General features: G+C 60.4%; 58 protein-coding genes (1 of these 58 running past the window's edge). 36 read left to right on the top strand and 22 right to left on the bottom strand.

Annotated elements, in window-relative coordinates; all coding sequences use genetic code 11:
- The 16 genes from rpsN to bfr form a co-directional block, all read left to right on the top strand.
- Positions 1-163, top strand: the 3' portion of a protein-coding gene (gene rpsN / locus GIV26_RS19445; RefSeq protein ID WP_003176414.1) for a 30S ribosomal protein S14. The gene continues 143 nt to the left of window position 1, outside the view; only the last 163 of its 306 coding nucleotides appear in the window; the start codon falls outside the window, past its left edge; the stop codon is at positions 161-163.
- A gap of 208 nt (positions 164-371) precedes the next feature.
- Positions 372-764, top strand: coding sequence for a 30S ribosomal protein S8 (rpsH, locus tag GIV26_RS19440; protein WP_003176413.1), 393 nt, complete (start codon positions 372-374; stop codon positions 762-764).
- 12 nt (positions 765-776) lie between these two features.
- A complete protein-coding gene (rplF, locus tag GIV26_RS19435; protein ID WP_003194640.1) occupies positions 777-1,310 on the top strand; it encodes a 50S ribosomal protein L6 in 534 nt (177 codons plus the stop codon).
- A gap of 10 nt (positions 1,311-1,320) precedes the next feature.
- On the top strand, positions 1,321-1,671 hold the full coding sequence (gene rplR, locus GIV26_RS19430; RefSeq protein ID WP_003186037.1) for a 50S ribosomal protein L18: 351 nt from the start codon (positions 1,321-1,323) through the stop codon (positions 1,669-1,671).
- Between the two features lie 3 nt (positions 1,672-1,674).
- Positions 1,675-2,175 carry a 30S ribosomal protein S5 gene (gene rpsE, locus GIV26_RS19425; RefSeq protein WP_003176409.1) on the top strand — a complete coding sequence of 167 codons (501 nt, stop codon included), beginning with the start codon at positions 1,675-1,677 and terminating at the stop codon, positions 2,173-2,175.
- 2 nt (positions 2,176-2,177) lie between these two features.
- The gene (gene rpmD, locus GIV26_RS19420) at positions 2,178-2,354 is read left to right on the top strand and encodes a 50S ribosomal protein L30 (RefSeq protein WP_003186033.1); all 177 of its coding nucleotides are present in this window, start codon (positions 2,178-2,180) and stop codon (positions 2,352-2,354) included.
- 3 nt (positions 2,355-2,357) lie between these two features.
- Positions 2,358-2,795: a 50S ribosomal protein L15 gene (gene rplO, locus GIV26_RS19415; RefSeq protein WP_003176407.1), complete on the top strand. Its 438-nt coding sequence runs from the start codon at positions 2,358-2,360 to the stop codon at positions 2,793-2,795.
- On the top strand, positions 2,796-4,124 hold the full coding sequence (gene secY / locus GIV26_RS19410; RefSeq protein ID WP_003194637.1) for a preprotein translocase subunit SecY: 1,329 nt from the start codon (positions 2,796-2,798) through the stop codon (positions 4,122-4,124). It begins immediately after the preceding gene.
- A gap of 28 nt (positions 4,125-4,152) precedes the next feature.
- Positions 4,153-4,269, top strand: a complete 117-nt coding sequence (gene rpmJ / locus GIV26_RS19405; protein WP_002555468.1) for a 50S ribosomal protein L36 — start codon at positions 4,153-4,155, stop codon at positions 4,267-4,269.
- Positions 4,270-4,398: 129 nt separating this feature from the next.
- Entirely contained in the window at positions 4,399-4,755 is a 357-nt protein-coding gene (gene rpsM / locus GIV26_RS19400; protein WP_003194635.1) for a 30S ribosomal protein S13, read from the top strand.
- 30 nt (positions 4,756-4,785) lie between these two features.
- Positions 4,786-5,175, top strand: a complete 390-nt coding sequence (rpsK, locus tag GIV26_RS19395) for a 30S ribosomal protein S11 (RefSeq protein WP_002555466.1) — start codon at positions 4,786-4,788, stop codon at positions 5,173-5,175.
- Between the two features lie 18 nt (positions 5,176-5,193).
- Entirely contained in the window at positions 5,194-5,814 is a 621-nt protein-coding gene (gene rpsD, locus GIV26_RS19390; RefSeq protein WP_003176404.1) for a 30S ribosomal protein S4, read from the top strand.
- 22 nt (positions 5,815-5,836) lie between these two features.
- On the top strand, positions 5,837-6,838 hold the full coding sequence (locus tag GIV26_RS19385; RefSeq protein ID WP_003176403.1) for a DNA-directed RNA polymerase subunit alpha: 1,002 nt from the start codon (positions 5,837-5,839) through the stop codon (positions 6,836-6,838).
- Between the two features lie 41 nt (positions 6,839-6,879).
- Positions 6,880-7,266, top strand: a complete 387-nt coding sequence (gene rplQ / locus GIV26_RS19380) for a 50S ribosomal protein L17 (RefSeq protein WP_003176402.1) — start codon at positions 6,880-6,882, stop codon at positions 7,264-7,266.
- A 237-nt stretch (positions 7,267-7,503) separates the two neighbouring features.
- Positions 7,504-8,952 (top strand): catalase, encoded by a 1,449-nt coding sequence (locus GIV26_RS19375; RefSeq protein ID WP_236281913.1) that lies wholly within the window; start codon positions 7,504-7,506, stop codon positions 8,950-8,952.
- A 155-nt stretch (positions 8,953-9,107) separates the two neighbouring features.
- A complete protein-coding gene (gene bfr, locus GIV26_RS19370) occupies positions 9,108-9,572 on the top strand; it encodes a bacterioferritin (RefSeq protein WP_003176400.1) in 465 nt (154 codons plus the stop codon).
- Positions 9,573-9,641: 69 nt separating this feature from the next.
- Here bfr and uvrA read toward each other — a convergent pair whose 3' ends face one another.
- Positions 9,642-12,476, bottom strand: a complete 2,835-nt coding sequence (gene uvrA, locus GIV26_RS19365; RefSeq protein WP_236281911.1) for an excinuclease ABC subunit UvrA — start codon at positions 12,474-12,476, stop codon at positions 9,642-9,644.
- A gap of 178 nt (positions 12,477-12,654) precedes the next feature.
- Between uvrA and GIV26_RS19360 the strand changes: the two genes are divergently transcribed.
- The 3 genes from GIV26_RS19360 (at position 12,655) to tam (ending at position 15,521) form a co-directional block, all read left to right on the top strand.
- Entirely contained in the window at positions 12,655-14,049 is a 1,395-nt protein-coding gene (locus GIV26_RS19360; protein WP_014720149.1) for an MFS transporter, read from the top strand.
- 9 nt (positions 14,050-14,058) lie between these two features.
- Entirely contained in the window at positions 14,059-14,574 is a 516-nt protein-coding gene (locus GIV26_RS19355) for a single-stranded DNA-binding protein (protein WP_003232445.1), read from the top strand.
- Between the two features lie 185 nt (positions 14,575-14,759).
- Positions 14,760-15,521 carry a trans-aconitate 2-methyltransferase gene (tam, locus tag GIV26_RS19350; protein WP_072448204.1) on the top strand — a complete coding sequence of 254 codons (762 nt, stop codon included), beginning with the start codon at positions 14,760-14,762 and terminating at the stop codon, positions 15,519-15,521.
- Positions 15,522-15,542: 21 nt separating this feature from the next.
- On the opposite strand, the gene GIV26_RS19345 is transcribed toward tam, so the two are convergent.
- Positions 15,543-16,106, bottom strand: coding sequence for a cysteine hydrolase family protein (locus tag GIV26_RS19345; RefSeq protein ID WP_236281909.1), 564 nt, complete (start codon positions 16,104-16,106; stop codon positions 15,543-15,545).
- 96 nt (positions 16,107-16,202) lie between these two features.
- Between GIV26_RS19345 and GIV26_RS19340 the strand changes: the two genes are divergently transcribed.
- From GIV26_RS19340 to GIV26_RS19330, 3 genes are all read left to right on the top strand, one after another.
- Positions 16,203-17,174, top strand: a complete 972-nt coding sequence (locus tag GIV26_RS19340; protein WP_034125921.1) for a GlxA family transcriptional regulator — start codon at positions 16,203-16,205, stop codon at positions 17,172-17,174.
- A 169-nt stretch (positions 17,175-17,343) separates the two neighbouring features.
- Positions 17,344-18,453 carry a DUF3182 family protein gene (locus tag GIV26_RS19335; protein WP_236281907.1) on the top strand — a complete coding sequence of 370 codons (1,110 nt, stop codon included), beginning with the start codon at positions 17,344-17,346 and terminating at the stop codon, positions 18,451-18,453.
- Positions 18,443-19,198, top strand: a complete 756-nt coding sequence (locus GIV26_RS19330; protein ID WP_019818878.1) for an alpha/beta hydrolase family protein — start codon at positions 18,443-18,445, stop codon at positions 19,196-19,198. The genes GIV26_RS19335 and GIV26_RS19330 overlap by 11 nt, the downstream gene beginning before the upstream one ends.
- A 113-nt stretch (positions 19,199-19,311) precedes the next feature.
- Here GIV26_RS19330 and GIV26_RS19325 read toward each other — a convergent pair whose 3' ends face one another.
- The 4 genes from GIV26_RS19325 to GIV26_RS19310 are packed head-to-tail and all read right to left on the bottom strand — an operon-like array spanning position 19,312 to position 23,225.
- Entirely contained in the window at positions 19,312-20,277 is a 966-nt protein-coding gene (locus GIV26_RS19325) for a lysylphosphatidylglycerol synthase domain-containing protein (protein WP_089042534.1), read from the bottom strand.
- Positions 20,267-21,529, bottom strand: a complete 1,263-nt coding sequence (clsB, locus tag GIV26_RS19320) for a cardiolipin synthase ClsB (RefSeq protein WP_034125924.1) — start codon at positions 21,527-21,529, stop codon at positions 20,267-20,269. Before clsB ends, GIV26_RS19325 begins: the two co-directional genes overlap by 11 nt.
- Positions 21,526-22,302, bottom strand: a complete 777-nt coding sequence (locus GIV26_RS19315) for an endonuclease/exonuclease/phosphatase family protein (RefSeq protein ID WP_032895083.1) — start codon at positions 22,300-22,302, stop codon at positions 21,526-21,528. The genes clsB and GIV26_RS19315 overlap by 4 nt, the downstream gene beginning before the upstream one ends.
- On the bottom strand, positions 22,299-23,225 hold the full coding sequence (locus GIV26_RS19310) for a DUF72 domain-containing protein (RefSeq protein WP_089042532.1): 927 nt from the start codon (positions 23,223-23,225) through the stop codon (positions 22,299-22,301). Before GIV26_RS19310 ends, GIV26_RS19315 begins: the two co-directional genes overlap by 4 nt.
- A gap of 188 nt (positions 23,226-23,413) precedes the next feature.
- Here GIV26_RS19310 and GIV26_RS19305 point away from each other — a divergent pair, with 188 nt between their 5' ends.
- The gene (locus GIV26_RS19305; protein ID WP_236281905.1) at positions 23,414-25,504 is read left to right on the top strand and encodes a mechanosensitive ion channel family protein; all 2,091 of its coding nucleotides are present in this window, start codon (positions 23,414-23,416) and stop codon (positions 25,502-25,504) included.
- Positions 25,505-25,611: 107 nt separating this feature from the next.
- On the opposite strand, the gene GIV26_RS19300 is transcribed toward GIV26_RS19305, so the two are convergent.
- Positions 25,612-29,859, bottom strand: a complete 4,248-nt coding sequence (locus GIV26_RS19300) for a DEAD/DEAH box helicase (RefSeq protein ID WP_236281903.1) — start codon at positions 29,857-29,859, stop codon at positions 25,612-25,614.
- A 166-nt stretch (positions 29,860-30,025) separates the two neighbouring features.
- Between GIV26_RS19300 and GIV26_RS19295 the strand changes: the two genes are divergently transcribed.
- On the top strand, positions 30,026-30,910 hold the full coding sequence (locus tag GIV26_RS19295; RefSeq protein ID WP_054896955.1) for a sugar nucleotide-binding protein: 885 nt from the start codon (positions 30,026-30,028) through the stop codon (positions 30,908-30,910).
- A 166-nt stretch (positions 30,911-31,076) separates the two neighbouring features.
- Here the strand turns inward: GIV26_RS19295 and GIV26_RS19290 are convergent, their stop codons facing one another.
- From GIV26_RS19290 to GIV26_RS19270, 5 genes are all read right to left on the bottom strand, one after another.
- Complete coding sequence (locus GIV26_RS19290) at positions 31,077-31,775, bottom strand: OmpW/AlkL family protein (protein ID WP_014720136.1); 699 nt, start codon at positions 31,773-31,775, stop codon at positions 31,077-31,079.
- A gap of 139 nt (positions 31,776-31,914) precedes the next feature.
- Positions 31,915-32,436: a DUF3299 domain-containing protein gene (locus GIV26_RS19285; protein WP_200583388.1), complete on the bottom strand. Its 522-nt coding sequence runs from the start codon at positions 32,434-32,436 to the stop codon at positions 31,915-31,917.
- Positions 32,437-32,447: 11 nt separating this feature from the next.
- Entirely contained in the window at positions 32,448-33,713 is a 1,266-nt protein-coding gene (locus GIV26_RS19280) for an ABC transporter permease (RefSeq protein WP_054896941.1), read from the bottom strand.
- Between the two features lies 1 nt (position 33,714).
- The gene (locus GIV26_RS19275) at positions 33,715-34,425 is read right to left on the bottom strand and encodes an ABC transporter ATP-binding protein (protein WP_236281901.1); all 711 of its coding nucleotides are present in this window, start codon (positions 34,423-34,425) and stop codon (positions 33,715-33,717) included.
- 148 nt (positions 34,426-34,573) lie between these two features.
- Positions 34,574-35,173, bottom strand: a complete 600-nt coding sequence (locus GIV26_RS19270) for a DUF2796 domain-containing protein (RefSeq protein WP_054896939.1) — start codon at positions 35,171-35,173, stop codon at positions 34,574-34,576.
- Positions 35,174-35,302: 129 nt separating this feature from the next.
- On the opposite strand from GIV26_RS19270, the gene GIV26_RS19265 reads away from it, so the two are divergent.
- The gene (locus tag GIV26_RS19265) at positions 35,303-35,647 is read left to right on the top strand and encodes a hypothetical protein (RefSeq protein ID WP_054896938.1); all 345 of its coding nucleotides are present in this window, start codon (positions 35,303-35,305) and stop codon (positions 35,645-35,647) included.
- Positions 35,648-35,750: 103 nt separating this feature from the next.
- On the opposite strand, the gene trxA is transcribed toward GIV26_RS19265, so the two are convergent.
- The 3 genes from trxA to GIV26_RS19250 form a co-directional block, all read right to left on the bottom strand.
- Positions 35,751-36,623 carry a thioredoxin gene (gene trxA, locus GIV26_RS19260; RefSeq protein WP_236281899.1) on the bottom strand — a complete coding sequence of 291 codons (873 nt, stop codon included), beginning with the start codon at positions 36,621-36,623 and terminating at the stop codon, positions 35,751-35,753.
- A 317-nt stretch (positions 36,624-36,940) separates the two neighbouring features.
- The gene (locus GIV26_RS19255; RefSeq protein WP_236281897.1) at positions 36,941-37,597 is read right to left on the bottom strand and encodes a class I SAM-dependent methyltransferase; all 657 of its coding nucleotides are present in this window, start codon (positions 37,595-37,597) and stop codon (positions 36,941-36,943) included.
- Complete coding sequence (locus tag GIV26_RS19250) at positions 37,594-38,049, bottom strand: YbaY family lipoprotein (protein ID WP_003194586.1); 456 nt, start codon at positions 38,047-38,049, stop codon at positions 37,594-37,596. The genes GIV26_RS19255 and GIV26_RS19250 overlap by 4 nt, the downstream gene beginning before the upstream one ends.
- 139 nt (positions 38,050-38,188) lie before the next feature.
- Here GIV26_RS19250 and nrdR point away from each other — a divergent pair, with 139 nt between their 5' ends.
- The 11 genes from nrdR (at position 38,189) to GIV26_RS19195 (ending at position 46,364) form a co-directional block, all read left to right on the top strand.
- Complete coding sequence (gene nrdR / locus GIV26_RS19245; protein WP_019818855.1) at positions 38,189-38,653, top strand: transcriptional regulator NrdR; 465 nt, start codon at positions 38,189-38,191, stop codon at positions 38,651-38,653.
- On the top strand, positions 38,650-39,777 hold the full coding sequence (gene ribD / locus GIV26_RS19240) for a bifunctional diaminohydroxyphosphoribosylaminopyrimidine deaminase/5-amino-6-(5-phosphoribosylamino)uracil reductase RibD (protein WP_019818853.1): 1,128 nt from the start codon (positions 38,650-38,652) through the stop codon (positions 39,775-39,777). The genes nrdR and ribD overlap by 4 nt, the downstream gene beginning before the upstream one ends.
- A gap of 49 nt (positions 39,778-39,826) precedes the next feature.
- Entirely contained in the window at positions 39,827-40,489 is a 663-nt protein-coding gene (locus GIV26_RS19235; RefSeq protein WP_014720128.1) for a riboflavin synthase, read from the top strand.
- Positions 40,490-40,504: 15 nt separating this feature from the next.
- A complete protein-coding gene (gene ribBA / locus GIV26_RS19230) occupies positions 40,505-41,596 on the top strand; it encodes a bifunctional 3,4-dihydroxy-2-butanone-4-phosphate synthase/GTP cyclohydrolase II (protein WP_003194579.1) in 1,092 nt (363 codons plus the stop codon).
- An 88-nt stretch (positions 41,597-41,684) separates the two neighbouring features.
- Complete coding sequence (gene ribH / locus GIV26_RS19225; protein WP_003194576.1) at positions 41,685-42,161, top strand: 6,7-dimethyl-8-ribityllumazine synthase; 477 nt, start codon at positions 41,685-41,687, stop codon at positions 42,159-42,161.
- On the top strand, positions 42,158-42,658 hold the full coding sequence (nusB, locus tag GIV26_RS19220; protein ID WP_014720126.1) for a transcription antitermination factor NusB: 501 nt from the start codon (positions 42,158-42,160) through the stop codon (positions 42,656-42,658). The genes ribH and nusB overlap by 4 nt, the downstream gene beginning before the upstream one ends.
- Positions 42,659-42,676: 18 nt before the next feature.
- Positions 42,677-43,642, top strand: a complete 966-nt coding sequence (gene thiL / locus GIV26_RS19215; RefSeq protein WP_236281895.1) for a thiamine-phosphate kinase — start codon at positions 42,677-42,679, stop codon at positions 43,640-43,642.
- A 54-nt stretch (positions 43,643-43,696) separates the two neighbouring features.
- The gene (locus tag GIV26_RS19210) at positions 43,697-44,419 is read left to right on the top strand and encodes a substrate-binding periplasmic protein (protein ID WP_236281894.1); all 723 of its coding nucleotides are present in this window, start codon (positions 43,697-43,699) and stop codon (positions 44,417-44,419) included.
- Positions 44,420-44,548: 129 nt separating this feature from the next.
- Positions 44,549-45,166, top strand: coding sequence for a GTP cyclohydrolase II (gene ribA / locus GIV26_RS19205; RefSeq protein WP_005791841.1), 618 nt, complete (start codon positions 44,549-44,551; stop codon positions 45,164-45,166).
- On the top strand, positions 45,163-45,582 hold the full coding sequence (locus GIV26_RS19200; RefSeq protein ID WP_236281892.1) for an MFS transporter: 420 nt from the start codon (positions 45,163-45,165) through the stop codon (positions 45,580-45,582). Before ribA ends, GIV26_RS19200 begins: the two co-directional genes overlap by 4 nt.
- On the top strand, positions 45,579-46,364 hold the full coding sequence (locus GIV26_RS19195; RefSeq protein ID WP_236281890.1) for a cobalamin-binding protein: 786 nt from the start codon (positions 45,579-45,581) through the stop codon (positions 46,362-46,364). The genes GIV26_RS19200 and GIV26_RS19195 overlap by 4 nt, the downstream gene beginning before the upstream one ends.
- Before the next feature lie 90 nt (positions 46,365-46,454).
- Here the strand turns inward: GIV26_RS19195 and GIV26_RS19190 are convergent, their stop codons facing one another.
- The 7 genes from GIV26_RS19190 to GIV26_RS19160 form a co-directional block, all read right to left on the bottom strand.
- Entirely contained in the window at positions 46,455-48,329 is a 1,875-nt protein-coding gene (locus tag GIV26_RS19190; protein ID WP_236281888.1) for a TonB-dependent receptor domain-containing protein, read from the bottom strand.
- A 137-nt stretch (positions 48,330-48,466) separates the two neighbouring features.
- The gene (dxs, locus tag GIV26_RS19185) at positions 48,467-50,365 is read right to left on the bottom strand and encodes a 1-deoxy-D-xylulose-5-phosphate synthase (RefSeq protein WP_057975577.1); all 1,899 of its coding nucleotides are present in this window, start codon (positions 50,363-50,365) and stop codon (positions 48,467-48,469) included.
- 110 nt (positions 50,366-50,475) lie between these two features.
- The gene (gene ispA, locus GIV26_RS19180) at positions 50,476-51,363 is read right to left on the bottom strand and encodes a (2E,6E)-farnesyl diphosphate synthase (RefSeq protein WP_236281886.1); all 888 of its coding nucleotides are present in this window, start codon (positions 51,361-51,363) and stop codon (positions 50,476-50,478) included.
- Positions 51,360-51,602: an exodeoxyribonuclease VII small subunit gene (locus GIV26_RS19175; RefSeq protein WP_003194556.1), complete on the bottom strand. Its 243-nt coding sequence runs from the start codon at positions 51,600-51,602 to the stop codon at positions 51,360-51,362. The genes ispA and GIV26_RS19175 overlap by 4 nt, the downstream gene beginning before the upstream one ends.
- 73 nt (positions 51,603-51,675) lie before the next feature.
- Entirely contained in the window at positions 51,676-52,815 is a 1,140-nt protein-coding gene (locus GIV26_RS19170) for a Fic family protein (RefSeq protein ID WP_200647568.1), read from the bottom strand.
- A 137-nt stretch (positions 52,816-52,952) separates the two neighbouring features.
- Complete coding sequence (locus GIV26_RS19165; protein WP_236281884.1) at positions 52,953-53,366, bottom strand: hypothetical protein; 414 nt, start codon at positions 53,364-53,366, stop codon at positions 52,953-52,955.
- Positions 53,323-54,383 (bottom strand): RHS repeat domain-containing protein (locus GIV26_RS19160; protein ID WP_236281882.1); only part of this gene is annotated, 1,061 nt, incomplete at its 5' end. The genes GIV26_RS19165 and GIV26_RS19160, both read right to left, overlap by 44 nt.

The following is a 54,383-nucleotide window of genomic DNA, read 5'->3' as shown; positions in this document are numbered from 1 at the left end:
GCAGAAGCAGCCACGTGACGCAAGCGCTTCGCGCATGCGTAACCGCTGCCGCCTGACCGGTCGTCCACACGGCGTTTACCGCAAGTTCGGCCTCGGCCGTAACAAACTGCGTGAAGCGGCAATGCGTGGTGACGTACCAGGTCTGGTTAAAGCCAGCTGGTAAGTACTTTCAGCGTCCAGGTGGTCGGAATCGCAAGATACTGACCGCCGGTGACCTTGAATCTGGATCAAGCCCCTTTTGGGGCTTGTTTCATTTCTGGAGTGTGTCTAAAATACGCGGCTCGCCTGAGCCCGTGTTTTTTGTGCTCGGAGATTCTCGGCGACATATGTAGCCGCAAGGCTAATTTTTTTGTATTAGGAGCGTCTAGCCCATGAGTATGCAGGACCCGTTAGCGGACATGCTAACTCGTATCCGTAATGCCCAGATGGCTGAAAAGTCCGTCGTAAGCATGCCATCTTCCAAGTTGAAGGTAGCTGTTGCCAAAGTCCTGAAAGACGAAGGCTACATTGCGGGTTATCAGATCAGCAGCGAAATCAAACCACTGCTGTCCATCGAGCTGAAGTACTTCGAAGGCCGTTCGGTCATCGAGGAAGTGAAGCGCGTTAGCCGTCCAGGCCTGCGTCAGTACAAGTCCGCTGAAGATCTGCCGAAAGTTCGTGGCGGTCTGGGCGTGTCTATCGTCTCCACCAACAAAGGTGTGATGACGGATCGTGCTGCGCGCGCTGCCGGTGTCGGCGGCGAAGTTCTTTGCACTGTGTTCTAAGGGGGGATAAGCATGTCTCGCGTCGCTAAGAACCCCGTTAAGCTGCCAGCCGGTGTCGAAGTCAAATTCGCAGGCCAACAGCTTTCGGTGAAGGGTGCCAAGGGTACTCTTGAACTGAACATCCATTCGTCCGTTGAGATCGTTGAAGAAGCTGGTGAGCTGCGTTTCGCTGCTCGCAATGGCGATCAACAAACTCGCGCAATGGCCGGTACCACGCGTGCGTTGGTAAACAACATGGTCCAAGGCGTAAGCCAAGGCTTCGAGCGCAAGCTCCAGCTGGTCGGTGTTGGTTACAAAGCGCAAGCAAAAGGCACGGTTTTGAACCTTGCCCTTGGCTTCTCGCACCCAGTGGATTACGAACTGCCAGCGGGCATCACTGCTGAGACTCCTAGCCAGACCGATATCCTGATCAAGGGCATCGACAAGCAGCTGGTAGGTCAAGTGGCCGCTGAGATCCGCGACTTCCGTCCACCAGAGCCGTACAAAGGCAAAGGTGTGCGCTACGCGGACGAAGTCGTCCGTCGTAAAGAAGCCAAGAAGAAGTAGGGCATAGCAAATGACCGACAAAAAAGTTACTCGACTGCGTCGCGCTCGCAAAGCACGCCTGAAAATGCACGAACTCGAAGTCGTGCGTCTCTGCGTGTTCCGCTCGTCGCAGCACATCTACGCCCAGGTCATCTCGGCCGACGGCAACAAAGTCCTGGCAAGCGCTTCGACTTTGGATAAAGAACTGCGTGATGGTGCCACTGGCAACATCGACGCGGCCACAAAGGTTGGCCAGCTGGTCGCTACGCGTGCTAAGGCCGCTGGCGTCTCGCAAGTGGCTTTCGACCGCTCTGGCTTCAAGTACCACGGCCGCGTGAAAGCGCTGGCTGATGCTGCTCGTGAAGCTGGGCTGGAGTTCTAAGTTATGTCAAATAACGACCAAAAGCGCGACGAAGGCTACATTGAGAAGCTGGTTCAAGTTAACCGCGTAGCCAAAACCGTTAAAGGCGGCCGTATCTTCACTTTCACCGCGTTGACCGTGGTGGGTGATGGTAAAGGGCGTGTTGGCTTCGGCCGTGGCAAGTCACGTGAAGTGCCTGCCGCGATCCAGAAGGCAATGGAAGCTGCTCGCCGCAACATGATCCAGGTTGATCTGAACGGCACCACTCTGCAGTACGCAATGAAGTCCGCTCACGGCGCTTCGAAGGTGTACATGCAGCCTGCTTCTGAAGGTACCGGTATCATCGCTGGCGGCGCTATGCGTGCTGTCCTCGAAGTTGCTGGCGTTCAGAACGTTCTGGCCAAGTGCTACGGCTCGACTAACCCGGTAAACGTGGTTCACGCCACTTTCAAGGGTCTGAAAGCTATGCAATCTCCTGAGTCCATCGCTGCCAAGCGTGGTCTGACTGTCAAGGAGATCTTCTGATCATGGCTACCGTTAAAGTAACGCTGATCAAAAGCATGACCGGCCGCATCCCTAACCACAAACTGTGTGTTAAAGGTTTGGGTCTGCGTCGCATCGGTCACACTGTAGAAGTCCTGGATACTCCCGAGAATCGCGGGATGATCAACAAGGCTTACTACATGCTGCGTGTAGAGGGTTAATCGATGAAACTCAATGATCTGAGTCCAGCGCCGGGTTCCCGTCGCGAAAAGCATCGTCCGGGCCGTGGTATCGGTAGCGGTTTGGGTAAGACTGGTGGCCGTGGCCACAAAGGTCAAACCTCCCGTTCCGGTGGCACCATCGCTCCAGGCTTTGAAGGCGGTCAACAGCCGCTGCATCGTCGCCTGCCTAAGTTCGGTTTCGTATCCCTGAAAGCCATGGACCGCGCAGAAGTGCGTCTGTCCGAGCTGGCTAAAGTGGAAGGCGACATCGTTACTGTGCAGACCCTGAAAGATGCCAACGTGATCAACGTCAACGTACAGCGTGTGAAAATCATGCTGTCCGGTGAAGTGACTCGCGCTGTCACTATCGGCAAGGGAATCGGCGCCACCAAAGGTGCGCGTTCGGCTATCGAAGCAGCTGGCGGCAAGTTCGAGGAATAAATGGCTAAGCAAGGTGCTCTCTCAGCGCTCGGCAAAGGCGGTATGTCTGAACTTTGGGCTCGTCTGCGTTTTCTGTTCCTGGCGATTATCGTCTACCGAATAGGCGCACACATCCCGGTTCCAGGTATCAACCCGGACCGACTCGCAGACCTGTTTCGACAGAATGAGGGGACCATTCTTAGCTTGTTCAACATGTTTTCCGGCGGCGCGCTGGAGCGGATGAGCATCTTTGCACTGGGGATCATGCCGTATATCTCGGCATCGATCATCATGCAGCTGATGACAGCCGTCAGCCCGCAGCTGGAGCAGTTGAAGAAGGAAGGTGAAGCTGGCCGTCGCAAGATTAGCCAGTACACCCGCTACGGCACTGTCGTCCTCGCCCTGGTTCAAGCTATCGGCATGTCCGTTGGCCTGGCAGGGCAGGGCGTTGCGTTCACTGGTGACTTTGGCTTCCATTTCGTCGCGGTATCCACGTTTGTGGCTGGTGCGATGTTCATGATGTGGCTGGGTGAGCAGATTACTGAGCGTGGTGTTGGCAACGGTATCTCGATGTTGATTTTCGCAGGTATCGTCGCCGGTCTTCCGAGAGCAATCGGGCAGTCTTTCGAGTCTGCGCGTCAGGGTGATATCAATATCTTCGCCTTGGTTGCCATCGGTTTGCTGGCAGTAGCGATTATCGGTTTTGTGGTGTTCATTGAGCGTGGCCAGCGTCGTATTGCTGTTCACTACGCCAAGCGTCAGCAGGGCCGTAAGGTCTTTGCTGCGCAGACCAGCCACTTGCCGCTGAAAGTGAATATGGCCGGTGTTATTCCGGCAATTTTCGCGAGCAGCATCTTGCTGTTTCCGGCTTCGTTGGGTACCTGGTTTGGTCAGTCTGAAAATATGGGCTGGCTGCAGGACCTCTCTCAGTCGATCGCTCCTGGTCAGCCGTTGAATATTCTGCTGTTTAGTGCAGGGATTATTTTCTTCTGCTTCTTCTATACGGCGTTGATGTTCAATCCGAAAGACGTAGCGGAAAACCTGAAGAAGTCCGGTGCCTTTATTCCGGGCATCCGTCCAGGTGAGCAGTCGGCACGCTACATTGATGGCGTTCTGACCCGTTTGACCCTGTTCGGTGCTCTATATATGACGGCCGTGTGCTTGTTGCCCCAGTTCCTGGTGGTTGCAGCAAACGTTCCGTTCTACCTTGGCGGGACCTCGTTGCTGATCGTGGTCGTGGTTGTGATGGACTTCATGTCCCAAGTACAATCGCACCTCGTTTCGCACCAGTACGAATCCCTGATGAAGAAAGCCAACCTGAAGGGCTACGGCAGCGGCATGTTGCGCTGAGTACCCCATAAGGTTCGAGGAGTTGGTGATGAAAGTTCGTGCATCGGTGAAAAAGCTGTGCCGTAACTGCAAGATTATTCGCCGCGAAGGTGTTGTTCGAGTAATTTGCAGCGCGGAACCGCGTCACAAACAGCGCCAAGGCTGAGTGTGATCCGCTTGAAGCCCGGCAGCTAGTGCGCTGCCGGGTTGATTATTTGTTATTACAGCGATATTATCTCGCGCCCTATTTCTTGGCTTCCGGGGCGTAGGTAGCTGTCAATTGGAGTCCCACTGAATGGCCCGTATTGCAGGCGTTAACATTCCAGATAACAAGCACACTGTTATCTCGCTGACCTACATCTATGGTGTTGGTCGCACTACTGCGCAGAAAATTTGCGCAGTTGCTGGGGTAAACCCAGCCGCTAAGATCAAGGATCTGAGCGACGAGCAGATTGAACAGCTGCGTGGCGAAGTGGCGAAGTTCACCACTGAAGGTGACCTGCGTCGCGAAATCAACATGAAAATCAAGCGTTTGATGGACCTCGGTTGCTATCGCGGTCTGCGTCATCGTCGTGGTCTTCCAGTACGCGGTCAGCGTACCAAGACTAACGCGCGTACCCGTAAAGGTCCGCGTAAGCCGATCCGCAAGTAATCGCCCCAGCGAATCGACAGGAAAATTATCATGGCAAAACCTGCTGCTCGTCCTCGTAAAAAAGTTAAAAAGACAGTGGTTGATGGCATCGCCCACATCCATGCATCTTTTAACAACACCATCGTGACCATCACCGACCGTCAAGGTAACGCGCTTTCTTGGGCTACCTCCGGTGGTTCGGGTTTCCGCGGTTCCCGCAAGTCCACCCCGTTTGCTGCTCAAGTAGCTGCTGAACGTGCTGGTCAAGCTGCGCTGGAATATGGCCTGAAAAACCTCGACGTTAACGTCAAAGGTCCAGGTCCAGGTCGTGAGTCTGCTGTCCGTGCTTTGAACGGCTGTGGCTATAAGATCGCCAGCATCACCGACGTGACGCCAATCCCGCACAACGGGTGCCGTCCGCCGAAGAAGCGCCGCGTGTAATCCAGGAGATTGTAAAGAATGGCTCGTTACATTGGTCCAAAATGCAAACTCGCTCGTCGCGAAGGCACCGATCTCTTCCTGAAGAGCGGCGTGCGCGCGATCGAATCGAAGTGCAACATTGAAGCAGCACCTGGTATCCACGGCCAACGCCGCGGTCGCCAGTCCGACTACGGCACCCAACTGCGTGAAAAGCAGAAGGTCCGTCGTATCTACGGCGTTCTCGAGCGTCAGTTCAGCGGCTACTACAAAGAAGCTGCTGGCAAGAAAGGTGCAACCGGTGAAAACCTGCTGCAACTGCTCGAATGCCGTTTGGACAACGTTGTATACCGTATGGGCTTTGGTTCGACTCGTGCCGAATCCCGTCAGCTGGTATCGCACAAGTCGATCAGCGTTAACGGTCAGACCGTAAACGTTCCGTCCTACCAGGTTCGTGCTGGTGACGTGGTCGCAGTTCGCGAGAAAGCAAAAAACCAACTTCGCATTGTCCAAGCTCTCGATCTGTGTGCCCAACGTGGCCGCGTAGAATGGGTAGAAGTAGACACTGAGAAGAAGTCGGGCGTTTTCAAGAACGTTCCTGCTCGCAGTGATCTGTCCGCCGACATCAACGAAAGCCTGATTGTCGAGCTCTACTCCAAGTAAGGGCTAGAAAATAGGTGCATCCATGCAGATTTCGGTAAATGAGTTCCTGACACCCCGCCACATTGATGTGCAGGTTGTCAGTCCAACCCGCGCCAAAATTACTCTCGAGCCTCTCGAGCGTGGTTTTGGCCACACCCTGGGCAACGCGCTGCGCCGCATCCTGTTGTCCTCAATGCCCGGCTGTGCAGTAGTCGAGGCCGAGATTGACGGTGTGCTCCACGAGTACAGCGCCATCGAAGGTGTACAGGAAGACGTAATTGAAATCCTGTTGAACCTTAAAGGTCTGGCTATCAAGCTGCACGGCCGTGACGAAGTTACGCTGACCTTGTCGAAGAAGGGTTCGGGGGTGGTTACCGCTGCCGATATTCAGCTGGATCATGATGTCGAGATCGTTAACCCCGATCACGTAATCGCTAACCTGGCGTCTAACGGCGCCCTGAACATGAAGCTCACTGTAGCTCGTGGTCGTGGTTATGAACCGGCCGACTCGCGTCAGAGCGATGAAGACGAAAGCCGCAGCATTGGTCGCTTGCAGCTTGACTCTTCGTTCAGCCCGGTTCGCCGTATCGCATACGTGGTGGAAAACGCCCGTGTCGAGCAGCGTACTAACCTGGACAAGCTGGTTATTGATCTGGAAACCAACGGTACCCTGGATCCTGAAGAGGCTATCCGCCGCGCTGCAACCATTCTGCAACAGCAGTTGGCTGCGTTCGTCGACCTCAAAGGTGACAGCGAACCAGTGGTAATCGAGCAGGAAGACGAGATCGATCCGATCCTGCTTCGCCCGGTTGACGATCTGGAACTGACTGTACGTTCGGCTAACTGCCTTAAGGCGGAAAACATTTACTACATCGGTGACCTGATCCAGCGCACCGAAGTAGAACTGTTGAAGACTCCGAACCTGGGCAAGAAATCCTTGACTGAAATCAAGGACGTTCTGGCCTCCCGCGGTCTGTCCCTCGGCATGCGCCTCGACAACTGGCCGCCTGCAAGTCTTAAGAAGGACGACAAGGCGACTGCCTGATCGTCGTAATCACCGAACGTGAGTTTGGTAAGGAATGAACCATGCGTCATCGTAAAAGTGGTCGTCACCTGAGCCGTACCAGCTCGCACCGCAAGGCCATGTTCCAAAACATGGCGGTGTCGCTGTTCGAGCACGAGCTGATCAAAACTACACTGCCGAAAGCTAAAGAACTGCGTCGCGTTGCTGAGCCGCTGATCACTTTGGCCAAGACAGACAGCCTGGCTAACCGCCGTCTGGCTTTCGACCGTACTCGTTCGAAAGCTATCGTTGGTAAGCTCTTCAACGACCTGGGCAAGCGTTACGCTACCCGTGAGGGCGGCTACCTGCGCATCCTCAAGTGCGGTTTCCGCGCTGGCGACAACGCGCCTATGGCGTACGTCGAGTTGGTTGATCGTGCTACTGCCGGCGAAGCTGTAAGCGCCGAGTAATACGACAAGCTGCAACGAAAAACCGGGCCTAGTGCCCGGTTTTTTGTGCGCGTAACAAAAGCGCGTTGCGTACAAGAATCTTCAGGCGACACGCTTCACTATGAGCGTCGGGCATGTTGGTAGTTATTTTCTATTGAAGCCTACAATTTAATGAATTTGTAGGTGTCATGTGGATGGTCAATACTCCCTCCAAGCCGATTAGCCGGCAGTTTCAAGCCCGACCTGAGGAAGATGCGCATGAGCCAGAATAAAGTCCTTACCACCGCCAGCGGCGCGCCCGTTGCGGACAATCAGAACTCACGTTCCGCCGGCCCTCGTGGCCCCTTGCTGCTCGACGATTTTCACCTGATCGAGAAGCTCGCTCACTTCAACCGTGAAAATATCCCTGAGCGTCGCGTGCACGCCAAAGGTTCGGGTGCCTTCGGGACCTTCACGGTGACAAAAGACATTACCCAATACACCAGCGCCAAATTGTTCGAGTCCGTTGGCAAGCAGACCCCTACGTTCCTGCGTTTCTCCACGGTAGGTGGAGAGCGCGGTTCGGCCGACACAGAGCGCGATCCACGTGGCTTCGCCTTGAAGTTCTACACCGAGGAAGGCAACTGGGACATCGTCGGTAACAACACCCCTGTGTTCTTTATCCGTGATCCGCTGAAGTTCCCGGACTTTATCCACACCCAGAAACGCCTGCCGCAGAGCAACCTGAAAAGCGCGCAGATGATGTGGGACTTCTGGTCGCACTCACCAGAGGCGCTGCATCAGGTCACCATTCTGTTTTCGGACCGTGGCATCCCGGACGGCTATCGCCACATGCATGGTTTCGGCAGCCACACTTACAGTCTGATCGATGCCCAGGGCGAGCGTCATTGGGTGAAGTGGCACTACAAGACCAAGCAAGGCATCAAGAACCTGGCGCCGGCCGAGGCTGCCCGCTTGGCGGGTACCGATCCTGACTACGCCCAGCGCGATCTGTTTGGTGCAATCGAGCGCGGTGACTTCCCCAAATGGCGCGTGTGCATCCAGATCATGACCGAGGCACAGGCGAATGCCCATTACGAGAACCCGTTTGATGTGACCAAGACCTGGTCGCAAAAAGAGTTCCCGTTGATTGAAGTGGGTGAGCTGGAGCTCAACCGTAATCCGCAAAACTACTTCGCAGAAGTCGAGCAGGCTGCATTTGGCCCAAGCAACATGGTCCCAGGCGTTGGCCTGTCCCCAGACCGTATGCTCCAAGGTAGGGTGTTCGCCTACGCAGATGCTCACCGCTACCGTGTCGGCACTAACCACCAGCAACTGCCGGTGAACGCGCCACGTAGCCCGGTTAACAGCTACCAGCGTGACGGTTCCATGGCTTTCGGCAGCAACGGTGGGGCGGCTCCGAACTACGAGCCAAACAGCTATGCCGACGCACCAAAACAAGCCCCGCAATATGCAGAGCCAGCACTGGCCCTGAGCGGTGCCGCCGATCGTTACGATCACCGCGAAGATACGGACTACTACAGCCACGCCGGTGCGCTGTTCCGTCTGATGAATGATGAGCAAAAAGCGTTGCTCACCAATAACATCGCGGGCGCAATGGCTGGTGTTTCCAGCGATGTGGTCCAGCGTCAACTGCAGCACTTCTATAAGGCCGACCCGGCTTATGGAGAAGCAATTGCAAAGGCATTGGGTGTATCGCTTAACTGACTCTAAACGATAAGCAGAACCGCCCTCATTTGGGCGGTTTTTGCGTTATTTCAGCTACTTTTCTCCGGAAATCTTCACTTTTCTGCCGTTTGTCCCGTGACCTTCAAGTCAGCATGGTTCAAACTACAGTCTTTCAAGCAGGGAGATGTAGGGCGATGCAAGGTCACCCCGACGTAATCGATTACCTCAACACGTTGCTGACGGGCGAACTGGCAGCTCGTGACCAATATTTCATCCATTCGCGTATGTACGAAGACTGGGGCTTTACCGAGCTCTATGAGCGTATCAACCACGAAATGGAAGAAGAGGCACAGCACGCTGACGCCCTGATGCGCCGCATTCTGATGCTCGAAGGCACGCCGCGTATGCGTCCTGATGATCTGGACGTGGGTACCACAGTGCCGGACATGCTCGCCGCCGATCTTCGCCTTGAGTACAAGGTCCGTGCCGCACTCTGCAAGGGCATCGAGCTTTGCGAACAGCACAACGACTATGTCACCCGGGAAATATTGCGGGTGCAGTTGAATGACACCGAAGAAGATCACACCTACTGGCTGGAAAAGCAGTTGGGCCTGATCAAGTTGATCGGCCTGGAGAATTACCTGCAATCGCAGTTCTGATTTCCGACTATAAAAAAAAGCCCCCGTCACCGCAAAGTGGCAGGGGCTTTTTATTGGGCGATGAAAAAATCAGGCCCTGTCGCGTTCCAGCAACGGTTTCAAGTAGTAACCGGTGTGCGATTGAGGCATTTCGGAAACCTGCTCCGGAGTGCCCACTGCGATGATCTGGCCACCCTTAGAACCACCTTCTGGCCCCAGGTCTACCAGCCAGTCGGCAGTCTTGATCACATCAAGGTTGTGCTCGATCACCACCACGGTATTGCCGTGGTCCCGCAAGCGGTGCAGTACGTCCAGCAACTGCTGGATATCCGCGAAGTGCAGGCCAGTGGTCGGCTCATCGAGGATGTACAAGGTTTTGCCGGTATCACGCTTGGACAGCTCGCGAGACAGCTTGACCCGCTGCGCCTCGCCACCCGACAGCGTGGTCGCTGACTGCCCCAGCTTGATGTACGACAGGCCCACATCCATCAGCGTCTGCAGCTTGCGCGCCAGCGCCGGCACTGCGTCGAAGAACTCGCGAGCTTCCTCGATCGTCATTTCGAGGGTCTCGTGGATGCTCTTGCCCTTGTACTTGATTTCCAGGGTCTCGCGGTTGTAGCGCTTGCTCTTGCACACATCGCACGGCACGTAGATGTCCGGAAGGAAGTGCATCTCCACCTTGATCAGGCCATCGCCCTGGCACGCTTCACAACGGCCACCCTTGACGTTGAACGAGAAACGGCCCGGCCCATAACCCCGTGAGCGCGACTCTGGCACGCCAGCGAACAACTCACGGATAGGGGTAAACAGCCCGGTGTAGGTAGCTGGGTTGGAGCGAGGCGTACGCCCAATCGGGCTCTGGTCGATGTCGACCACCTTGTCCAGATGCTCCAGGCCCTTGATGCTGTCGTGAGCCGCCGCTTCCAGGGTGGTCGCGCCATTCAGGGCGGTGGCACTCAGTGGGAACAGGGTGTTGTTGATCAGCGTCGACTTGCCCGAACCGGAAACACCGGTCACGCAGGTCAGCAGGCCCAGCGGAATCTCCAGGTCGACATTGCGCAGGTTGTTCCCGCGCGCGCCCTTGAGATGCAGCGCCATCTTCTTGTTACGCGGCGTTCGCTTGGCGGGTACTTCAATCTTCACACGGCCAGACAAGTATTTGCCGGTCAACGAGTCCGGATGTGCCATCACTTCGGCAGGCGTGCCCTCGGCAACGATATGGCCACCATGCACACCCGCGCCCGGGCCGATATCGACCACGTAGTCCGCCAGGCGGATAGCGTCTTCATCATGCTCGACCACGATCACGGTATTGCCGATATCGCGCAGGTGTTTCAGCGTGCCCAGCAGGCGGTCGTTATCCCGTTGGTGCAAGCCAATCGACGGCTCATCGAGGATATACAGCACGCCCACAAGGCCCGCGCCAATCTGGCTGGCCAGGCGAATACGTTGTGCCTCACCACCAGACAGGGTATCGGCGCTGCGGTCCAGCGACAGGTAGTCCAGGCCAACGTTGACCAGGAACTGCAGACGCTCGCGAATTTCCTTGAGGATCTTGTCGGCAATTTCCCCGCGTCGCCCGGCGAGCTTGAGTACGCCAAAGTATTCACACGCATCGCCGATCGGCAGGTTGGTCACTGCTGGCAGGGTCTTCTCGCCCACCCACACGTGACGTGCCTCACGGCGCAGGCGGGTGCCACGGCAATCAGGGCAAGGCTGAGTACTGAGGAATTTTGCCAGTTCTTCACGCACGCTTGCCGATTCGGTCTCGCGGTAGCGACGCTCCAGGTTCGGCACGATGCCTTCGAACGGGTGCGAGCGCTTGACGATATCGCCACGGTCGTTCAGGTACTTGAAGTCGACATTCTGCGAACCGCTGCCATGCAGAATGACCTTCTGCTGGTCTGCCGGCAGCTGGTTGAACGGCACTTCCAGGCTGAACTTGTAGTGCGAGGCCAATGATCCGAGCATCTGGAAATAGTAGACGTTACGCCTGTCCCATCCGCGTATCGCCCCCTCGGCCAGGGTCAGGTCACCATTGACCAGGCGCTTGATATCGAAAAACTGCTTCACACCCAGGCCGTCGCAAGTCGGGCAGGCGCCGGCCGGGTTGTTGAAGGAAAACAGCTTGGGTTCCAGCTCACTGATGGCATGGCCACAGATCGGGCACGCAAAGCGCGCGGAGAAGATGATCTCTTCGCCCGGCTCGTCATCCATCGGCGCTACCAGGGCAATGCCATCGGCCAGCTTCAGCGCGGTTTCGAACGATTCCGCCAAACGCTGCTGCAAGTCGGCACGCACCTTGAATCGGTCGACCACCACATCAATGGAGTGCTTTTTCTGCTTGTCCAGCTTCGGCGCTTCGTCCAGCTCATAGAGCTTGCCGTTGATGCGCGCACGTACAAAACCCTGGGCACGCAGCTCTTCGAAGACCGACAGGTGTTCGCCCTTGCGCTCGCGAATGACAGGCGCCAGCAGCATCAGCTTGGCGCCTTCGGGCTGGGCCAGCACCAGGTCGACCATCTGGCTGACGGTCTGGGCTTCCAGGGGGATATCGTGGTCCGGGCAGCGGGGGATACCCACGCGTGCGTAGAGCAGGCGCAGGTAGTCGTAGATCTCGGTAATGGTACCCACGGTGGAGCGCGGGTTGTGGGACGTGGATTTCTGCTCGATGGAAATAGCCGGCGACAGGCCTTCAATGGTGTCGACATCGGGCTTTTCCATCATCGACAGGAACTGCCGGGCGTAGGCCGACAGGGATTCCACATAGCGGCGCTGACCTTCGGCATACAGCGTGTCGAACGCCAGGGACGATTTGCCGGAGCCGGACAAGCCGGTGATGACGATCAGTTTGTCCCGGGGCAGGGTCAGGTCGATGTTCTTCAGGTTGTGGGTTCTAGCCCCACGAATCAGGATCTTGTCCAAGATGGCCTCGCACGGCGGGCGTAAATGATGCCGGAGTATACGGCTAAAGACTGGATGAATATACACTGTCAAAACGCCGCCTGCAGCCTTACATGAAAGCTGCGCGGCAAAGCGCCGCATATACCCTCTCAATCGATGGGACTGGTAGAATCGCCGCCGGTTCACACGAGGTTTTTCCATGCACGATCCCCACAGCGAACGCATGAGTAGCGGCGAGACCCGAGCGGCAAGCGGGCTGGCCCTGGTGTTCGCCTTCCGTATGCTGGGCATGTTTATGGTGTTGCCGGTGCTGGCCACCTATGGGATGGATCTCGCAGGTGCGACCCCCGCCTTGATCGGCCTGGCGATTGGTGCCTATGGCCTGACCCAGGCGATTTTCCAGATCCCGTTCGGGATTATTTCCGACCGCATTGGCCGTCGCCCGGTGATCTATCTCGGGCTGATCGTATTCGCCCTTGGCAGTGTGCTAGCGGCCCAATCCGATTCGATCTGGGGCGTGATCGCCGGCCGCATCCTGCAGGGCGCCGGTGCGATTTCCGCCGCCGTGATGGCGCTGCTGTCGGACCTGACCCGCGAACAACACCGCACCAAGGCCATGGCGATGATCGGCATGACCATCGGCCTGTCGTTTGCCGTGGCCATGGTGGTCGGGCCTTTGCTCACACGCGCGTTCGGCTTGCATGGGCTGTTCCTGGCCACGGGCGGCATGGCGTTGTTTGGCATCCTGATCGTTGCCTTTATGGTGCCGCGCTCCACCGGTACCCTGCAGCATCGTGAATCGGGCGTCGCACGCAAAGCGTTGCTTCCCACGCTCAAGCACCCGGACCTGCTGCGCCTGGATTTAGGTATCTTCGTATTACACGCCATGCTGATGTGCAGCTTCGTCGCCTTGCCCCTGGCCCTGGTGGAAAAAGCTGGCCTGCCCAAGGAACAGCACTGGTGGGTCTACCTCACTGCGCTGTTGATTTCGTTCTTCGCCATGATCCCGTTCATCATCTATGGCGAGAAGAAACGCAAAATGAAACGAGTTTTACTCGGCGCCGTCGCGACATTGATGCTCACTGAACTATTCTTCTGGCAGTTCGGCGACAGCCTGCGAGCACTGGTGATCGGTACGGTGGTGTTTTTCACCGCCTTCAACCTGCTCGAAGCGTCGTTGCCGTCACTGATCAGTAAAGTTTCACCGGCAGGCGGCAAGGGCACGGCCATGGGGGTGTATTCCACCAGCCAGTTCCTGGGTTCCGCGTTGGGCGGCATCATGGGCGGCTGGATGTTCCAGCATGGCGGTTTGTCGGTTGTGTTCCTCGGATGCGCCGGGCTGGCTGCACTTTGGCTGGTCTTTGCTGTTACCATGCGCGAACCTCCCTACGTCACCAGTCTGCGTTTGCCGCTATCGCCCGAAGCGATCCGCGAAGCCGGCCTGGTAGAGCGCCTGAAGGCTGTCGTAGGGGTAACGGATGCAGTCGTGGTCGCTGAAGAGGCGGCCATTTACATCAAATTGGACACCGAATTATTGGATCGCGCGACGCTCGAGCAACTGGTCAACCCAGTGCCAACAGCGCGCCCAGCCTAGGAGAACGTTATGGCCCGTGGGGTTAACAAAGTCATATTGGTCGGTACTTGCGGCCAGGATCCCGAAGTTCGCTACTTGCCTAACGGTAACGCCGTGACCAACCTGAGCCTGGCGACCAGCGAACAGTGGACCGACAAGCAGACCGGCCAGAAGGTCGAGAAGACCGAATGGCACCGCGTGTCGATGTTCGGCAAGGTCGCAGAGATCGCCGGTGAATACCTGCGCAAAGGTTCGCAGGTGTACATCGAAGGCAAACTGCAAACCCGCGAGTGGGAAAAAGACGGCATCAAGCGTTACACCACCGAAATCGTGGTCGACATGCAAGGCACCATGCAACTGCTGGGCGGCCGTCCACAGGGCGACCAACAGGGCCAGGGCGGCATGTCCAACTCGGCACCGCGCCCACAGCAGTCGCGTCCGCAGCCAAGCCAGCAGCCACAGCGTGAGTCGCGCCCAGCACCACAACAGGCTGCTCCGCAACCGGCTCCGGATTTCGACAGCTTTGATGACGATATCCCGTTCTAAGGTCCAAGACCGACCCTGAACAAACAAAACCCCCGATAGCGAAAGCATCGGGGGTTTTTTATGGTCGACGTGCAGGCGTCGCGCGCGGGGTGCCTTTGTACAGGCAGCACACCAACCCCAGCATTTGTTCTCATGGCTCACAAGATTTAGGCTGGCACCACCTCTAACAAAGAAGGAAGGCTGTGATGACCTGGTCCGCCAAGCAGTACACGATGTTCGAACAGCAGCGCACTCGCCCCGTCCGTGACCTGGTTGCGGCAATTCCCAACACCGACGTGGGCACCGCAGTCGACCTGGGGTGCGGGCCGGGAAACTCCACGGAAGTGCTGGCCGAGCGTTTCCCCCAAGCGCACGTCACTGGCATGGACAGCTCCGATGACATGTTGGTAGACGCCCGCAAGCGCCTGCCCAGGTTGAACTTCGAGCTGGCGGACATCGGCGCCTGGCACCCTGCGCAACGCTTGGATGTGATTCTGGCCAATGCCTCGCTGCAATGGCTGCCCGACCACGCCACGCTCTACCCGCATTTGGTCCACCAACTGAACCCAGGCGGTACGCTAGCGGTGCAAACCCCGGACAACCTTGACGAGCCCGCTCATCGCCTGGCCCGTGAAGTTGCGGCCGATGGCCCATGGGCGGCAAAGATAGGGGCGGTCAAACACAATGAACGGCACACCGCCAGTTACTACTACGAACTGCTGAGCAAGCATTGCAGTACCGTGGACGTGTGGCGCACCACCTATCAACACCCCTTGGCGGACCACGCGGCGGTGGTGGAGTGGTTCAAGGCTTCGGCATTGCGGCCTTTTCTTGCGCCGTTGACGGACGATGAAAAAGCCGCCTTCCTGCAGCAATACCAGGCGCGAATTACCCAGGCTTATCCAGCCCTGGCCGATGGCACGGTGTTGTTGCCCTTTCCGCGGCTGTTCATCATTGCCACACGCTAAAGCGATCAGCCCAGGTGGCGGTCACGCAGCCGCTGCTTGGGCTTTCAGATATTCCTCTGCCGACACTACACCCGCATAGCCAAATGCCAGGGAGGCCATGTACGCCCCGTGCACCTGTGCCGCCGGAATCACCTGGCCGTTGAATTCCTGGTCGCGGGTCGCGCAGGCGTCATGGATCACCGTAACCTTGTAGCCCAAGTCCGCTGCCGCCCGCACCACGGCGTCAACGCACATATGGCTCATGCTACCCACCACCACCACCTCGGTGATGCTGCGCTGTTCCAGCAGTTCGCGCAGGTTGGTTTGGCGAAACGCATTCACGAAGTGTTTGAGCACCACCGGTTCATCGCCCTGGTTGAGCACCTTGGCATGCAAATGCGCGCCTTCGGAGCCCGGTGTGAAGAACGGAGCGTCGTCGCCAGCGAACTCATGCCGTACATGAATCACCGCATCGCCTGCCTGCCGAAACGCCTGGAGCACCTGCGCCGCCTTGTCCGCTGCGGCTTCCACGCCGTCGAGCGGCCACTTGCCCTGGGGGAAGTAGTCGTTCTGGATATCGATTAGGATGAGCGCCTGCTTGGCCATGTGTGTTGCCTCGTGATGGGTTGATGGGCCTAGTATCTTAGCTGGCGATCACACCGAGAATTGGCTGCACCGACAATAACAGGGGGAAAACTGACAATGGCCGCGCAACGCAGCACTGTCGAGCTGGGTGTGTTGATCTACCAGGGTGCGCAACTCGCCGCAGTCCACGGGCTGACCGACCTGTTCGGGGTCGCTAACCGCATCGCCGCCGAGCATGAATCTGCGCAATTACCGCTGCTGCGGGTCAGCCACTGGCAGGTAGATGCCCACGGCACGCCCGCGCGCACGTTCGACAGCCACCCAGGCCCCGAGCAACCGATGATGGCCGTGTTGGTGCCGCCCTCGATTGCAGAGTTCACCGAAGACCAGGCGCCGCCTGCGCTGCTGGAATGGCTGCGCCTGCAACATGCGGGCGGCACCGTGCTGGGCGGCGTGTGCATCGGCTCGATCATGCTGGCGCGCAGCGGCCTGTTGGATGGCCGCAGTGCCACCACCCACTGGTCCTCCGCGAAATCTTTTGCGGCCTGTTACCCGGCGGTGCGACTGGAAGCGGATAAACCTATCGTCGATGACGGCGACCTGATCACCTCCGCTGGGCTGATGGCCTGGTCGGAATTGGGCCTGCGCCTGGTCGATCGGCTTATGGGGCCGAGCATTGCAGCTGACACTGCGCGCTTTCTGGTGATCGAGCACAGCGCCAGTGCCAGCCAGTGCGGTAGCAACTTTGCGCCGATTCTCAGGCATGGTGATGGTGCGGTCCTCAAGGTCCAGCATTGGCTGCAGGCCAGTGGTGCGGTGGATGTGTCCGTGGCGGCGATGGCGCAGGAGGCGAACCTGGAGGAGCGCACGTTCTTGCGCCGCTTTCGCAACGCCACCGGATTGAAACCCACCGAGTACTGTCAGCATCTGCGAGTCGGCAAGGCGCGGCAGATGCTGGAGTTCACCAATGGCACCATCGATCACATTGCCTGGACCGTGGGCTATCAAGACCCCAGCGCCTTTCGCGTCATCTTCAAGAAAATCACCGGCCTGTCCCCCAGCGATTACCGCAACCGCTTCGGGGTTTGAATCGTGCAGAACGCCGCAGGCTTCTCCCCGGGTCGTGCAGAATAAAACAGGCTAACGGCCATCACTTTTTGCGCAACTGATTGATTTAACAGCTCTTCCCTCAATCCCAGCGTTGGCCTGATCCATGCAACCTCACTGCTACACAAAGGTTGATAGAAAAGGGGACCGCATGACCCCCATAAGTCGCAAGAAGTTGGTGGTCGCCCACTCCATGCGAGAGGGTGCGCCCCTGCATGAAATCGAAACCAACCGCGCCCTCGCACGCTGGCTCGCGCAGATCCTGGGGCTCAAGTTCGGTGGCAGTTACGACCCGGCCCTGCATGCGGGTCGGGAATTGTATCTGCTGCCCACGCAAACCCTGGTCGGGCCAGCCCAAGCGCGCCAGCTCAATATCAAGGGGCCACAAGATCTGTGGGGCGGCTATGTCGATCACGCGTTCATCTGCACCAAAGCCATCAGTCACGGGCTGCTGAGTCTCGAGGCCAAGGCGCCCGAAGGCTGGTCGCCGTCATTCTGCGAGCGTGTGCGTGACGTGGTGTTGGACGGTGTGAGTGTGTTCGCCCTTGAGGATGCACGGCCTGCCGCGACCCGCTTGCTCTACAGCGGCCCGATTCGTCTGAAACCCGTAAATGCCTGTGCAGGGCGGGGGCAGGAAGTTATCCACAGCCTGGATGAGTTCGACGCGATAGTGGCGCGCCCGGAAGCGGCCCGAATGTTCAATGAAGGTGTGGTGCTGGAACAAGACCTGCACGCGGTGGTCACCCACAGTGTGGGCCAGAGCTTTATCGGCGATCACCTCTTCAGCTACTGCGGCGAGCAGCACCTGACGCAAGACGGGCAGGGGGAAGAGGTCTACGGCGGTTCCGATCTGCTGGTCGTCCCCGGTGATTACGCTGCCCTGCTCAAACTGGATCTGCCTGAAGACGTGCGTGAGGCCATCGAACAGGCGCTGGTTTTCGACCGTGCTGCGAATGAGGCCTACCCAGGCTTCTTCGCCTCGCGCCGCAACTACGACATCGCCCAAGGCCTGGACGGCACAGGCCAGCGCCGCAGTGGTGTGCTCGAACAATCCTGGCGCATGGGCGGGGCCAGCAGCGCGGAAGTCGCGGCGTTGCAGAGTTTTATCAACCATCCGGGCCTTAAAGCCATCCGTGTGTCCTCGGTAGAAACCTATGTAGACCAGGCGCTGCCGGCGGATGCCATCGAGGTATACCGAGGCCCGGCCGAAAACAGCGACTTTCTACTCAAGTATGTGACGGTCAAGACTTATGACGGCTAGAAGCGAGAGCATCACCATCGATATAGACGACGAACAGATGAGCGGGACATTCCTCAGTCCCAAGTCCAAAGTGCCCGGCGTGTTGTTCGTGCACGGCTGGGGCGGCAGCCAGGAGCGCGACCTGGAGCGGGCCAAAGGCATCGCAGGCCTTGGATGTGTATGCCTGACCTTCGACCTGCGTGGCCATGCTGGCACCGGCATCCCCTTGTCCCGCGTCACCCGCGAAGACAATCTGCGCGACCTGTTGGCCGCTTACGATCGCCTGCTGTCCCACCCTGCTATCGACACCTCGGCGGTGGCAGTGGTGGGCACCAGTTATGGCGGGTACCTCGCGGCGATCCTCACCTCATTGCGCCCGGTACGTTGGCTGGCGCTGCGAGTGCCGGCGCTGTACCGCGACCAGGAATGGCTCAAGCCCAAGCGCGACTTGGATAAAGCCGACCTGATGGATTACCGTGGCACCCTCGTGCACGCCGAAACCAACCGTGCACTGCATGCCTGCGCGCAATTTACCGGCGATGTGCTGATTGTCGAATCGGAAACCGACGACCATGTGCCCCACGCCACCATCATGAGTTACCGCGCAGCGTGCCAGCAGACCCATTCGCTGACCCACCGCATCATCGACGGCGCCGACCATTCCCTGAGCGATCCGGTGTCGCAGCAGGCGTACACCTCGATCCTGGTGGACTGGATTACCGAGATGGTGGTGGGGGAGCGGTTGAGCATCATTCAGGCCCGATAGTCGTTGCCCTTGTGATCGCTATCGCGGGCAAGCCCGGCTCCCACAGGGGAATGCATTCCCAGGTGGGAGCCGGGCTTGCCCGCGATAGCGATTCCACCGTCACCACCGTCTCATCAGGCAGTTTTCTTAACCCGCAACGCCTTGGCCTTGGCCTCCACCCCCAGATACATCACCAGTGCAATCAACAATGGGCAAATAAAATAAATCGCCCGGTACGCGATCAGCCCGGCCAGCAAACTCCCCCGCGACGCCTCATGCTGCAACAGCGCAATGAACACCGCCTCCAACACCCCCAAGCCGGCGGGAATATGGGTGACCACCCCGGCAATTGCGCTGATCAACAGCACCCCCAGCACCAGTGGGTAATCCAGTTTGGCCGGCAGCAAGGTAAAGATCACCGCGGCCATCAATGACCAGTTCAACGCACCCAGGGCCAACTGCAAACAGGCCATGCGCAACGACGGCAAGTTGATCTCGATACCGCGAATCGACCACGCACGCTTTTTCGAAAACCGGCACGCCGCCAGGTAGCCCAGGCTCGCGATCACCAATAACACCCCGACGCCTTGCAAGGCGCCGGTGCTGAGCTTCCAGCCTGGCGGCAGGGTCACCAACCCGCTGCTGAACACCACCCCGGCCAACACCATATAGCCGAACCAATTGGTGGCCAGGCTCAGGCCGAGGATCTTGGCGATATTGCTGGTGCTCACGCCCAGGCGTGAATACAGCCTATAACGCATGGCGATGCCGCCGACCCAGGCGCTGAGGTTGAGGTTGAACGCGTAGCTGATGATGCCCACCGGTAATATCTGCTTCCAACGCAACGGCTGGCGAATGTAGGTGCGGCCGATCAAATCGAAGCAGGCATAGACGATAAAACTGCACAGCGTCAGCGCGCCGGCGATGAACAATGTGCGTAGCTTGAACTCGCTCAGGGTCTGGAACACTTCGCTCCAGTCGATGCGCCGGGCGAGCAGGGTAAACAACACGATCAGCAGCACGAAGAACGCAATCGTCAGCGGTTTCTTCCAGCGCTTGAACCCCGAGGCTTGCGTTTGGGGGCGGGCTTCAGACGTCATGGGGCGTGGCCTCAAAAGGTTTCAAGCGCGGTTTGTGGGCCGGCAACCAACTGGCCAGTACCGGGAAATGGCGCATCACATGAAACACCAGGAAACCTACGGTCAAGCGCCAGAGCCACAGGCGTGGCTTGCGCTTTTCCGGCATGGTCTGGCAATGATTGTGGGCGAGGGCTTCCAGGCGTTCGTAGAGCTGCTGATTGAAAGCCCGGTCGCGAATCAGCACATTGGCCTCCAGGTTCAATGCCAGGCTGAGTGGGTCCAGGTTGCTCGAACCGACGGTGCTCCATTCGTCATCCACCAGCGCCACCTTGCCGTGCAGTGGGCGTTGGCAGTATTCGTGAATCACCACGCCATCCTTGAGCAAGTAGTCATAGAGCATGCGCGCGGCAAGTTTTGCCAACAGCACGTCGGGCTGGCCCTGCATGATCAATTGCACCTGCACGCCACGGCGCGCCGCGTTACGGATCTCGCGAAGCAGGCGATAGCCGGGGAAGAAGTACGCGTTGGCGATCACCACCCGCTGCCGGGCCTGGCTCAAGGCGTGGATATACGCGTCTTCGATGTCGTCACGATGCTGGATATTGTCGCGGTAGATCAGGCGTACCAGGCCGTCGCCTGGCTCGTTCGTCCAGGGTGAAGGCCGCTGCTGGCGCCGCCGCCAACCGCGACGGCTGCGCACCTGGCGGCCACTTTGGGCAAGGGCGAAATGGTGCAGGTCGGCCACGGCCGGGCCGATCACCTGCACGGCGTAATCCTGCTTGGCTTCGGGGCCGAAATCCGCCAAGTGGTCAGCAGAAAAATTGATCCCGCCGATAAACGCCACGCGGGCATCCACCACCACAATCTTGCGGTGCAGGCGGCGAAACCAGTTAGTGCGTATGCCGAAGGTCTTGGGCGCCGGGTCGAACATTTGCACCATCACCCCGGCTTCGGCCAACTCCCGCAGGAAGCCCGGGCTCAGCTCGCCGCAACCAAAACCGTCGAGGCTGACCACCACCTTCACCCCGCGCTGGGCCGCCTCGATGAGGATGCTGTGCAGCTCAAAGCCGACCTTGTCTTCAAAAAGGATGAAGGTCTCCAGCAGGATCTCGCGCTCGGCGCTGCGCAATGCCTCGAACACGGCAGGAAAGTACGCCTCGCCGTTCTCCAGCAACACCACCTGGTTGCCGCTCTGCCAGCCGTAATCCAGATCTCGCGCCTTGCTGTCGTCTGGCGGTTGGTCTGTGGCGATATGGTCTACCGCAACGTTCATAGCTCAACCTCCACCGACAGCGGCACATGGTCTGATAAATGGGACCAGGGACGAGTGGTGAGCACGCGAGGGTTGTGCACCGTCAGGTTGCGCACATAAATGCGGTCCAGCGGCAGCAACGGCAGGCGTGCCGGGAAGGTGCGCGCCGGTTTGCCGAGGGTGTGCATGAACACTTCCTGCAGGCCGCTTTGGCTCAGGTCGGCTTTTTGCCGCCAGTCGTTGAAATCGCCAGCGACCACCAACGGCGCATCGGCGGGAATCTCGCTGATACGTTGTTCCAGCAAGCGCAATTGTTGTTGGCGATGCACCTCGCGCAAGCCCAGGTGGATGCAGATCGCGTGCACCTGCTGGCCGCTGCCCGGCAGGCGCAACACGCAATGCAGCAGGCCGCGGTTTTCATGGCCGCTTTGCGAAATATCGAGGTTGTCGTAGCGGATGATCTGGAATTTCGACAGCAGTGCATTGCCATGATCGCCATGGGGGTACACCGCATTGCGCCCATAGGCAAACTGCGGCCAGATGCTGTCGGCGAGGAATTCATACTGCGGCATTTTTGGCCAGTCGCTGTAGCGCTGGGGATGGCGTTCGTGAGTGCCATGGATCTCCTGCAAGAACACCATGTCTGCGCCCACGCTGCGCACCGCTTCACGCAGCTCGGGCAAGATGAAACGGCGATTCAGTGCGGTGAAACCCTTGTGGATATTAACCGTCAGCACCGTGAAACGGGTGATGGCGGTGGTCGGCGGGGTGGGGATTAGCTCTGGATGCGTCATGGCAATACTCCTGGTTCCGGCAGCCGGCCAGGTTCGGTGAGCAGGTGTTGGTCCAGCCCGAAACGTTGCAGCAATTGGCGTGCATCGAAGGGGGCGCGAACTTTGATGTCGTTGTCGAAAAAGCAGAACACATCGCGCTGTTTACGCCTGCGGGGTGTGTGGTGAGGGTCGATTAGGTGTGCATCGGCAGGCTGCTTGCCTTGGGCCCAGCGTTCGATTCGGTCACCCCAGCGCTGGAGCGCTTCGGCGCTATAACCGCTGGCGTATAACTGCTTGTCGCCGTGCAAGCGCAGGTACATGAAGTTGGCGGTCACGTCTTCCACGTACGGCCACTTGCCGGCGGTGTCCGCGACCACCAGCGCCACACCGTGCTTATCCAGCAGTTGGATGAACTCCGGCACGGCAAAAGTCTTGTTGCGAATCTCCACGGCATGGCGCAAAGGCTTCTTGGCATAGGCCTTCATGCTCGCCTTGCCGTTCAGGCGTGGCTCATGCTGGCGGGCGAGGGCGGCTGCCTGCTGGGTATCGGTAGGTAATTCAGCCAAAAAGGTTTCGAACAGCGTGGCGTCGAATTTGAAGCTGGGCGGAAACTGCCAGAGGATGGGGCCGAGTTTTTCTTTGAGTTCCAGCACGCCGGAAGCGAAGAAATTCGCCATCGGCTTGTGCACGTCCCGCAGGCGCAGGATATGCGTGATGAAACGGGGCGCCTTGACACTGAACAGGAAACCTTCGGGCGTATCGGCATACCACTCGGCGTAGCGCTTGGGGGTTTGCAGCGCGTAGAACGAGCCGTTGATTTCGATGCTGTTGACGGCGCGTGACGCAAACTGCAACTCGCGTTTCTGGGTCAGCCCTTCGGGGTAAAAGTCCCCGCGCCAGGGCGTGTAGCGCCAGCCGGAAATGCCGATGTGAATCGCCGCCATGTTTACTCCCGTGGATGGTGGGTGAGGTGACCTCCGTTATGGGATGACTGCGCTATTTGGCTGAAAGTTTCCACATTCCTACGGGCGGTAATAGGGGTGAAATGCGGGAGGGGCATTGCAAATGCAGGGAACGATAAAGGCCCAAGCTCGTCAGTTCCTTACAGACCCTGCTGAAGGAGCTTGCTGTTTTGCTGAATTTAAAGACTGCATTACTGCTCGGCGCGCTGCTGCTCTGCGGCAATGGCGCATTGCAGGCCGCGGCAACGGCGCCCGCTGCCGAAACGCCGGCCAAGCCGGAACTGCTGGTAGAAGGCGGGTTGCTCGGGGCCATCAGCTCCAGCATCGACGACGTGCAGAACAAGCTCGACCTCGACCAGAACCTCATCGACGCCTGGCGCCTGCGTGCTGATCGCGCCGCAGACGAAGTAGGGCGCCTGGTAGACCAGACAGCCGCACGCTCGCCCTGGAGCGTGGCCGGCGATTTCCTGCTGTTGTCCGGCGTGTGGGCCGGTGCCTTTGCCCTGTTGACGATGCTTGGGCGCCTGGTTGTGCAACGATCGAGCCGCCGCCCGTTCCTTGCGCGGCGTCAACGGCTGCAAGGCTTGCTGAGCTATGTGGTGCCCTACACGATTCCAGCGCTGATCTGCCTGCCGCTGACCCTTTATGTCAGTCACTTTTTACCTGCGTCTGTCGGCCGAGCCCTGGCACTGTGTTTTGCCTACGCCACCAGCAGTGGCATCTTTTCCACCTCGCTGTTGCTGTGCGTCATTGTCATGTTCAACGTCGGGCACAAGCGGCCTGCCGTGCAGATCATTCGTGACTATTGCCCCAAGCCGCTGTTCCTGATCGGCTTTCTCGCGGCCCTCAGCGATGCGCTGACCAGCCCGCAAATCGCTCGTCAGTTGGGCGGCAATATCACCAGCAGCATCGCCGTGTTTACCGGCCTGTTTGCCGCGGTCATCTTTGGCGTGCTGGTGGTACGCCTGCGGCGGCCGGTGGCCCATTTGATCCGCAATCGGCCGTTGGCCCAGCGTCTCAAACATCCAGCATTGCAACAGTCGCTGCGGGTGTTTTCCGGGCTCTGGTACTGGCCGATTCTGTTGATGGTGCTGGTGTCGGCGGTCAACCTGATTGGCGCCGGTGACGACAACCAAGAGGCCCTGCGCTGCGCGCTGCTCACCACCTTGTTACTGATCGGCACGGTGTTTCTCAGCACCGTGCTGCAACACCTGTTCAAGTCCCGCAGCCAGGTATCGATCCAGCGCAGCAGTGCCTACAAGGAACGCTTCCTGAGTTTGCTGCACGCAATTTTGCGTATCGTCATGGCCATCGCGTTTATCGAGATACTCGGGCGTATCTGGGGCGTTTCGCTGTTCGAATTCGCCCAGCGCAACTCGGTGGGCCGGGCCATCAGTGATTCCCTCAGCAGTATCGGCCTGATCCTGTTGGTGACCTGGCTGTTCTGGGTGGTGCTCGACACTGCGATACAGGAAGCCCTCAAACCACCGGTGAATAAACGCTCCAGTCGCCAGCCCAGTACCCGGGTCAAAACCATCCTGCCGCTGCTGCGCAATGCAGTGAAGATCATCCTGGTGGTGATCTGCGCGATCACCACCATGGCCAATCTGGGCATCAATGTCGCGCCGTTGCTGGCGGGCGCCGGGGTGGTGGGACTGGCGATCGGTTTCGGTTCCCAGCAACTGGTGCAGGACGTGATTACTGGCCTGTTCATCATTATCGAAGACACCCTGTCCATCGGCGATTGGGTGGTGCTCGACTCTGGTCACGCCGGCACCGTGGAGGGCCTGACCATCCGCACCCTGCGCCTGCGTGACGGCAAGGGGTTTGTGCATTCGGTGCCGTTCGGGCAGATCAAGGCGGTCACCAACCAGTCCCGTCAATTCGCCTATGCCTTCTTCTCGGTGCAGTTCACTTACGACACCGACGTGGACAGGGCCGTGGAGCTGATCCGCGAGGCCGGCCAGTCGATTCGCGACGATGTGTTCCTCAAGTACAACCTGCAAGGGCCGTTGGAAGTGTTCGGGGTGGACAAGATGGACCTCAATGGCGTGGTGCTCACGGCGCAGTTCCGCACGGTTTCGGGTGGCCAATACGCAGTCAGCCGTGCGTTTAATCAGCGCTTGAAAAAGCTTGTGGATAACTGTGATGAGGTGCATTTTGCGCAAACTTATCCACAGCAGGTGTTGTTGCCTAAGCGTGTGGCGCAGGAGCATGAGCAGGATGCGGTGGTGTTGACGGAGCAGCCCAGGTCTCAATGATGAGGGTGGCTGTTCTGGCCCCATCGGGAGCAAGCCCCTCCCACATTGAGATTTGTGAACACGTTTCAAGTGTGGGAGGGGGCTTGCTTCCGATGAGGCCCTCAAGGTCAGCGCCTGATCAACTTCTCCTGCACCGCTTGCTGATCCACCTCCAACAAAACCTGCTGCTTGCCCCCTACCATCACCGCCGCCGGCACCCCATCACGGTACACAACCCGATTACCGCTTACCGCTGGCACCTTGGCTCCCGGTAACAGCGTGCCGACAAGATTCAACGGATCCGCCCCACACACCGCAATTAAACTCCCATCATGGGGCCGCCGCCGCACCTCGCGCAGCAACGGTATCGCCTCCGGCAATGCAAACTGCTCTCCCGCCAACCCACTGACAAACCGCCCGCCACGGATCTCGCCTCGCGCCTCCAACCGATGGAAGGTGCGCAGCAACTCGCGCCAACTCGGTAACCAATCCGCCTCGCGCTCCAGCAGCCGCCAGAACACCACGCCATAGCGGCGCAGCAGGGTCATCGCCACATGCTCCAGGGTCTCGGCCGTATGCGCGCCGGCGGCGGTCGCCGAGCGGCGAACCAAGGCCCAACGCCCGGCGTCGTCCATACCGCCGACAAACGCCCCGCGCCCACGTCGACTGCTGCGCGCCTGGCGTTTGCTGGCGGGGGTGGTCAAGGCGCGCAGGCCGGCGAAGCTGTCAGCATTCACCAAGCCGGCGCCTACCAATTCCTGCAAGGCTGTCTCCAGCTCGCTGCGCAGCAAATGGGCCTCGTGTACCAGTTCATCGAAAAACAGCGCGCCATGCTCGCGCAGGGCCAGGTGGACCTTCTGCGTCTTGGGCGACAGCGTGGTGCTGTCGGTAGGCTCGGTCAGCCCGCTCCACAACGCTACCTGGCTACGGGGGAGCAAAACCACCGGGGTGCTGCGCAATGCCATGGCGCCGGCCTTGTTGCTCAGGCGCGTCCAGACCAGCTTGCCGCTGCGGCACAGGTCATCGAGCCAGGTCGATGAGTAATCCTTGATGCGGGCGCTGAGCAGGTCTGTGTCCCAGGCTGACGTGGCAGCGGCATAGCCTTCGAACTGGCCGACGATTTGCGGCAACACGGCGCTGCCCTGGCCGCGGGTGCTGTCGGACAGGTGTTGCCAATCGAACAGAAAGCGCATGAAATCCTGCAATGCCACCGGCTCGATTTCCCGGCGCAGGCGCTTGACCGTGTAGCGATGAATGCGCGCCAGCAAATGACGTTCGCACCATTGTTCTTCACCCACGCCGGGGCTGAAGTGACCGCGCAGCACGTAGCCTTCTTGTTCCAGGCGTGCCAGGGCCTGGGTAAGCGCCACCACCGGTAATGCCAGGGGCGCTGCGATCTCGACCAGGGTCAGTGGGCCAAAACCACTGAGGCGCGCACGTAGCACTTCCACCAGCGCTTCATCAAAGGACCAGGGCTCATCGAACCCCGGCAGCAACGGCAGATCGTTGGGATACAGCGCCTGCAAACAATTCAAGCGCTCTACGGCGCCCCACATTCCATTGGGCAACTGATAGGCCCGCCCGGCCTTGCGCAAGGCCTGCAACCATTGGGCCCATTGCGGCGTAACTTCGCCCGCTGCGATGCACGCCAGGCTCATCAACGCTTCATGCATTTCATCCAGGCCATTGGGCGCCGGCCAGGCTTCTTCGCGTACACCGGCGATGGCGTCGGCATCCAGGGCGCCCAAGTCGTCGGTGCTCTGCGGGTCGCTCCAGCGTCGGTTGAGCACGGCCTGGGTGCGGCGCTCTTCCAGGGGGGCGTCGTCGAGGAAGGTATAGGGTTTAGCGCTGAGGATTTCTGCGGCCATGGGCGAGGGCGCGGGCAGGTCGCGGCTGATCAACCGCACGTCGCCGCGTTCCATGCGCCGCAGCAGCGCCAGCCAGGCGTCGCTGTCCATGGCCTCGTGCAGGCAGTCGTCGAGGGTTTGCTCCACCAGCGGGTGGTTGGGGATCTCGCGTTCGCCGGAGAGGTTTTCCAGGCAGGCGATCTGGTCGGGAAATACGCTGGCGATCAGGTCTTCGCTCTTCATGCGCTGGATCTGCGGCGCCACCTTGCGCCCGCCGGTATAACGCGGCAGCGCCAGGGCCACGCCGGCATTCCAGCGCCAGCGCACACCGAACAGTGGCGCATCCAGCACGGCCTGGATCAGGATGTGCTCGGCACTGTTGCTGTTGAGGTAACGCCACACCTCATCCAGCGCGAAGCTGTGACTGGTGGACAACGACAGCACGATGGCATTTTCACTGGCCGCCGCTTGCAACTCGAAATTGAAGGTACGGCAAAAGCGCTTGCGCAAGGCCAGGCCCCAGGCGCGGTTGATGCGGCTGCCAAACGGCGTGTGGATGACCAGTTGGGTGCCGCCGGACGCATCGAAAAACCGTTCCATGATCAATGTGTCCTGGGACGGCAAGGCGCTCAGGGCCTGGCGCGACCGGGCGAGGTAATCCAACAGTTGGTCGGCGCTGGCGACATTGAGACCCAGGGTGCCGGTAAGCCAGTCGAGGGCCGGTTGCAGGTCGCCGGGCGTGGCGCCGAGCAAGCTGTCCAATTGCCCTTGCAAGCGGGCCACGGCCACCGATAACTCGTTGCTGCGCCCGGGCGCTTCACCCAACCAGAACGGAATGGTCGGGGGTTGGCCCTGGGCGTCTTCGACCCGCACCTTGCCGGCTTCGACACGCAGGATGCGATAGGAGGTATTGCCGAGCTGGAAGATATCCCCGGCGATGCTTTCCACCGCAAAGTCTTCGTTGACGCTGCCGATATTCAGGCTTTGCGGCTCCAGCAACACGCTGTAGTCGGCGTTGTCGGGGATCGTGCCGCCGCTGGTTACCGCCGTGAGCCTGGCGCCACGGCGGCCACGCAGGGTGTGGGCCACAGCGTCGCGGTGCAGGTAGGCGCTGCGCATGCCCTGGCGGCCGTTGTAGCCCTCGCTGAGCATCTGCAAAAGGGCCTGGTAGTGGCGTTCATCCAGTTCGGCGTAAGGCGCGGCGCGGTGGATAAGCGCCAGCAGCGCCTGTTCCGGCCATTCCTGGACGCTGACCTCGGCGATGATCTGCTGGGCCAGTACATCGAGCGGTGCCACCGGAATATGCAAGGTATCCAGCTCGCCACGGCGCACGCAGTCGAGCAGCGCGGCGCACTCGATCAGGTCGTCGCGGGTGGTGGCAAACAGGCGCCCCTTGGGCGTGCCACCGACCTGGTGCCCGGAACGGCCGACCCGTTGCAGGAAGCCGTTGATGGAACCGGGTGAGCCGATCTGGCACACCAGGTCCACTTCGCCGATATCAATCCCCAGCTCCAGGGACGCCGTGGCGATCAACATTTGCAGTTCGCCGGCCTTGAGGCGCTGTTCGGCATCCAGGCGCATCTCCTTGGCCAGACTGCCGTGGTGAGCGGCCACGGCGGTCTTGCCCAGGCGCTCGCTCAAGTGCCGGGCCAGGCGTTCGGCCAGGCGTCGGGTGTTGACGAATACCAGGGTGGTGCGGTGTTCACGTGCCAATTGCGCGAGGCGATCGTAGACCAACTCCCACACGTCGTTGGCCATCACCGCCGAGAGCGGCACCGGCGGCATTTCGATCGCCAGGTCACGGGGGCGGGCGTGGCCGATATCCACAATGGCGCAATCACGTTCGGTGCCAACTAAAAAGCGTGCGACGGCTTCGATGGGTTTTTGCGTGGCCGACAAGCCGATACGGGTCAATGGCTCGGCACACAGCCCTTGCAGGCGCTCCAGGCTCAAGGCCAAGTGGCTGCCGCGCTTGCCAGCGGCGATGGCGTGGATCTCATCGACGATCACCGTACGTGTGCTGGCGAGCATGTGCCGGCCGGAATCCGAGCCGAGCAGCACGTAGAGCGATTCAGGAGTGGTTACCAGGATATGCGGTGCGCGTTTGCGCATCTGGGCGCGGTCTTTTTGCGGGGTGTCGCCGGTGCGCACAGCGGTGCGGATTACCAGCGGCGGCAGCCCCCGCTTCTCTAGATGTTCGGTAATGCCGGCCAGCGGGTTTTGCAGGTTGATCTGGATATCGTTGGATAGCGCCTTGAGCGGCGACACATACACCACCAGGGTTTGGTCCGGCAGTTCGCCGCCGTTGGCCAGGCCTTGGTGCACCAGGTCGTCCAGCACCGCCAGGAAGGCCGTCAGCGTCTTGCCGGAGCCGGTGGGCGCGGCGATCAGCGTCGAGCGGCGCTGGCGGATCAACGGCCACGCCTGGGCCTGGGCGTTGGTCACCGAAGGAAAGGTACTACGGAACCAAGTGCTGACGGCGGGGTGAAAGCCGTGCAAACCCTTGTCCGTTGATTCGGGAAGGTTCATTCACCCTATATGCAACCGGCGGGGCCAAGTTGCAACCCCGCACTTTATCCGTGACGGTTGCGCTACAAACCCGCAAAATGCAACGATTCTGGCAACTACCTACGGCAAGGCGCACATGCCTGTCGATAATAACCATCGTTCCAAACAGACCGGGCCTGCTCAATCTATGCGAATGCGCCTTATGTTACTGGGCGGCGGGAATGCCCTCGGGCAGGCGCTGATTCGCCTCGGTGCGGAGGAAGACATCGGCTTCCTCGCCCCCAAACCGCCCCAAGACGGCTGGGATGCCGCAAGCCTCACCCAATTGCTCGACGACACCCGTCCCGATGCCTTGATCAACCTCGCCTACTATTTCGACTGGTTCCAGGCCGAAGCCGTGAGCGAAACCCGCTTGGCCGCCCAGGAGTTCGCCATCGAACGCCTGGCCGAGCTGTGCCAGCATCACAGCATCACCCTGCTGCAACCGTCCAGCTACCGCGTATTCGATGGCTCCCGCGCCACGGCCTACAGCGAGAAAGACGAGCCGGTGCCCCTGGGCCTGCGCGGCCAGGCGTTGTGGCGTATCGAACAAAGCGTGCGCGCTACGTGCCCGCAGCATGTGCTGCTGCGGTTTGGCTGGTTGCTCGATGACAGCGTCGACGGCACGCTCGGGCGCTTCCTGGCCCGGGCCGAGAACGCCGACGAGCTACTGATGGCCGACGACCGCCGGGGCAACCCGACGCCGGTGGACGATGCGGCGCGGGTGATCATCTCGGTGCTCAAGCAACTCGATTGCGCTGCGCCGCTATGGGGCACCTACCACTACGCCGGCCACGAGGCGACTACCCCGTTGGCGCTGGGGCAGGCGATTCTGACTGAAGCGCGCAACTTCCATCCGCTGGCCATCGAGTCCCCCACCGCCCAGGCTCACGCAGCGCGGCCGGATGCGGCGGATGAACCGCAGCATGCGGTGTTGGCCTGCAAGAAAATCCTCCACACCTTCGGCATCAAGCCCAGGGCATGGCGGGCAGGCTTGCCGGCGCTTCTGGATCGCTTCTACCGCCATAGCTGACACCCTCAAAACCAAAATGTGGGAGGGGACATATGTGGGAGCTGGCTTGCCTGCGATAGCATCACCTGGGTATCACTGATACACCGTGGTGTCTGCATCGCGGGCAAGCCCGGCTCCCACATAAGCCCCCTCCCACATGGGTTATGCGGTGTGGCTTAAACCGAACTCAGAACTTGTAGCCGATACCCACCATGTAAACCATCGGGTCTACATCCACATTGACCTTGGCCCGAGTGCCCTGGCCCAGCGCGTTGTTATCCACAGTCGCTTTGGTGCTGATGTCGATGTAGCGCGCCTGGGCGTTGATCATCCACTTGTCGTTGATCATGTAGTCGGCGCCGATCTGTGCAGCCCAGCCCCAGGAGTTCTCGGCCTTGAAGTTGCTGAAACCAGCCTGTTCGGCGCGGCTGCCCACGTGCTCGTCGTAGATCCAGGTGTAGTTGATACCGGCGCCCACATACGGTTGGAACGCGGATTTGTGATCCAGCGGGTAGTACACGACGCTCAAGGTCGGCGGCAGGTGCTTCAGCGTGCCGAGCTTGCCATTGGCGGCGCCCAGGGCGGTGTTCTTGATCTTCACGTCATGCTCGAACGGCGTGGCCGCGAGCAATTCGATGCCGACGTGGTCGGTGATCATGTAGGCGAAGTTCAAGCCCAGTTGGGTGTCGCTGCTCATGGTCGCCTTGCCGCCCAGATTGGTGCCGGCCAATGGGCCCTGGTCAACCTTGACGCTGCTGCTGTCGGCCTTCGGGTTCACGGTAATTGCACCGGCGCGAACCAGAATATCGCCCGCCTGGTGAGCGTGAGCGACGGGGGCGACGAGGGCGAGCGCGAAGAGGGACGCGCCGAGCAGAGACTTGTTCATGGGAGCTCCAAAGGACGTTTAAAAGTTGTACGTCCAATGGTAAAGATCGTTCCGTACGGTCTTTTGACTCAGCTCAATGAAAGGGTGATCAGTCACTTGCGCCACTGATCTAAACCTGTGGGAGCTTCGGTGTGTGGAGTTATTCCTCAAGCTCGTACATGTAAATCTTCTGTGCATCCATCTGGTAGCCAGCGTCCGCCAATTCGCTGGACGATGGCTTGACCTGCATCGCGCCCTCGATCCAGTACGGTTGATACAGCTCATCGAGCTTCACCCCGACTTCACTTTTCACATGCACGATCTGGTTCGATGGCGGTGGCGGCACATGGATGCATGCGCCGAAATACGGCACCAGCAGAAACTCCGTGGTGCGGCCTTCTTCGCTGACTTCCAGGGGCACGATATACCCCGGCAGGCGAATGTGCTGGCCGTCCAGGCTCTGTACCACCGGCGCGTTGGGCATGTCTTGCCTGGCTGCGGGCGCGGCTTCGACGGACAAGGCATCGGCCATGTTCGACAGGTCGTGCAGCGGCTTCATATTGGGCACTTCAGGTGGCGCATCCGGCGGGATCATCTCCTGCCAGGACAGATCCTTGGGCTGTTCCTGCGCCCAGGCAGGCACGGCTATCAACAACAACAGGGCAAACAGGGCACGACGCATCGAAGCCTTCCTCATAAACGGATGGACAGGCCATCGGCCAAAGATTGGCGGTAGGCGCGCCACGCGGGCACGCTGCCCATCAACAGGGCGGCTGCCAGGATACCGGCGAGCAACGTCCATTCATATTCGCTCGGCCACGACATCGGCAGGTCCAGACCGTAGTTGGCCTGCAAATAACCCCGCGAGGCGGCGATGCACAGGTACAGCAACCCCAGTCCCGCCACCACTCCAGACAAGGCCAAGGCGAAGGCTTCGAAGATCAGCAGCGTTGCGATGTGCCAAGGCCGCGCGCCCACCGACCGCAGGATCGCCATCTCGCGGCGGCGCTCGTTAAGGCTGGTGAGGATCGCCGTGAGCATGCCGATCAAACCGGTCAGTACTACGAACAGCGAGATCACAAACAAGGCTTTTTCGGCAGTGCCCATCATGCTCCAGAGTTCTTGCAGCGCGACACCGGGCAGGATCGCCAGCATTGGCTCGCCACGGAATTCATTGATCTCCCGTTGCAAGGCGAAGGTGGAAATCTTGTTGTTCAGGCCGAGCATGAACGCGGTAATGGCCTGCGGCGTCAGGTCCATATTGCGCGCCTGGTCAGCACTGATGCGGCCTTTGCCCTGAGCCGGCACACCGTTGTGCCAGTCGATATGGATCGCTTCCATGCCGCCGAGGCTGATATGCAGCGTGCGGTCCACCGGCGTGCCGGTGCGCTTGAGAATACCGACCACCGTGAACGGCTTGTCGTCATGCTTGACCAGGCTGACCACCGCCACGCCGTGGGCCAGCACCAGCTTGTCGCCGAGTTTGTAATGCAGCGCGTCGGCCACTTCGGCGCCGAGCACCACCTCGAACGGGTCGGTGGCGAAGGCGCGGCCGCTGGCCAGCTCGAGGTTTTGCTTGCGCCCGTACTGGTAGTGCTCGAAGTAGGATTCGTTGGTGCCCATCACCCGGTAGCCGCGATGGGAGTCGCCGAGGGAGATCGGGATCGCCCATTTCACTTGAGGGTTGGCGGCGAAGTGCTCGTAGCTGTCCCAACGGATGTTGTTGGTGGCGTTGCCAATGCGGAACACCGAATACAGCAGCAGGTTGACCGAGCCGGAACGAGCGCCGACGATCAGGTCGGTGCCGCTGATGGTGCTGGCGAAACTGTTGCGCGCCTCGACGCGCACACGCTCCACCGCGAGCAGCAAGCAGACGGAAAGCGCGATGGCAAACGCGGTGAGGATCGCGGTAAAGCGGCGGTTAGCCAGGCTGGCCATGGCTAGACGGAACAGATACATCTCAAACCTCCGCGGGCATGGCGGCGCGATTGAGTTCGGCCAGCGACAGGTTGCGGTCGAACAGCGACGCCAGGCTCTGGTCATGGCTGACAAACAACAGGCTGGCGCCCGCTTCGCGGCATTCTGCGAACAGCAACTGCAGGAAGGCTTCGCGGGCGTCGTAGTCCAGGGCCGAGGTGGGTTCGTCGGCAATCACCAGTTCCGGTTGTCCGATCAGCGCTCGGGCAGCGGCCACCCTTTGTTGCTGGCCAATGGACAGCGAATCGGCGCGGCGTTCCAGCAGGCTCGGGTCCTTCAAACCCAAGTGCGCTAGCAAGGCCGCGGCGGCCTGGTCGACACTGCCGTGGCGCTGTTTGGCCCGTTGTGCGCGAAGCTTGGAAAAGTGGCAAGGCAGCTCGACGTTTTCGCGTACCGACAGAAACGGCAGCAAGTTGAACTGCTGGAAGATATAACCGGTGTGGTCCACACGGAAACGGTCACGAGCGCCGGCCGAGAGTTCGGTCAACTCCTGGCCGAGCAGGCGGATGCTGCCCTGGCTGGGTTTCTGCACGCCTCCCAACAGCCCGAGCAGAGTGGTCTTGCCACTGCCGCTCGGGCCCTTGAGGAACACGGTTTCCCCGGGTTCCAGGCTGAACGCGGGAATGTCCAGCAACTGCGGGTGACCGGGCCAGTTGAAGCCCAGGTCGGACAGTTCGATTAACGCTTGAGTCATGGGAAGTCAGTGTCGCCTGGTAGTCGAAAATGGCGCCGATCCACTGTGGGAGCTGGCTTGCCCGCGATGGCATCGCTACGGTGTGCCTGCTGCACCGCATCGCCTGTATCGCAGGCAAGCCAGCTCCCACAGGGACTGTGCTTTCAAGTCAGAACTTCAGGGTGGCGGCGGTGGCCGTCGCTTCAACACCTTGCTGACCGCTAGGGCCGATCAGTTGTACCTGAATTTTCTGCGTGGCGGGGAAGGTCTTGAACACTTGGCTCAAGTCCAGGTTGCCCAGGGCCGCCGGCGTGGCGCAGGTGAACTGGTAATGGGCGTGGATTTCACTGTGGTCGTGATCATGCTTGTGGGCGGCTGCGCCCTTGCCATCGGTGGCGTGGTCATCGTCGTCATGCTCGGCTTCTGGTTTGTCACCGAACAACGGGCTGTTGAGTTCCTGGCTGCTGACCACGCAACCTGCGGCCTTGGGCAGGTTGAACAGTGCCGATGGATTTTCCAGCTGCTTGCGTACGGCGGCGACCTTGGCTTTGTCGGCGGCGCTGGTGGCGGCATGTTCGAAACCCACCAGGTTCATGGCCGGGCTGTCCAGTTCCAGCTCCAGGGCCTGGCCGTCCAGTACGGCATTCAGGCGCCCGACGCCATGTTCATGGGCGCCGAGGCTGCCGTGCTCGTGGTCGTGGTCTTCGTGAGCATGAGCGACAGCCAGTGGCAGCAGGGCAAACGGCAAAGCAAGCAGCAAACGGCGCATGAGAGGGCTCCAGGATGAAAGTTTTGTTATGTGATCTTATAACAATTGATCCGAGAGTTTGACCGCCCGCTTGGTGTTGCGCAAGCTGCATGGGAGCATGCCCGTCAGAAAAATGCAGGAGTAAGGACGATGTTGCGAATTCGTGGAACCATCGGTGAGTTGCCGGTGGACTTGACCCTGGAGCTGGACGACGGCGATTGGGCGCGATTAGGCGCTCAACTGCAGGCCGCTCCAACGCCCAGCGCACCGGCTGCGGCGCCGGTCAAACAGAACGAAGACCTGTGGCAGAACGCCCAGGATTTGCTACGCAAGGCCGGGCAACTCAATGGCCTGGAATTGCTCGACCAACTCGAAGGCTTGGCTGGCGATGCCGGGGCGGGCAAGCGCCTGTTGGTGCGTCTGCGCCACAGCGCGAACGTGAAGGTGGCCAGCGGCGGCGACACACCGCTCTACACATGGATTGGCCCTTTGTAGGAGCGAGCTCGCTCGCGAAAAAACCTCAGGCTCCGCGTTCATTCAGGATGCCCGCGTTATCGTTGTCGTTTTTCGCGAGCAAGCTCGCTCCTACAAGGTTGGGTTAATACAACGCGGCAAACAACTTGCGGCGATATACCGTGACCAGCGGGTGATCATTGCCCAGCAATTCGAACACTTGCAGCAAGGTCTTGTGGGGCAGGCCTTCGCTGTAGCTGCGATTGCGGATAAACAACTTGAGCAAACCTTCCAGTGCCGCATCGTATTGCTGGCGCGCCAGTTGCTGGATCGCCAACTGATAGGCCGCTTCGTCATCCTGCGGGTTTTGCGCCAGGCGGCTTTTCAGCTCGGCAGCGTCCGGCAAATCCGCAGCCTGGCGAAGGAAGGTGATTTGCGCCTTGGCCCCGGCCAGGGCGGCCTTGTGGTCGTCGCTCTTGACCGCGTCGAGCAAGGCCTGGGCTTCACCCAATTCACCGCGTTCGGCCAGGCAGCGTGCATACAGGATCAGAGCGGCGGCGTTGGTATTGTCCTCGCCCAACAATTGCATCAGCAACGCTTCGGCCTCGCTGATACGCCCTTCGCTGAACAGCGCCTGAGCCTGCTCCAACGGATCCGCCGCAGCCGGCGGTGGCATTTGCACATGGGGCTCCAGCATCGCCCGCACTGCCGACTCCGGCTGTGCACCGGCAAAACCGTCCACCGGTTGGCCATCCTTGAACAGCACCACCGTCGGCAGGCTTTGAATGCCAAAACGCGCCACGATGTCCTGTTCGGCTTCGCAGTCGATCTTGGCCAGCAGCAACTCACCCTGATAACTCTCGGCAATCTTCGCCAGCATTGGCATCAGTGCTTTGCAGGGGGCGCACCACTCGGCCCAGAAATCGACCAATACGGGCTTTTCAAAGGAGTTCTGGATAACGGCCTGGTCGAAGTTGGCGGTGGTGACGTCGAAGATGTACGGCGTGGGCTCACTCATGGGGCGTCTCGAATAAAGCGGGAATGGGGCAACTATAAGGGCTGGCGAGGTTGGCTGAAAGCATCCTGGATTCAAGACCGCTATCGCAGGCAAACCAGCTCTCACCTTTGAAATGCATTCCCCTGTGGGAGCGGGCTTGCCCCATCGCAGTCAGTTAAGCGGCCATCGCCTACTGTAGGAGCGAGCTTGCTCGCGAAAATCGTCAACGATAACGCGTGCTTGCTGAATGAACGCGGCGCCTGTGAGTTTTTCGCGAGCAAGCTCGCTCCTACAAAAAAACCTTAACTGACTGGCATTGGGGCTTGCCCGCGATGGCCTCAAGCGCGCCGCGAATGGTACAGGCTCACCTTGCGAAACTCCCAAGGCTCGGCCAGGTCCGGCAGGGTCAAACCCTCGAGGATCTCCAACCGCTGATAATCCGGATGCTGGAAGTCCCGTACCCGTGAATCCGCCACCAGCGCTTCGCGGCCGCGGGTCAGGAACTGATCCAGCAACGGCAGGTTGGCGCGGTCGTAGAGTACGTCGGCCACCAGGATCAGGTCGAAGCGGTCGGCTTCGGCAAAAAAGTCTGCCGAATAACTCAGCGCCACCTGGTTGAGTTCGGCATTCGCACGGCAAGCGGCCAAGGCCAGTGGGTCCAGGTCGCAGGCCACCACCTCCAGGGCCCCAGCCTTGACGGCGGCGATCCCGGCTACGCCCGAACCTGCGCCGAAATCCAGCACGCGTTTGCCGGCGACCCACTCAGGATGCGCTGCCAGGTAGCGGGCCAACGCCAGGCCGCTGGCCCAGCAAAAGCTCCAGTAGGGCGGCTCATGCAGGATGCGCCGGGTTTCTTCCTGGCTGAAGGCGCGGTCCATGTTGTCGGCGTCGAGCAGCCACAGCGATAATTCGGTGCCCGGCAGTGGGCAGGGCACTAATTGCGCGTCGCCGATCAGTTCGCTCAAGGCACGCTGCAGGTGCAGCGGTGGTGTCATGGTGCCTTGACGAGTTGCAAGGGGCCGGTGCTCTGGGTGATCGCCTGGGTGACGCGCACGGCAGGCAGATGCAGGATCAACTGGCCGGACTGGCTGGCGCGGCCGCGCAATTCCACGCGGGCACCGGCCGGGAAGGCTTCAGGGTTGAAGCGCAGGCGGAAGGCCAGGGGCTTGCCGTTGCCGCTCAGTACGCTGCTGGCGAGCAGTTGCTGCGGGCGCGAACGGTCGTCGATCACCAAGAGCGCCATCTCGACTTCGGCACCGGCGGGCACGTTGGTCAGGCTGCCGCTGATTTCGCGCTGATAGGCGGGCAGGGGGCCGAGGTCTTCAATGCCCGGGACTTTTTTCTCTTGCGCCGGTGTTGGTTGAGGCGCGGCCGGCTTGGGGGCTTCGCTGCTGCAGGCGACCAGAAAACTGAACAGGCTGAGTAGAACGAGTGGTCGTAACTGCATGTACGGCTCCAGAAAGGACAAAATCCGTGGCTTAAAAATATGAAACATATAAGCCTGCCTATATACCGTAAAGGCTATGGCTTGTCTTGCCACAGGGATGCGCTACCATGGCCCTCCCATTTTTTGTTGCCTGCCAACCATGCACTGTCCCTTCTGCGGTGCCAACGACACCAAGGTCATCGACTCGCGTCTGGTCGCCGAGGGCGACCAAGTGCGTCGCCGGCGCGAATGCCTGGCCTGTGGTGAACGTTTCACCACCTTCGAAACCGCCGAACTGGTGTTGCCGCGTCTGATCAAGTCCGACGGCAGCCGCCAGCCTTTCGACGAAGAAAAACTGCGCGCCGGTATGCAGCGCGCCCTGGAAAAACGCCCGGTGAGTGTTGAGCGCCTGGAAGCGGCGCTGGTGCATATCAAGCACAAGCTGCGGGCGACCGGCGAGCGCGAGGTCAAGAGCCTGGTGGTCGGCGAGTTGGTGATGGGCGAGCTGCAAAAGCTCGACGAAGTCGCCTATATCCGTTTTGCCTCGGTGTATCGACGCTTCCAGGACCTCAATGAGTTCCGCGAAGAGATCGACCGCCTGGCCCGTGAGCCCTCCAAACAATGACATCTGAACAGGCTGTGCTTGACGCCCATTACATGGCCCGTGCCCTCGAATTGGCGCGCAAGGGCCTGTACACCACCCACCCCAACCCGCGGGTCGGCTGCGTGATAGTGCGTGATGGGCAGATTGTCGGCGAAGGCTGGCATGAGCGCACCGGCGAGCCCCATGCCGAGCCCAATGCTCTGCGCGCCGCTGGCGACAAGGCCCGTGGCGCGACGGTGTACGTGACCCTTGAACCGTGCAGCCATCATGGCCGTACGCCGCCCTGTGCCGATGCGCTGGTGACCGCCGGCGTCGCGCGGGTGGTGGCCGGCATGCAGGACCCGAACCCCGAAGTGGCTGGCCGAGGCATGCAACGCCTGGCCCAGGCCGGTATCGAGGTGCGTAGCGGTGTGCTGGAAACCGAAGCGCGGGCGCTTAACCCTGGCTTCCTCAAGCGCATGGAGCACGGTCTGCCGTTTGTGCGGGTCAAGCTGGCGATGAGCCTGGACGGCCGCACGGCGATGGCCAGCGGCGAAAGCCAATGGATCACCGGCCCCGCCGCCCGTGCTGCGGTGCAACGCTTGCGTGCCGAGGCCAGTGTGGTGTTGACCGGTGCCGACACGGTACTGGCCGACGGTGCCCGCTTGACCGTACGCGCCGCCGAACTGGGCCTGGACGACGCAACCACCGCCCTGGCCATGTCGCGCCCGCCGTTGCGCGTGCTGATCGATGGCCGCCTGCGGGTGCCGCTCAACGCGCCGTTCTTCAAGGCCGGCCCGGCATTGGTCATCACCTGCGTGACTCCGGAAAACCAGTTCCCCCGCGGCCCTGAGTGCCTTGTGGTTCCAGGTGTGGAGGGCCAGGTTGACCTGCGCTCGGCATTGGTCGCCCTGGCTGCTCGTGGCGTCAACGATGTGTTGGTGGAAGCCGGCCCAAGCCTGGCCGGCGCGTTTGCCCAACAAGGCCTGGTGGATGAATACGTGATATTCATCGCCGGCAAGTTCCTCGGCTCCGCTGCCCGCCCGTTGCTGGACTGGCCGCTTGATAAGTTGGCCGATGCTCCCCAACTCAAGATCACCGAAATGCGCGCTGTGGGCGACGACTGGCGAGTCACTGCCATCCCCGTCCCAGCAGTGAGCGTATAATTCCCGGCCTGCGCTTGAGCGTCAGCCCCCTCGTTTTCAGGAGAACGAAATGTTCACCGGCATTATCGAATCCATCGGCAGCATCCGTGCAATGACCCCCAAAGGCGGGGATGTCCGCCTGCTGGTTGAAACCGGCAAGCTGGACCTCGGCGACGTCAAGCTGGGCGACAGCATCGCCGTCAGCGGCGTGTGCCTGACCGTCATCGAACTGCCGGGCAACGGCTTTGCTGCCGACGTCAGCCGGGAAACCCTGGACTGCACCGCGATGAACGATCTTGCGGCCGGCAGCCCGGTCAACCTGGAAAAAGCCCTGACGCCCACCACGCGCCTGGGCGGTCACCTGGTCAGCGGCCACGTCGACGGTGTCGGCGAAGTGGTGGCCCGCAGCGAGAACGCCCGCGCGGTGGAATTCCGCATCCGCGCGCCCAAAGAGCTGGCCAAGTACATCGCCCACAAAGGCTCGATCACCGTCGATGGCACCAGCCTGACCGTGAACGCGGTGAATGGCGCCGAATTTGAACTGACCATCATTCCCCACACCCTCAGCGAAACCATCATGGCCTCGTACCAGCCGGGTCGCCGGGTGAACCTGGAAGTGGACTTGCTTGCCCGTTACCTGGAGCGCCTGTTGCTGGGCGAAAAGGCCGCAGAGCCTGCATCAGGCAACATCACCGAAAGTTTTCTGGCCGCTAACGGCTACCTGAAATCCTGACCAAGGGGGTGCCGCGTGGCGCTCAATAGCATCGAAGAACTGGTTGAAGACATCCGCCAAGGCAAGATGGTCATCCTTATGGATGACGAAGATCGCGAGAACGAAGGCGATATCATCATGGCCGCCGAAGCGTGCAAGCCCGAGCACATCAACTTCATGGCCAAGCACGCCCGGGGGCTGATCTGCATGCCCATGAGCCGTGAACGCTGCGAATTGCTCAAGCTGCCCTTGATGGCGCCGCGCAATGGCTCGGGTTTCGGCACCAAGTTCACCGTATCGATTGAAGCCACCACGGGCGTCACTACTGGCATTTCCGCCGCTGACCGCGCCCGCACCGTGCAAGCTGCGGCGGCGAAAGACGCCAAGGCTGAAGACATCGTCAGCCCCGGCCATATCTTCCCGCTGATGGCCCAACCGGGCGGTACCCTGGCCCGTGCCGGCCACACCGAAGCCGCGTGCGACCTGGCGCGCATGGCCGGTTTCGAGCCAAGCGGGGTGATCTGCGAAGTGATGAACGACGATGGCACCATGGCCCGTCGTACTGAACTCGAAGCCTTTGCCGCAGAGCACAACCTCAAGATCGGCACCATCGCCGACCTGATTCACTACCGGATGATCCACGAACGTACCGTTCAGCGGATTGCCGAGCAGCCACTGGACAGCGAGCTGGGCCAATTCAATTTGGTGACCTACCGTGATTCAGTGGAAGGCGACGTGCATATGGCCCTGACCCTGGGCAACATTTGCGCAGAAGAACCGACCCTGGTACGCGTACACAACATGGACCCACTGCGTGACCTGTTGATGGTCAAGCAGCCCGGTCGCTGGAGCCTGCGCGCCGCCATGGCTGCGGTTTCCGAGGCCGGCAGCGGTGTGGTGCTGTTGCTCGGTCACCCGCTCGATGGTGATGTGCTGCTGGCGCACATCCGCGAAACCGCCGACGCCGTGCCGGTGAAAAAACCGACCACCTACAGCATCGTCGGTGCCGGTTCGCAGATCCTGCGCGACCTGGGCGTGCGCAAAATGCGCCTGATGAGCGCACCGATGAAATTTAATGCGATATCCGGATTCGACCTGGAAGTTGTAGAATACGTGCCCTCCGAATAAAGGCCGGCGATTCTTGCCCCTTGTTCGCGGTTAAATCATCACTGAGGGACGCACTTTTCGCGTCCCGGCTCTTTAAGAGATTTGTCGAATGACCCTGAAGACCATCGAAGGTACCTTCATCGCCCCCAAAGGCCGCTATGCCCTGGTGGTTGGCCGCTTCAACAGCTTCGTGGTTGAGAGCCTGGTAAGCGGTGCGGTTGACGCCCTGGTTCGCCACGGTGTGAGCGAGAGCGATATCACCCTTATCCGCGCGCCTGGCGCCTTCGAAATTCCACTGGTTGCGCAAAAAGTTGCTCAGCAGGGTGAATACGCGGCGATCATCGCCCTGGGCGCGGTCATTCGTGGCGGTACCCCGCACTTCGAATACGTGGCCGGCGAATGCACCAAGGGCCTGGCCCAGGTGTCCATGGAATTCGGCGTGCCAGTCGCTTTCGGCGTACTGACCGTTGATTCCATCGAGCAAGCCATCGAGCGTTCCGGCACCAAAGCCGGTAACAAAGGCGCTGAAGCTGCCTTGTCCGCCCTGGAAATGGTCAGCCTGCTGTCGCAGTTGGAGGCCAAGTGATTTCCGACGAAAGCGATCAGTTCAACCCTCAGGACCCGCGTCCTGCCGATGCCGGCAAACCGTCCAAGAGCGAGAAGCGTCGCAAGGCGCGTCAACTTGCGACCCAGGCGCTGTACCAGCGTCACCTGGCAGGCGCTTCGCTGAACGAAATCGAGGCACAGTTTCGCGTCGATAACGATTTCACCTTCGCCGACCAGAGCTACTTCCACGACATCCTGCACGGCGTGCATGCCAACCTGACCGAGATCGACACAGCCCTGGCGCCATGCCTGGACCTGACCATCGAAGAACTCGACCCGGTTGAGCTGTGCGTGATGCGCCTGTCCACCTGGGAGCTGCTCAAGCGCGTCGACGTGCCGTACCGCGTCGTGATCAACGAAGGCATCGAACTGGCGAAAGTCTACGGTTCGACCGACGGCCACAAGTTCGTCAACGGCGTGCTCGACAAGCTGGCCCCACGCCTGCGTGAAGCCGAAGTGAAGGAACACAAGCGCTAATCTGCGCTTGATTCCTCAATGGGTGAGTTTGAGCTGATCCGCACATACTTCGCCGCCGCGCCTTGTGCGCAAGGCGGCGAAGGCATTGCCCTGGGGATCGGCGACGACTGCGCCTTGCTGGCGCTTCCCGCCGGGGAGCAACTGGCAGTCTCCACCGATACGCTGGTGGCTGGCGTGCATTTTGCCGACCCCTGTGACCCGTTCCTGCTCGGCCAGCGCTCGCTGGCCGTGGCGGTGAGCGACCTGGCCGCCATGGGCGCCCACCCCCTCGCCTTTACCCTTGCCCTGACCACGCCGAGCGTCGAAGCCGATTGGCTGCAACGCTATGCCCAAGGCTTGAGCGCCATGGCGCAAAGCTGCGGCGTAGGCTTGGTGGGCGGTGACACCACCCGTGGGCCGCTGAGCCTGACCCTGACCGTGTTCGGCCGTGTGCCAGCTGGCCAGGCCTTGACGCGCAGCGGTGCACAGCCGGGTGATTTGCTGTGTGTGGGCGGCGAGTTGGGCAATGCCGCTGGCGCCTTGCCGCTGGTATTGGGGCAACGCACGGCTGACGCAGCAATCGCCGAGCCGCTGTTGGCGCATTACTGGTCGCCGCAACCGCAGCTGGCCTTGGGGCTGGCGCTGCGGGGCAAGGCGACAGCGGCGATGGATATCTCCGATGGGCTGTTGGCTGACTGTGGGCATATCGCCAAGGCGTCAGCGGTGCGCCTGGTGGTTGAGCGCCAGCGGTTGCCGTTGTCCGAGGCGTTGCTGGCGTTTGTTGGTGAAGACCAGGCTCACGTGGCGGCGTTGAGTGGGGGCGACGACTATGTGCTGGCGTTCACCTTGCCACCGTCCGAGTTAGCGCCGTTGCAGGCGGATGGCTGGCCGGTGCATGTGGTCGGCCGGGTCGAAGCCGGGCAGGGCGTAACGCTGCTCGACGTCCACGGCCAGGACATCACCCCGGCTGTGCGCGGCTACCAGCATTTTCGCCAGACGCCCTAAGCCGGCGGTCTGCGCTACCCTTTATACGATTATCCCGAGTAAGAGGCCGTGACTATGGCTGCACGCCGCTGGCTGCTGATCGTGCTGTGTACCTTCGTTTCCCTGGCCCAGGCGGACACTCCCGTGCCCGGCAAAATCGTGCTGGCCAGTGAAGAGTGGAACGACTACACCAACAAAGATGGTAGCGGCCTGGCCTGGGACCTGCTGCGCCGCGTCTTCGAGCCAGCAGGCATTACCCTGGAAACTCGCAGCGTGCCCTATACCCGATCGGTCGGCCTGGCCCAGCGTGGTGAGGCGGATGGTTGTGTCGGCACCTACCGCGATGAGGTCAGCGCAGTGCTGTACCCGCGCTGGAACTTCGACGCCGATCATGTCTACGCTCTCGGGCTGGCAACTTCACCCACGCCGACGTTGGCGACCCTGGGCAACTACCGCCTGGCCTGGGTGCGCGGCTATAAATACGAGGAATACCTGCCCACCGTGCGCCGCTTCAACCAGATCGAGCGGCGCAGCGGCATTCTGCCAATGCTGCAACACGGCCGTGCCGATTTTTATATCGACGCCCTCACCGAAGCCAAATACGTGCTCAGCCAGGCGCAAGACCCGGCGCTGTTCAAACTCACCCATATCGCTGAGCTGCCGCTCTACGTAGGCTTTGCCGACACCGAGCGCGGCAGGGCATTGATGGCCGTGTATGACCAGCGTTTGGGTATCCTGGTCCAGACCGGTGAGTTGAAAGCGATATTCGAACGCTGGAAACAGCCGTATCCGTTCTGACGCCCATAGAACTGACTCAAAGGCCAATCGAACCTATTGATCTTTATCAGCGATAATTCAGCTTAAGCGTCTGTAGGAACGTGCTGTTACAATGCCCGCCTCTGTGAAATCTGAAATCAGGAGCACACGGTGCCCGTCGTTTTCGTCGCCGCTTCCAAGCTGCCTACCCCTTTTGCCACGTTCACCATGAACGGCTTTCTTGAAGAAGCCACCGGGCGCGAGCACGTTGTGCTCAGCCTCGGCGACATCACCGATGGCGCGCCGGTGCTGGGGCGTGTGCATTCCGAGTGCCTGACCGGCGATGCGCTGTTCAGCCAGCGCTGTGACTGCGGCTCGCAACTGGAGGCCGCACTGCAAGCCATCGCCCGTGAAGGGCGTGGCGTGTTGCTGTACTTGCGCCAGGAAGGCCGGGGCATTGGCCTGTTGAACAAGATTCGTGCCTACGAGCTGCAAGACGGCGGCGCCGACACCGTCGAGGCCAACGAGCGCCTGGGCTTTGCTGCCGACCAGCGCGACTACGCCATCTGCCTGCCGATGCTCGAGCACCTGGGGGTCAAATCCCTGCGCCTGATGACCAACAACCCCCGAAAGGTCAAAGCCTTGACCGAGATGGGCATCACCGTGGCCGAGCGCGTACCACTGCACACCGGGCATAACCCGCACAACAAACTCTACCTGGCCACCAAAGCCAGCAAGCTCGATCACATGATGGGCAACGAGCACCAGGGCGAGGTCGACCGCGCGTGACCCGTGGCCAGGTGAAACGGCGACTGTCCTTCAACTGGTGGCAGTACCTGGCCCTGGCGTTGCTGCCGTTGTTCGTGATCAACCTGCTGTTTGGCCGGGCTGAATCCTTGTTGCCCGTCTTGGCCATGCCGTTCTTCATCGCCGGCATGGCCTCGATGTTTCTCAGCCTGCGTTATTTTCACGCCTACAAACACGCGCTGATCGCCACCTCCAAAGCCCTTGATACTGCTGAAGAGCCCGCAGCCTGGATCACCCTGGCGGCGCGTCGGCGCACGGCGTTGCTGGTTGCAGCGTTACCGGCCTGGATTGGCGCGCTGGCGGTATTCGTCGGCCTGGAGGCGGTGCCGCTGTTTCTGTTGGCGCTGTCGACGCTGGTGTTGTTCTATCTCTATCGCATACCGCGCCAGCTGGGATGAAGCGCTATTGGCTGGCGCTGCTGCTGGTATTCAGTGCCCAGGGCTGGCCGGTCGAGCGGGTTGTCAGCCTGGCGCCGTCACTGTCTGAAATCGTGCTTGAACTGGGGGCCGAGGACTTGCTGGTCGGCGTGCTTGACGGTGGTGACCGCCCGGCGGCGTTGGCGACGGTGCCTTCGGTCGGGAATTACGGCCAGTTGGACATGGAGCGCCTGCTCAGCCTCAAGCCCGACTTGATTCTGCTGTGGCCTAGCAGCGTTGGCCCGGCCCAGCGTGAGCAGCTCCAGCGGTTGAATATCCCGGTGTACGTCGCCGAACCCCACAGCCTTGAACAACTGACCACTCAGGTGCAGGCCATTGCCGAGCAATTAGGCCGAGCTGAGGCGGGGCGCCAGCGTGCCGCACAATTACGCCAGCGCTTGGCCGAGTTGCGCCAGCGCTACCAGCGGGCCGAGCCGCTGCGTGTGTTCTACCAAGTGTGGAACCAGCCGCTGTACACCGTGGGCGGTGGGCAGATCATCAGCGATGCCCTCAGTGTGTGCGGGGCGCGCAATGTGTTTGATGACCTGAAGTTGCCGGCGCCGCAGGTGAATATCGAATCGGTGCTGGCGCGAGACCCCGAGGTGATCCTGGTGGGGGATCAGGCTCAGAAGGAGGCCTGGAAGGCATGGCCGGCGATGGCTGCTCGGGTGCGGTTGGTGCCGGACAAGGGCCTGGAGCGGCCCAGCGGGCAGATGTTGGAGGCGGTGGGGCGGTTGTGCCAGGTGATTGCGCCGAACTTGTGACAACGCTATCGCAGGCAAGCCAGCTCCCACTGGGGAATGCATTTCAATTGTGGGAGCTGGCTTGCCTGCGATGACGCCGGATCAGGCTACTTAGATCTCAGGTGTCCACGTCACCCCAACCATCCACACCCGACCTTCTTCACGATAATTCTGGCTTTCCCCGAGGTAGCTGTACTTCGCCCGTGCGTAAGACTTGTCCAGCACGTTATCCACCTTCAACGACAACGACACCTCCCGGTTCAACGCCCAACTACTGCGCAGCCCCAACAAGGCATAACCGCCCAGACGGTTGCGGTTGGCTTCATCGTCGTAGCTGCTGCTGATCGCTTGCCAGCTGGCGCCGAGACCGAGTTGATCAAATTGCCGGTCCAGATCCAGGTTCACCGTTCGCCGGGCGCGACGTGCCAGGGTGTGGCCGTTGTCACGGTCACGCGGGTCGATAAGCGACAGGCCCAGGTTGCCCTGCCAGCCAAACAGTTCCTGCTTGAGCGCCGCTTCAAAGCCGTTGATCCGCGCCGACGCCACGTTTTGCGGCTTGCCAGCGTCAAGGATAATCGCGTCGCTCAGGTCGGTGCGATACAGCGAGGCTTCCAGGCGCGTGCTGTCGCTCAGTTGGCTGCGCCATTGCAGCTCGTAGCTCTTTGATGTCTCGGGCTGCAGGTTGGGGTTGCTGTACTGGGTGTCGGGGTAATAGAGGTCGTTGAAGGTCGGCGCGCGAAAGCCTTCGCTGTAGCTCAAGAGCAGGTCATTGTCAGGGTTGACCGGCAAGGTCAGGGTGCCGCTCCAACTGTTCTGGCCGCCGAACTGCTGGTTCTGGTCGCGGCGCAGGCCCAGCTCGGTGGAAAACCACTGGCTATGGAAGCGATGCTGCACGAACGCTGCCCGGTTCCAGCGGCTGTTCTCGGTAAAGGTGGTAGAACCGTGGAAACGATCTTCGTACCAGTCGCCGCCGACGATCAGGCTGTTTTGCTCATCCAGGGTCAGGTCGTTCTGCCAATTGACCGAGTCGCGGTAGGTGTTGAATGCACTGTAATCATCGCTGAGGGTATCGCGCTTGGTGTCGCGGTTTTCACTGTGGCCCAGCTCCAGGCGCGACTGCCAGCTGTCATTGAGCTTGGCATCAAGATAGCCGCTGGCGCTGCTCACGGTGTAGTCGGTGTAGGGTTTCTGGCCCAGGCTCTGCCCGGTGGCGCCGTCGTAGCGGCCATAACTGTTGTCGTACTCCGACTTGCCACGGTTATCCCACAGGTTGAAGCCCGCCTCCAGCTCATCGCTGAACGAATGGCTGAGGTTCAGGCTGATGGACTGGTTGCGGTACGCATCATGGTCGCCGTCACTGGGAAACGACGCGTGGCTCGCGTTGATACCGGCGGTTTCATCCAGGCTCGCGCCCAGGTTGAAACGCGTGTGTTCATCGCCGCCCGACAGGCCCAAGCTGCGCTCCCAGGTCTGGTTGCTGCCAAAGCCCAGTTTCAAGCGCGGCTGCAAGCCTTGCTCGGCATTGCGCCGGGTAAACACCTGAATCACCCCGCCAATCGCATCGCTGCCGTAAATCACCGAACGTGAACCGCGCAGCACTTCCACCCGTTCAATCTGATCGACGTTGAGGTATTGCAAGCCGCTGTCGCCGGAGGTGGTGTTGGCGATGCGTTGGCCGTCCACCAGCACCAGGCTCTGCGCCGACTTGGTGCCGCGAATGAAAATCCCCGGCAAACTGCCACGCCCACCGGTTGGCGCAACTTGCACGCCCGGCACGCGGCTGAGCAGGTCGGTGACACTGGTGGGCTGAAGGCGGTCGATGTCGGCGCGGGTGAATACGGTGTTGGCGGCGCTGCTGTCATTACGCGCCTGGACTTGGCGGTTGGCGCTGATGACCACGTCGGAGAGCTTCAGGGCCTGGTCGCGGGTGTCGGCGAGCAGGTCAGCGCAGGGTAGCAGCAGCAGGGCAAGGCACAGGCGTTTCATGGGCTGTCCATAGCATTCGAAGGTCATGCAAAACCACTGTGGGAGCTGGCTTGCCTGCGATAGCGGTGTATCTGACACATTGTTAGCGAATGTGCCGCCGTCATCGCAGGCAAGCCAGCTCCCACATTTGGGGCAGATTACAGATTCAGTAGCGCCAGGCGCTCGCGAACGGACGCCTCGATACCCGCCTCATCCAACCCGCATTCAGCCAGCATCTGCGCCGGCTTGGCGTGCTCAACGTATACATCCGGCAAGCCCAGGTGCAGCACCGACTTGAGGATATTCTCCCGCGCCAGGAACTCGCTGACCGCCGCACCGGCGCCGCCCATGATGGCGTTCTCTTCGACGGTCACCAGCAGCTCATGGCCAGCGGCGATCTCGCGCACCAACGCGTCATCCAGTGGCTTGACGAACCGCATGTCGACCACGGTAGCGTCGATCTTCTCAGCGACTTTCAAGGCTTCGGCCAGTTGTACGCCAAACACCAGGAATGCAGTTTTGCTGCCTTGGCGACGCACGATGCCTTTACCGATTTCAATCGGCTCCAGGTCTTTTTCGATCACGGCGTTCGGGCCGGTGCCGCGCGGGTACCGCACAGCGGCCGGGCCGTTGTACAGGTGGCCGGTGCTGAGCATCTTGCGCAGTTCGTTCTCGTCGCTCGGAGTCATCACCAGCATGCCGGGGATGCAGCGCAGGTACGAGAGATCGAAACTGCCGGCATGGGTCGGGCCGTCTTCGCCTACCAGGCCGGCGCGATCGATGGCGAACAGCACATCGAGGTTCTGCACCGCCACATCGTGAACCAGCTGGTCATAACCGCGTTGCAGGAAGGTGGAGTAGATCGCCACTACTGGCTTGGCGCCTTCGCAGGCCATGCCGGCCGCGAAGGTAACGGCGTGTTGCTCGGCAATCGCCACGTCGAAGTAACGCAGCGGGAAACGCTCGCTGAACGCCACCAGATCGGAGCCTTCCTTCATCGCCGGGGTAACCCCTACCAGACGCGGGTCGGCGGCGGCCATGTCGCACAGCCATTCGCCAAACACCCCGGAATACTTCGGCCCGCTGGCCTTTTTCGGCGCGGCGGCGGGGGCATCGAGGGGTTCGAGCTTGGTGATCGCGTGGTAACCAATCGGGTCGACTTCCGCCGGAGCGAAACCTTTGCCTTTTTTGGTGACAATATGCAGGAATTGCGGGCCCTTGAGGTCGCGCATGTTGCGCAACGTGGCGATCAGGGTGGGCAGGTCGTGGCCGTCGATAGGGCCGATGTAGTTCCAGCCCAGCTCTTCGAACAGGGTGCCGGGTACCAGCATGCCCTTGGCGTATTCTTCGGTGCGACGCGCGATTTCCCACGCGCCAGGCAGGCGCGACAGCACTTTCTTGCTGCCTTCGCGCATGCTGGCGTAGGTACGGCTGGAGAGGATCTTCGCCAGGTAATTGGACAGGCCACCCACGTTGCGCGAAATCGACATGTCGTTGTCGTTGAGGATCACCAACATGTTGGCGTCCACTTCCGGCGCATGGTTCAGCGCTTCGAAGGCCATGCCTGCGGTCAGCGCGCCATCACCAATCACCGCAATCGCCTTGCGCTCACTGCCTTGCAGGCGGGCGGCAATCGCCATGCCCAGCGCTGCACTGATGGACGTGCTGGAGTGGCCGACGCCAAAGGTGTCGTACTCGCTCTCGGAACGGCGCGGGAAGGCGGCCAGGCCGTCCTTCTGGCGCAGGCTGGCCATGCGCTCGCGACGGCCGGTGAGGATTTTATGCGGATACGCCTGGTGGCCCACGTCCCACACCAGCCGGTCGTCCGGGGTGTCGAACACGTAATGCAAGGCGATGGTCAGCTCGATCACGCCCAGCCCGGCGCCAAAATGCCCACCGGTCTGGCCGACCGTGTAGAGCAATTCCAGGCGCAGCTCATCGGCCAGGGTTTCCAGCTCGGCTTCACCCAGTCGACGCAGGCCGTCCGGCGTGGCAGCACGGTCGAGCAGGGGCGTAGACGGGCGTTTGCGGGGAATCTCTTGAAACGTCGTGGGCATCAGGCGAATCGTTATAGGTATAGAAGAGGCGGCAGTTTACCTCAAGCCGTGCAAACTGCCCACGCAGAGGGCCTAACTTGGCCGATATGCGGCGCAAATGGCCGCGGCTGTCAGTGGCGACGTTCGACGATATACCGCGCCAGGTCACGCAGTGGCTCGGCCGCCGCGTCGAAAGGTCGCAGGGCATCCAGGGCCTGGTCGCGCAGCTCGACGGCATACGCCTTGGCGGCTTGCAGCCCCAGCAATGCAGGATAAGTCGGCTTGTTCCGTGCGATATCGGCGCCTTGGCGTTTGCCGAGGGTGGCGGTATCACTTTCCACGTCGAGAATATCGTCCTGCACCTGGAAGGCCAGGCCGATAGCGCGGGAGTAGGTCTGCAGGGCCGCCAATTGCTCGGCGCCGGCGCGGCCACTGGCCAGGGCGCCCAACTGCACGGCCGCCTCAATCAGCGCGCCGGTCTTGTGGCGATGCATGTGTTCCAAGGCTTTTTGATCCAGCTTGAGGCTGACCGAGCCCATGTCGATGGCTTGCCCGCCGACCATGCCAGCCGGGCCTGCGGCGTGGGCCAAGGCGGTGACCATGCGCAGGCGGATCTCGGCGTTGACGCTGCTTAGCGTCGGGTCCAGCAATGCGCTGAACGCCAGGCTCTGCAAGCCATCTCCGGCCAGAATTGCGTAGGCCTCATCGAAGGCTTTGTGGGTGGTGGGCTGGCCGCGACGCAAATCATCGTCGTCCATTGCCGGTAAGTCGTCATGCACCAGGGAATAGGCGTGGATCAACTCGACCGCACAGGCCGCACCATTCGCCTCGGCTGCCGGCGCCCCGAGAGCTTCGCAGGCGGCATAGGCCAGCAACGGGCGCACACGCTTGCCGCCATTCATCACGCTGTAGCGCATGGCCTCATAGAGGCGCGTCATTTCCGGGCTTGGCGCAACAAACAGGGGCTCCAGCGCGGCATTCACCCGGGCTTGGCTACTGGCCTGGTATGCGCTGATCATTCCGGCTGTTCCGCATCGAAAGGCTCTTCGGCCAACTCCCCGTCACGCTCCAGCAACACCTGGACCTTCTGCTCCGCCTGCGCCAACGCGCTCTGACAGTCGCGGGTCAGGCCGATGCCTTGCTCAAACGCTGTCAACGAGTCTTCCAGCGACAACTCGCCGTTCTCCAGACGCTCGACCAGGGCTTGCAGGTCGGCGAGGGATTGTTCGAAATCGAGTGCAACTTTTTTGCGGGCCATGGCGGCAATTCCGGTAGACGGTAAACCGGCGCGACACTAGCAGACATGGGGGATTGGGGCAAATGAGTGGGGGTTACTCGTAAGGGGGATTGACGTGATAACGCGTACTGCGGCCACCCCCGGGGAGGCGCACCAGGCAGTTTTTCTCCAGCAGGTCTGCCAGGTGCCGCGTCGCAGTGGCCTTGGACACTTTGGCCACCGCTTGGTATTGCGCGGCGCTGATGCCCTGTTCGAAGCCCCGCTCACCACCCTCGAGCAGGCGATTGAGTACCTTGACTTGCTCGACGCAGAGCGAGACGCCACGGTGCTGCTGCCAGAACCGGCTTTTGGCCAACACCCGGTCTATCCGTGTCATCGCCTGTTGCAGGCTGCGCAACAGGGTTTTAAGAAACCATTCCAGCCAGTCGGTGATATCCAGCGTGGCCTTTTGACTGGACTCCAAGGCGGTGTAGTAACCGGCCCGGTCCTCCAGGATGCTGGCCGACATGGCGTAAAAGCGAATGGCGTGGTGTTCGCCTTGGGCCAAGGCCAAGTCAGTGATGGCGCGCGTCAGGCGACCATTGCCGTCATCGAAAGGATGCAAGGTGATGAACCAGAAATGCGCAACACCTGCACGAACCAATGGATCCAGTTCAGGTTGATTGCGACTGGTTTCGAACCACTCCAGGAAATCCTCCACAGCGTGCTCCAGGCCGTGACGTGGCGGCGCCTCAAAATGCACGGTTGGCCGATCAAGCCTGCCCGACACCACCTGCATCGGCTCATTGCCCCTCAACGCGCCGACGCTGAGCTCGCGTGTGGCAAAGCCTGCCTCAGGCTCTGGGAACAACAAATGGTGCCAATTCATCAGGCGCGCGAGGGTGAACGGCTGCGCAAATTGCTCGGTGGCATCCATCATCAGATCGGCCAGCCCTTCACTGCGGCGGCTGACCTGGCCGTCCTTCGTGACTTCCAAACCCATTCGTCGTGCCAGGGAGGAGCGCACCGAACCAACGTTCAACTGCTCACCCTCGATGGCCGAAGAGGTCAGGATATTTTGCAGCAGGGCATCCAATTCATTCTGCGCGCTGACTGCCTGGGTGACAGAACCCAGCATGCCCAGTAGCTTGCCTTGGGCCTGCCCACACTCGCGCAGCAAGGCCGCCAGCCGCCCAGGCTGCCAGTGAAAGTGAGGCCAGTCGGTGTGTTGCCAGATCCAGTTCGGATGATCCATGGATGAGTGCCTGGGTGCGTGAGCCGAATAGAGGGTCTATTCGGCTCATTTTGTGAGCCGATTGTGCTGGGTATTCGGCTCATCGTCTAGGAGGCACCGAGCCAAAGAATTCGTTTTCATGCGGGCTCGCTTGATGATCAACGAAAGCTGACGTCGATTCTGTCGACTTTTAGTTTTATGAAATGCTCGTTATATTCAGGGTGGTCATAGTGTATATCCTCATCGTTTAATGAGGCGAAGCTGTGAAACTGTGTGTCGCATAGGTTTCCATAAAGCAGGTAGGCGTAGCCGGGTCTTATCTTTTCAATCAATGGTGCTCTCGGTTCGACCTTCTCGATCTCATAATCGTCAGATAGATTCATTGTCAGCTCGACGTTGTAGGTCTTCCCGATCTCTATGTCATATGGGCAGTAGCTGACGAAGCAATTTATGATGGTTCCTTCAATGAGCAGAGTTATGTCTTCCTCTATATGCTCATTGAGTGCTAACACCTGTGCTTTTATATAGCTATTTTCTGTATGGTCTGATGGTTTTGTCAGAGGGGTCGCCATTTATCATCCTCCAGAAGTCTTTTCCGCTTTTTGCATGCAACGTCGTAATATGACCGCTTGTATTCGTTCCCGCAAACGCAAATTTCGCTTGCCCTGTTCTATTTGTTCCCATTAGTAAAACGTATCCGGTTGTTGGGGTGTTTCTATACGAATAATGAACCGGCGTGCCTTCATTTATTACATGTTGTGCGGTGAGTAAGTATTCGTGACTGGAGCCAGCGCCGAATTCAGGTCCATGCTTCTCGTAATGCTCATTTAGTTTTGACTCGCTGGCAAATGCTGTCGGACGTTGTGTTGCAGAGGGCCTATTTGGTTCGCCTGCATTGACTTTGGCATCAATCGCGGGATCCTGAGGCTCTGTTCTAGCATTGCATCCGTTTTGCCCCGGGCAATTATTCAAGCCTAACGGGTCTGTCCATCCCGTTGGATTGAGTACGTACTGGTACCCATTGATCCCCCCCGCCAACTTCACCGGGTCCGGTGTCAGGTAACGACCAATATCCGGATTGTAGTAGCGATGGCGGTTGTAATGCAGCCCGCTTTCCGCATCGAAATACTGGCCTTGAAACCGCAGCGGATTGTCGACCTTGCCCACGTCGAGCCGGGCGATCTGGCCGTAGGCGCGGTAGTGGGCGGACCAGATGATTTCGCCTTCGGGGCTGGTCAGTTCCTGCGGGGTGCCGAGGTGGTCGAGTTGGTAGTGGTAGGGCGTGGTTTCTTTTGGGCCGAAACCTTCCAACAGGGCCAATGGGCGGAAGCTGTCGGGTTCGTAGAGATAGCTGCGATGGCGCTCTGCATGGTGTTCGGCAATCAGCTTGTCGCCTTGCCAGAAAAACTCGGTGGTTTTGTCGTCCACGGTTTTGCTGATGCGGCGTCCAAATGGGTCATAGCGATAGCTGGCGGTTTGGCCGTTGGGCGTTGTAACCCCGACCAACCGATGCTGGCAGTCGTAGCGGTACTCAGTGACGAGTTGCTGGCCCTTGCCGCGTCGTTCGCGGATGAGGTTGCCGAAGGCGT

It is taken from the genome of Pseudomonas sp. PA-1-3F (assembly GCF_021609665.1).
GTDB lineage: Bacteria > Pseudomonadota > Gammaproteobacteria > Pseudomonadales > Pseudomonadaceae > Aquipseudomonas > Aquipseudomonas paracarnis.
The sequence above is the reverse complement of the archived record's forward strand: the minus strand, read 5'-3'. Positions and strand labels throughout refer to the sequence as shown.

What these genes read in the sequence shown, in the direction of transcription:
- rpsH (WP_003176413.1), top strand. Translation starts at nt 372, where the DNA reads ATGAGTATGCAGGACCCGTTAGCGGACATGCTAACTCGTATCCGTAAT.
- rplF (WP_003194640.1), top strand. Translation starts at nt 777, where the DNA reads ATGTCTCGCGTCGCTAAGAACCCCGTTAAGCTGCCAGCCGGTGTCGAA.
- rplR (WP_003186037.1), top strand. Translation starts at nt 1,321, where the DNA reads ATGACCGACAAAAAAGTTACTCGACTGCGTCGCGCTCGCAAAGCACGC.
- rpsE (WP_003176409.1), top strand. Translation starts at nt 1,675, where the DNA reads ATGTCAAATAACGACCAAAAGCGCGACGAAGGCTACATTGAGAAGCTG.
- rpmD (WP_003186033.1), top strand. Translation starts at nt 2,178, where the DNA reads ATGGCTACCGTTAAAGTAACGCTGATCAAAAGCATGACCGGCCGCATC.
- rplO (WP_003176407.1), top strand. Translation starts at nt 2,358, where the DNA reads ATGAAACTCAATGATCTGAGTCCAGCGCCGGGTTCCCGTCGCGAAAAG.
- secY (WP_003194637.1), top strand. Translation starts at nt 2,796, where the DNA reads ATGGCTAAGCAAGGTGCTCTCTCAGCGCTCGGCAAAGGCGGTATGTCT.
- rpmJ (WP_002555468.1), top strand. Translation starts at nt 4,153, where the DNA reads ATGAAAGTTCGTGCATCGGTGAAAAAGCTGTGCCGTAACTGCAAGATT.
- rpsM (WP_003194635.1), top strand. Translation starts at nt 4,399, where the DNA reads ATGGCCCGTATTGCAGGCGTTAACATTCCAGATAACAAGCACACTGTT.
- rpsK (WP_002555466.1), top strand. Translation starts at nt 4,786, where the DNA reads ATGGCAAAACCTGCTGCTCGTCCTCGTAAAAAAGTTAAAAAGACAGTG.
- rpsD (WP_003176404.1), top strand. Translation starts at nt 5,194, where the DNA reads ATGGCTCGTTACATTGGTCCAAAATGCAAACTCGCTCGTCGCGAAGGC.
- GIV26_RS19385 (WP_003176403.1), top strand. Translation starts at nt 5,837, where the DNA reads ATGCAGATTTCGGTAAATGAGTTCCTGACACCCCGCCACATTGATGTG.
- rplQ (WP_003176402.1), top strand. Translation starts at nt 6,880, where the DNA reads ATGCGTCATCGTAAAAGTGGTCGTCACCTGAGCCGTACCAGCTCGCAC.
- GIV26_RS19375 (WP_236281913.1), top strand. Translation starts at nt 7,504, where the DNA reads ATGAGCCAGAATAAAGTCCTTACCACCGCCAGCGGCGCGCCCGTTGCG.
- bfr (WP_003176400.1), top strand. Translation starts at nt 9,108, where the DNA reads ATGCAAGGTCACCCCGACGTAATCGATTACCTCAACACGTTGCTGACG.
- GIV26_RS19360 (WP_014720149.1), top strand. Translation starts at nt 12,655, where the DNA reads ATGCACGATCCCCACAGCGAACGCATGAGTAGCGGCGAGACCCGAGCG.
- GIV26_RS19355 (WP_003232445.1), top strand. Translation starts at nt 14,059, where the DNA reads ATGGCCCGTGGGGTTAACAAAGTCATATTGGTCGGTACTTGCGGCCAG.
- tam (WP_072448204.1), top strand. Translation starts at nt 14,760, where the DNA reads ATGACCTGGTCCGCCAAGCAGTACACGATGTTCGAACAGCAGCGCACT.
- GIV26_RS19345 (WP_236281909.1), bottom strand. Translation starts at nt 16,106, where the DNA reads ATGGCCAAGCAGGCGCTCATCCTAATCGATATCCAGAACGACTACTTC.
- GIV26_RS19340 (WP_034125921.1), top strand. Translation starts at nt 16,203, where the DNA reads ATGGCCGCGCAACGCAGCACTGTCGAGCTGGGTGTGTTGATCTACCAG.
- GIV26_RS19335 (WP_236281907.1), top strand. Translation starts at nt 17,344, where the DNA reads ATGACCCCCATAAGTCGCAAGAAGTTGGTGGTCGCCCACTCCATGCGA.
- GIV26_RS19330 (WP_019818878.1), top strand. Translation starts at nt 18,443, where the DNA reads ATGACGGCTAGAAGCGAGAGCATCACCATCGATATAGACGACGAACAG.
- GIV26_RS19325 (WP_089042534.1), bottom strand. Translation starts at nt 20,277, where the DNA reads ATGACGTCTGAAGCCCGCCCCCAAACGCAAGCCTCGGGGTTCAAGCGC.
- clsB (WP_034125924.1), bottom strand. Translation starts at nt 21,529, where the DNA reads ATGAACGTTGCGGTAGACCATATCGCCACAGACCAACCGCCAGACGAC.
- GIV26_RS19315 (WP_032895083.1), bottom strand. Translation starts at nt 22,302, where the DNA reads ATGACGCATCCAGAGCTAATCCCCACCCCGCCGACCACCGCCATCACC.
- GIV26_RS19310 (WP_089042532.1), bottom strand. Translation starts at nt 23,225, where the DNA reads ATGGCGGCGATTCACATCGGCATTTCCGGCTGGCGCTACACGCCCTGG.
- GIV26_RS19300 (WP_236281903.1), bottom strand. Translation starts at nt 29,859, where the DNA reads ATGAACCTTCCCGAATCAACGGACAAGGGTTTGCACGGCTTTCACCCC.
- GIV26_RS19295 (WP_054896955.1), top strand. Translation starts at nt 30,026, where the DNA reads ATGCGAATGCGCCTTATGTTACTGGGCGGCGGGAATGCCCTCGGGCAG.
- GIV26_RS19290 (WP_014720136.1), bottom strand. Translation starts at nt 31,775, where the DNA reads ATGAACAAGTCTCTGCTCGGCGCGTCCCTCTTCGCGCTCGCCCTCGTC.
- GIV26_RS19285 (WP_200583388.1), bottom strand. Translation starts at nt 32,436, where the DNA reads ATGCGTCGTGCCCTGTTTGCCCTGTTGTTGTTGATAGCCGTGCCTGCC.
- GIV26_RS19280 (WP_054896941.1), bottom strand. Translation starts at nt 33,713, where the DNA reads ATGTATCTGTTCCGTCTAGCCATGGCCAGCCTGGCTAACCGCCGCTTT.
- GIV26_RS19275 (WP_236281901.1), bottom strand. Translation starts at nt 34,425, where the DNA reads ATGACTCAAGCGTTAATCGAACTGTCCGACCTGGGCTTCAACTGGCCC.
- GIV26_RS19270 (WP_054896939.1), bottom strand. Translation starts at nt 35,173, where the DNA reads ATGCGCCGTTTGCTGCTTGCTTTGCCGTTTGCCCTGCTGCCACTGGCT.
- GIV26_RS19265 (WP_054896938.1), top strand. Translation starts at nt 35,303, where the DNA reads ATGTTGCGAATTCGTGGAACCATCGGTGAGTTGCCGGTGGACTTGACC.
- trxA (WP_236281899.1), bottom strand. Translation starts at nt 36,623, where the DNA reads ATGAGTGAGCCCACGCCGTACATCTTCGACGTCACCACCGCCAACTTC.
- GIV26_RS19255 (WP_236281897.1), bottom strand. Translation starts at nt 37,597, where the DNA reads ATGACACCACCGCTGCACCTGCAGCGTGCCTTGAGCGAACTGATCGGC.
- GIV26_RS19250 (WP_003194586.1), bottom strand. Translation starts at nt 38,049, where the DNA reads ATGCAGTTACGACCACTCGTTCTACTCAGCCTGTTCAGTTTTCTGGTC.
- nrdR (WP_019818855.1), top strand. Translation starts at nt 38,189, where the DNA reads ATGCACTGTCCCTTCTGCGGTGCCAACGACACCAAGGTCATCGACTCG.
- ribD (WP_019818853.1), top strand. Translation starts at nt 38,650, where the DNA reads ATGACATCTGAACAGGCTGTGCTTGACGCCCATTACATGGCCCGTGCC.
- GIV26_RS19235 (WP_014720128.1), top strand. Translation starts at nt 39,827, where the DNA reads ATGTTCACCGGCATTATCGAATCCATCGGCAGCATCCGTGCAATGACC.
- ribH (WP_003194576.1), top strand. Translation starts at nt 41,685, where the DNA reads ATGACCCTGAAGACCATCGAAGGTACCTTCATCGCCCCCAAAGGCCGC.
- thiL (WP_236281895.1), top strand. Translation starts at nt 42,677, where the DNA reads ATGGGTGAGTTTGAGCTGATCCGCACATACTTCGCCGCCGCGCCTTGT.
- GIV26_RS19210 (WP_236281894.1), top strand. Translation starts at nt 43,697, where the DNA reads ATGGCTGCACGCCGCTGGCTGCTGATCGTGCTGTGTACCTTCGTTTCC.
- GIV26_RS19195 (WP_236281890.1), top strand. Translation starts at nt 45,579, where the DNA reads ATGAAGCGCTATTGGCTGGCGCTGCTGCTGGTATTCAGTGCCCAGGGC.
- GIV26_RS19190 (WP_236281888.1), bottom strand. Translation starts at nt 48,329, where the DNA reads ATGAAACGCCTGTGCCTTGCCCTGCTGCTGCTACCCTGCGCTGACCTG.
- dxs (WP_057975577.1), bottom strand. Translation starts at nt 50,365, where the DNA reads ATGCCCACGACGTTTCAAGAGATTCCCCGCAAACGCCCGTCTACGCCC.
- ispA (WP_236281886.1), bottom strand. Translation starts at nt 51,363, where the DNA reads ATGATCAGCGCATACCAGGCCAGTAGCCAAGCCCGGGTGAATGCCGCG.
- GIV26_RS19175 (WP_003194556.1), bottom strand. Translation starts at nt 51,602, where the DNA reads ATGGCCCGCAAAAAAGTTGCACTCGATTTCGAACAATCCCTCGCCGAC.
- GIV26_RS19170 (WP_200647568.1), bottom strand. Translation starts at nt 52,815, where the DNA reads ATGGATCATCCGAACTGGATCTGGCAACACACCGACTGGCCTCACTTT.
- GIV26_RS19165 (WP_236281884.1), bottom strand. Translation starts at nt 53,366, where the DNA reads ATGGCGACCCCTCTGACAAAACCATCAGACCATACAGAAAATAGCTAT.